Annotated in this window: 35 protein-coding genes and 2 riboswitches (1 of these 37 running past the window's edge); of the genes, 21 read left to right on the forward strand and 14 right to left on the reverse strand. The window is 31.3% G+C overall.

Annotated elements, in window-relative coordinates:
- The 3 genes from ACOMC1_RS01435 to ACOMC1_RS01445 all read left to right on the forward strand — a co-directional run.
- Window positions 1–194: hypothetical protein (locus tag ACOMC1_RS01435; protein ID WP_420330869.1), on the forward strand; the 194-nt coding region annotated here is incomplete at its 5' end.
- Window positions 195–2,591: 2,397 nt separating this feature from the next.
- Complete coding sequence (locus ACOMC1_RS01440) at window positions 2,592–5,036, forward strand: hypothetical protein (RefSeq protein WP_420330870.1); 2,445 nt, start codon at window positions 2,592–2,594, stop codon at window positions 5,034–5,036.
- An 817-nt stretch (window positions 5,037–5,853) separates the two neighbouring features.
- The gene (locus ACOMC1_RS01445; RefSeq protein WP_420330871.1) at window positions 5,854–16,278 is read left to right on the forward strand and encodes a hypothetical protein; all 10,425 of its coding nucleotides are present in this window, start codon (window positions 5,854–5,856) and stop codon (window positions 16,276–16,278) included.
- A 106-nt stretch (window positions 16,279–16,384) separates the two neighbouring features.
- Here ACOMC1_RS01445 and rpmE read toward each other — a convergent pair whose 3' ends face one another.
- The 5 genes from rpmE to ACOMC1_RS01470 form a co-directional block, all read right to left on the reverse strand.
- Entirely contained in the window at window positions 16,385–16,603 is a 219-nt protein-coding gene (gene rpmE / locus ACOMC1_RS01450; protein WP_420330872.1) for a 50S ribosomal protein L31, read from the reverse strand.
- Window positions 16,604–16,796: 193 nt separating this feature from the next.
- On the reverse strand, window positions 16,797–17,456 hold the full coding sequence (locus tag ACOMC1_RS01455; protein ID WP_420330873.1) for a chromate transporter: 660 nt from the start codon (window positions 17,454–17,456) through the stop codon (window positions 16,797–16,799).
- Window positions 17,456–18,160 carry a chromate transporter gene (locus tag ACOMC1_RS01460; RefSeq protein ID WP_420330874.1) on the reverse strand — a complete coding sequence of 235 codons (705 nt, stop codon included), beginning with the start codon at window positions 18,158–18,160 and terminating at the stop codon, window positions 17,456–17,458. Before ACOMC1_RS01460 ends, ACOMC1_RS01455 begins: the two co-directional genes overlap by 1 nt.
- Before the next feature lie 40 nt (window positions 18,161–18,200).
- Window positions 18,201–18,839 carry a thermonuclease family protein gene (locus ACOMC1_RS01465; protein WP_420330875.1) on the reverse strand — a complete coding sequence of 213 codons (639 nt, stop codon included), beginning with the start codon at window positions 18,837–18,839 and terminating at the stop codon, window positions 18,201–18,203.
- Between the two features lie 72 nt (window positions 18,840–18,911).
- Window positions 18,912–19,187 (reverse strand): hypothetical protein, encoded by a 276-nt coding sequence (locus ACOMC1_RS01470; protein ID WP_420330876.1) that lies wholly within the window; start codon window positions 19,185–19,187, stop codon window positions 18,912–18,914.
- Window positions 19,188–19,562: 375 nt separating this feature from the next.
- Between ACOMC1_RS01470 and ACOMC1_RS01475 the strand changes: the two genes are divergently transcribed.
- On the forward strand, window positions 19,563–20,897 hold the full coding sequence (locus ACOMC1_RS01475; protein WP_420330877.1) for a hypothetical protein: 1,335 nt from the start codon (window positions 19,563–19,565) through the stop codon (window positions 20,895–20,897).
- Window positions 20,898–20,961: 64 nt separating this feature from the next.
- Here the strand turns inward: ACOMC1_RS01475 and ACOMC1_RS01480 are convergent, their stop codons facing one another.
- Window positions 20,962–21,927: a GMP reductase gene (locus ACOMC1_RS01480; protein ID WP_420330878.1), complete on the reverse strand. Its 966-nt coding sequence runs from the start codon at window positions 21,925–21,927 to the stop codon at window positions 20,962–20,964.
- Window positions 21,928–22,112: 185 nt separating this feature from the next.
- On the opposite strand from ACOMC1_RS01480, the gene ACOMC1_RS01485 reads away from it, so the two are divergent.
- From ACOMC1_RS01485 to ACOMC1_RS01495, 3 genes are read left to right on the forward strand one after another with little or no spacing between them, the layout of a single operon-like run.
- On the forward strand, window positions 22,113–23,243 hold the full coding sequence (locus tag ACOMC1_RS01485) for an ABC transporter ATP-binding protein (protein ID WP_420330879.1): 1,131 nt from the start codon (window positions 22,113–22,115) through the stop codon (window positions 23,241–23,243).
- On the forward strand, window positions 23,243–24,571 hold the full coding sequence (locus ACOMC1_RS01490) for an ABC transporter permease (protein ID WP_420330880.1): 1,329 nt from the start codon (window positions 23,243–23,245) through the stop codon (window positions 24,569–24,571). The genes ACOMC1_RS01485 and ACOMC1_RS01490 overlap by 1 nt, the downstream gene beginning before the upstream one ends.
- 14 nt (window positions 24,572–24,585) lie before the next feature.
- Window positions 24,586–26,256, forward strand: a complete 1,671-nt coding sequence (locus ACOMC1_RS01495; RefSeq protein ID WP_420330881.1) for a hypothetical protein — start codon at window positions 24,586–24,588, stop codon at window positions 26,254–26,256.
- A gap of 214 nt (window positions 26,257–26,470) precedes the next feature.
- On the opposite strand, the gene fba is transcribed toward ACOMC1_RS01495, so the two are convergent.
- From fba to ACOMC1_RS01510, 3 genes are all read right to left on the reverse strand, one after another.
- Window positions 26,471–27,343 carry a class II fructose-1,6-bisphosphate aldolase gene (gene fba / locus ACOMC1_RS01500; RefSeq protein ID WP_420330882.1) on the reverse strand — a complete coding sequence of 291 codons (873 nt, stop codon included), beginning with the start codon at window positions 27,341–27,343 and terminating at the stop codon, window positions 26,471–26,473.
- Window positions 27,344–27,468: 125 nt separating this feature from the next.
- Window positions 27,469–27,762, reverse strand: a complete 294-nt coding sequence (gene rpoE / locus ACOMC1_RS01505) for a DNA-directed RNA polymerase subunit delta (RefSeq protein ID WP_420330883.1) — start codon at window positions 27,760–27,762, stop codon at window positions 27,469–27,471.
- 85 nt (window positions 27,763–27,847) lie between these two features.
- Window positions 27,848–28,651, reverse strand: a complete 804-nt coding sequence (locus tag ACOMC1_RS01510; RefSeq protein WP_420330884.1) for a MurR/RpiR family transcriptional regulator — start codon at window positions 28,649–28,651, stop codon at window positions 27,848–27,850.
- 155 nt (window positions 28,652–28,806) lie between these two features.
- Between ACOMC1_RS01510 and ACOMC1_RS01515 the strand changes: the two genes are divergently transcribed.
- From ACOMC1_RS01515 to ACOMC1_RS01535, 5 genes are all read left to right on the forward strand, one after another.
- Window positions 28,807–30,924, forward strand: coding sequence for a PTS fructose transporter subunit IIABC (locus tag ACOMC1_RS01515; protein WP_420330885.1), 2,118 nt, complete (start codon window positions 28,807–28,809; stop codon window positions 30,922–30,924).
- A gap of 39 nt (window positions 30,925–30,963) precedes the next feature.
- Window positions 30,964–33,318: a hypothetical protein gene (locus tag ACOMC1_RS01520; protein ID WP_420330886.1), complete on the forward strand. Its 2,355-nt coding sequence runs from the start codon at window positions 30,964–30,966 to the stop codon at window positions 33,316–33,318.
- The gene (locus ACOMC1_RS01525) at window positions 33,299–34,711 is read left to right on the forward strand and encodes a glycoside hydrolase family 1 protein (protein ID WP_420330887.1); all 1,413 of its coding nucleotides are present in this window, start codon (window positions 33,299–33,301) and stop codon (window positions 34,709–34,711) included. The genes ACOMC1_RS01520 and ACOMC1_RS01525 overlap by 20 nt, the downstream gene beginning before the upstream one ends.
- Window positions 34,680–35,420, forward strand: a complete 741-nt coding sequence (locus ACOMC1_RS01530; protein ID WP_420330888.1) for a class I mannose-6-phosphate isomerase — start codon at window positions 34,680–34,682, stop codon at window positions 35,418–35,420. Before ACOMC1_RS01525 ends, ACOMC1_RS01530 begins: the two co-directional genes overlap by 32 nt.
- A gap of 198 nt (window positions 35,421–35,618) precedes the next feature.
- Entirely contained in the window at window positions 35,619–36,740 is a 1,122-nt protein-coding gene (locus tag ACOMC1_RS01535) for a hypothetical protein (protein ID WP_420330889.1), read from the forward strand.
- Window positions 36,741–36,828: 88 nt separating this feature from the next.
- Here the strand turns inward: ACOMC1_RS01535 and argS are convergent, their stop codons facing one another.
- The 3 genes from argS to gltX form a co-directional block, all read right to left on the reverse strand.
- A complete protein-coding gene (argS, locus tag ACOMC1_RS01540) occupies window positions 36,829–38,418 on the reverse strand; it encodes an arginine--tRNA ligase (protein WP_420330890.1) in 1,590 nt (529 codons plus the stop codon).
- An 83-nt stretch (window positions 38,419–38,501) separates the two neighbouring features.
- Entirely contained in the window at window positions 38,502–38,882 is a 381-nt protein-coding gene (locus ACOMC1_RS01545) for a DUF1934 family protein (RefSeq protein ID WP_420330891.1), read from the reverse strand.
- Entirely contained in the window at window positions 38,875–40,269 is a 1,395-nt protein-coding gene (gene gltX, locus ACOMC1_RS01550) for a glutamate--tRNA ligase (RefSeq protein ID WP_420330892.1), read from the reverse strand. The genes ACOMC1_RS01545 and gltX overlap by 8 nt, the downstream gene beginning before the upstream one ends.
- 137 nt (window positions 40,270–40,406) lie before the next feature.
- Window positions 40,407–40,502, forward strand: a riboswitch (purine riboswitch).
- 48 nt (window positions 40,503–40,550) lie between these two features.
- Between gltX and guaA the strand changes: the two genes are divergently transcribed.
- From guaA to ACOMC1_RS01575, 5 genes are all read left to right on the forward strand, one after another.
- Window positions 40,551–42,098: a glutamine-hydrolyzing GMP synthase gene (gene guaA / locus ACOMC1_RS01555; protein ID WP_420331066.1), complete on the forward strand. Its 1,548-nt coding sequence runs from the start codon at window positions 40,551–40,553 to the stop codon at window positions 42,096–42,098.
- 11 nt (window positions 42,099–42,109) lie between these two features.
- Window positions 42,110–43,201: an IMP dehydrogenase gene (gene guaB / locus ACOMC1_RS01560; protein ID WP_420330893.1), complete on the forward strand. Its 1,092-nt coding sequence runs from the start codon at window positions 42,110–42,112 to the stop codon at window positions 43,199–43,201.
- 211 nt (window positions 43,202–43,412) lie between these two features.
- A complete protein-coding gene (locus tag ACOMC1_RS01565) occupies window positions 43,413–45,611 on the forward strand; it encodes a hypothetical protein (RefSeq protein WP_420330894.1) in 2,199 nt (732 codons plus the stop codon).
- Window positions 45,612–45,825: 214 nt separating this feature from the next.
- Window positions 45,826–47,466, forward strand: coding sequence for an ATP-binding cassette domain-containing protein (locus tag ACOMC1_RS01570; protein WP_420330895.1), 1,641 nt, complete (start codon window positions 45,826–45,828; stop codon window positions 47,464–47,466).
- Window positions 47,444–49,036 (forward strand): ATP-binding cassette domain-containing protein, encoded by a 1,593-nt coding sequence (locus ACOMC1_RS01575; protein WP_420330896.1) that lies wholly within the window; start codon window positions 47,444–47,446, stop codon window positions 49,034–49,036. The genes ACOMC1_RS01570 and ACOMC1_RS01575 overlap by 23 nt, the downstream gene beginning before the upstream one ends.
- Window positions 49,037–49,071: 35 nt before the next feature.
- Here ACOMC1_RS01575 and ACOMC1_RS01580 read toward each other — a convergent pair whose 3' ends face one another.
- On the reverse strand, window positions 49,072–49,881 hold the full coding sequence (locus ACOMC1_RS01580) for a hypothetical protein (protein ID WP_420330897.1): 810 nt from the start codon (window positions 49,879–49,881) through the stop codon (window positions 49,072–49,074).
- A 21-nt stretch (window positions 49,882–49,902) separates the two neighbouring features.
- A riboswitch (purine riboswitch) is annotated at window positions 49,903–50,000 on the reverse strand.
- Between the two features lie 276 nt (window positions 50,001–50,276).
- On the opposite strand from ACOMC1_RS01580, the gene ACOMC1_RS01585 reads away from it, so the two are divergent.
- Window positions 50,277–51,884: an NCS2 family permease gene (locus tag ACOMC1_RS01585; protein WP_420330898.1), complete on the forward strand. Its 1,608-nt coding sequence runs from the start codon at window positions 50,277–50,279 to the stop codon at window positions 51,882–51,884.
- A gap of 132 nt (window positions 51,885–52,016) precedes the next feature.
- Here ACOMC1_RS01585 and ACOMC1_RS01590 read toward each other — a convergent pair whose 3' ends face one another.
- Window positions 52,017–53,852, reverse strand: a complete 1,836-nt coding sequence (locus tag ACOMC1_RS01590; protein WP_420330899.1) for a Vmc-like lipoprotein signal peptide domain-containing protein — start codon at window positions 53,850–53,852, stop codon at window positions 52,017–52,019.
- Between the two features lie 420 nt (window positions 53,853–54,272).
- Here ACOMC1_RS01590 and pth point away from each other — a divergent pair, with 420 nt between their 5' ends.
- From pth to ftsH, 3 genes are all read left to right on the forward strand, one after another.
- Window positions 54,273–54,827 carry an aminoacyl-tRNA hydrolase gene (gene pth / locus ACOMC1_RS01595; protein WP_420330900.1) on the forward strand — a complete coding sequence of 185 codons (555 nt, stop codon included), beginning with the start codon at window positions 54,273–54,275 and terminating at the stop codon, window positions 54,825–54,827.
- A 1-nt stretch (window position 54,828) separates the two neighbouring features.
- Window positions 54,829–55,689 (forward strand): tRNA lysidine(34) synthetase TilS, encoded by an 861-nt coding sequence (gene tilS, locus ACOMC1_RS01600; protein ID WP_420330901.1) that lies wholly within the window; start codon window positions 54,829–54,831, stop codon window positions 55,687–55,689.
- Between the two features lie 173 nt (window positions 55,690–55,862).
- Window positions 55,863–57,671 carry the 5' portion of an ATP-dependent zinc metalloprotease FtsH gene (ftsH, locus tag ACOMC1_RS01605; RefSeq protein WP_420330902.1) on the forward strand. It continues 375 nt past the right edge of the window, so only the first 1,809 of its 2,184 coding nucleotides appear in the window; its start codon is at window positions 55,863–55,865; the stop codon falls past the right edge of the window.

A 57,671-nucleotide genomic window follows, 5' to 3' on the forward strand; every position in this document is an offset into this window, starting at 1 on the left:
GATTAAAAATGGACTTTTTTGTGAAAATTTGGCATTTTTTGATGTTTAAAAAATTCAAGGAAAAGCAACCCCCTGCCCTTGAAATTTTTGTTGAAAATTTTACGATTTTTTTGCAAAAATTTTGGTCGAAAAAACAGCGAAAAAAAATTAAAAAAAATTGATGAATTTTTAAGGATTTTCATTCTGGAATCTAAATCTGTGATTATATATTTAAAATTAATTAGAAAATTAGCTAAAAAATAGACTTCAAAAATAAGGAGTTAAACATAAATTAAAAATAAAGATATAACACCTGTATAAAGTGCAAATGTTTTTGTGGCTTAAAAAGACACACTTCAGTAGGAAACACTTCTTAAAACGTCCATAAATTAACTTAAGGAGCAATGGTGCATGTTCTAAAACAAAAGATATATTAAAAAGACACCACATAAGTAGGTGTCTTTTATTCATTTTGGCATTAACGAATGGAATTTTACTTCCTTTCGATTAAGAATTTGAATTAAATATTCATTTGACGTATTAAATAATAATTAATTTAAGATGTGTGCACTGTTTATTTATTAAGGATAAAATTATTGTTCTTTAATTATTAATTAGTTTGGCTATGTCGATTCTTAATCGAGAAAGATGAAAGTTGAATTTTGTCTTGGAAGGCTAATTGGCGATCAACTTTCTAAATTGAATTCGTGTTTGTTGTTTTTTTTCATGTTGATGAAATTGTATTTGGCGTAAATCTCTTAACAACATAATTTTAATTTGTCTGTCATTTCTCTCTTGGCGTTTGTTCAAGATAGCAAGCAATTTATTATTCAGAACTTTTTCCAAAACACCTTGGCGATGGTCAATTTGCCCGTTTCAAGCAAATCCTTATTTTGGTTAAAATTCTACCTTCAAAATTTGGCGTTTTTTGAAGAATTTTTTGCCCTTCAGCTACCTCAATATTATTTTAGCACAAAAATTACATATAAAAAAATAAAAAAAGTTAAAAAATGCTTTCTTTTTTGATTAAAAATGGACTTTTTTGTGAAAATTTGGCATTTTTTGATGTTTAAAAAATTCAAGGAAAAGCAACCCCCTACCCTTGAAATTTTTGTTGAAAATTTTACGATTTTTTTGCAAAAATTTTGGTCGAAAAAACAGTGAAAAAAAATTAAAAAAAATTTGCAATTTTCGAATATTTTTCATTCTTGAGTACTAAATCATATTTTCAATAATCCAATTTTATTAAAAAAAGTATTAAAAAAACAGGTGGTCATAAACACAAAGTGTAACCAGTATTCTAAAAGCTAAATTTAAGAGAAAAACATAAAAAATCTATTGGAATTATAAATAACTTCAAAACACGTCTTAAATAGCTTTTAAAACACCTCTTAAGTAACATTTGTAAGATCCAATGTGAAAGATATATTAAAAAAGACACCACATAAGTAGGTGTCTTTTATTCATTTTGGCATTAACGAATGGAATTTTACTTCCTTTCGATTAAGAATTTGAATTAAATATTCATTTGACGTATTAAATAATAATTAATTTAAGATGTGTGCACTGTTTATTTATTAAGGATAAAATTATTGTTCTTTAATTATTAATTAGTTTGGCTATGTCGATTCTTAATCGAGAAAGATGAAAGTTGAATTTTGTCTTGGAAGGCTAATTGGCGATCAACTTTCTAAATTGAATTCGTGTTTGTTGTTTTTTCTCATGTTGATGAAATTGTATTTGGCGAAAATCTCTTAACAACATAATTTTAATTTGTCTGTCATTTCTCTCTTGGCGTTTGTTCAAGATAGCAAGCAATTTATTATTCAGAACTTATTCCAAAATATCTTGGCGATGGTCAATTTGCCTGTTTCAAGCAAATCTCTATTTTGGTTAAAATTCTACCTTCAAAATTTGGCGTTTTTTGAAGAATTTTTTGCCCTTCAGCTACCTCAATATTATTTTAGCACAAAAATTACATATAAAAAAATAAAAAAAGTTAAAAAATGCTTTCTTTTTTGATTAAAAATGGACTTTTTTGTGAAAATTTGGCATTTTTTGATGTTTAAAAAATTCAAGGAAAAGCAACCCCCTGCCCTTGAAATTTTTGTTGAAAATTTTACAATTTTTTTGCAAAAATTTTGGTCGAAAAAACAGTGAAAAAAAATTAAAAAAAATTTGCAATTTTCGAATATTTTTCATTCTTGNATTAAATTTTAAGATTCTTAGGCGACATAATTCAGTGACCAATTGTAAAAATTATCGGTGCATTTTATTAATTTTTTTTCTTTTAAAAAACTGAGAAAAAATCACTTAAATTCCGAAATAATTTAATTTATTTCTTTAACTAGGATTAAGAAACTAAAAAAATCTTATACAAACTGCAAATCAGTTCTCTAGAATGATCGTTATTCACTTTCTTAAAGTCATTTTTTTACTTAATTACATTACAAATCACAAATAATTTAGGGTGTTTAACCCGCTGAAAAAGTTTATTTTTGGGTTTATATCTAATTTTAATATTCAAAATATAACCATATAAGTAAAAAAATTATGAAAAAATGTTTCATATTGATATAATTAATTGAAAAAAGTTAGGGGATGAAACTATTATGAAAAAAACAACAAAAAGAAATATTGCCACTTTAGGAATGACAACGTTAGCTGTAACAATGCCAGTTGCAGCAGTTGTTTCTTGTGGTTCAGAAGATGATTCGAAAGTTAAAGAATTAAAAAACCAAATAGACGCTCAACAAAAAGAACTTGATGCAAAAAATAAAGCTATTGCAGATAAACAAGCTGAAATTAAAAATGAAAAATCAAGAGCTGATGCTAAGCAAAAAGAAATTGATGAAATTAAAGCAAAACTTGTTTCAAAAGGAACACCAGTTTCTAATAAAGGACAACTTAATGCAGATCTTGAAGCTAAGAAGGCTGAATTAGCTAAAATCAAGGCTGAAATTAAAAATACGGCAGCTGACTTAGAAAAACTTAAGGATGAAGCTAAAGCAAAAAATAAAACTATCCAAGATAAAGATGCCGAAATAGCAACACTTAAAAACGACAAAAAAGCATTAGAAACAAAATTAAGCACAGCTGTTCAAGAAAGAGATGATCTTAAAGCTGAAGTGAAAACTAAAGATACACAACTTCAATCTAGACAAACAGAAATTGATAAATTAACAAAACAAATCACTGATAAAGATGCTGAAATAAAAACTAAACAAGGTGAAATTGATACATTAACAGCAGACGCTGCAACAAACACAACAAAAATTGCTGACTTAGAAAAATCAGTTAATAACAAAACAACAGAAATAGCTTCATTAAAAGCTACTGCCGCAACAAACACAACAAAAATTGCCGACTTAGAAAAATCAGTTAATGATAAAAAACTTGAGTTAGATAAGTTAAAAGCAGATGCTGCAACAAATGCAACAAAAATCGCTAACTTAGAAAAATCAGTTAATGATAAAAAACTTGAGTTAGATAAGTTAAAAACAGATGCCACAGGAAACGCAACAAAAATCGCAAACCTGGAAAACGATATCAAAACTAAACAAGGTGAAATTGATACATTAACAGCAGATGCTGCAACAAACGCAACAAAAATTGCCGACTTAGAAAAATCAGTTAATAACAAAACAACAGAAATAGCTTCATTAAAAGCTACTGCCGCAACAAACGCAACAAAAATCGCCGACTTAGAAAAACAAGCTAAGACAGATTCAGATGAAATCGCAAAACTTAATGCAGACATCACAGCAAAAGATACTGAAATTAAAACAAAAGAACAAGAAATTGGGACATTAACAACAGAAAAACAAGGGTTAAATGGTCAATTAACTACAGTTACAAAAGAAAGAGATACTCTTAAAGCTGATTTAAAAACAAAAACAGATGAACTTCAAACAAAAACAACTGAAGTTGCAACTCTAAATAAAACAGTTACAGATAAAGATGCTGAAATTAAAACTAAACAAGATGAAATTGATAAATTAAAAGCTGAAGTTGCAGATAAAGATAAAGACATCGCAGGTCTTGAAAAAGATATTACAAAACTTGTTCCAAAGGGTGAAGTTAAAGATAGTTCTATAAAAGAAGATTTAACAGGTGCAACTACATTTACACACTTCGGTGATGGAACAAATAATGATCCTAAATTTGAATATGTTGGTACAAAAAATGGATTATTCAAATTAGACCCAACAACACATACACTTACAAAAGTTGCTGGTTACGATTCAGTTGGAGACATGACAAATGGATTCATACATGAATTCAAAACTAAACAATATGGACGTGTTGTATTCATAGGGACAAAAAATGGTCTATGAGCAAAAACAGAAAATAAACTTTTACAACATGTTGAAAAAGGTGACTTCTCAAAAGCTAATATGACTTATGATGGATGATCAAATAACCCAGTTATATTATTAAATGGGCAAATGCTTGATGTTACTCTTATGTCAGGTTCTGGAATATGAGAAATTGGTACAACTTCAAAATTAAAAAACTTACCAAAAAACATTACACAAAGTATTTTAGTTAGAGTTGTAGGTGATGAAAAGATATTCTATATTGCTGATGACGGAATATATGAAGCATTCTATCACTATGGACAATGACACAATAATCTAATTTCAAAAGAACATGGTCAATTTATCCATGCTGTTGTTGATAAAGATGGTAAAGGGAAAGTATATGTTGGATTAGATGATGGTCTAGCAATATTAGAAAACCACGATGATGTTCTTGGTTCATCAAAACTTAAGAGAATTGGTAGAAAAACAGATCTTACAGGAGCATCGATGGCACATGATGATAATAATGTTTATGTATCTACAAAAGATGGTCTAAAAAGACTTCAATTCGATAATCTATGATTAGCATTAGTTAAAGGTAATTCAGATGACACTACAGATCATAGAAAAGATGCTTTAATTAATGGTGCTAACGGAGTACTATTAGGAGATGCAAATGGTGCTAAAGTTATTAAGCCTTCACAAGGTTTAAAACCATTCACATCAGCAGCTTCAAACATATATATTAAATAACCTTTATGGGTTATTTTTTTTAATATTTATTACGATGAAAAGTGATGAAATTAAGGGGTAAATACACCTTAAAAATATCCAAAATGGAGTAATATTTTTAAGGTTTCTCGTATCATTTTTATTCATACATCTATATAAACACCCCTTGAATCAACCCTTATTTATATAGGGGATAACAGTATTTAAGCACCAATAAAATAAGGGGTTGAATTCCTTGAAAAAGGGTTGAAAATGCAACCAATCCTTTGAATTTATAGGGGTTGAATTCAGGGTTGAATTTGAATTTTATTGTCAAAAACATAAGTTATTTTTTGTTAACATTGTATTTTTTTAATGCCCTTTTTCTCTACTTTAATAACTCACTTTTTAAAAGGTGGGCCACTAAATAATGGAGTATTATATGGGTATGCACTTTTATGCCGAAACTCGTAAAAACCTTATGTTTAAAGGGTTTTGGGGTGGTCTTAATTTCAACTGTGTTAATATGTTAATAAGAATTAAATACGAAGAAAAACGATTTTTTATACAAGGGATTTTGTTCAATTTTGTTGATTCCACAAGGTTTCACAACAATACAAAATGTAGAAATTTTAAATTGTATTATGCTAAAATATTCTTAGGACAAGATAAACACAAATATCTTTTCTATAAAAAACGTTAAAAAAACAAATCGCCAAATTTACATATCGCCTTAAACATTAAACTAATTTTCATGCCAAATTAAATTAGTTTCAGAGAAATACTGTGTATGATGCATCTACACATTATTCATGCTAAAAAAGACATATTTAAATTTCTGGTGAAACAGGAGAAAAATATGAAGAAAAACAAAAAAGTAGTTTTATCAGTTGCGGCAGTTGCAGCAGTTACAGTGCCGGTAGCAGTTACAGTAACTAACACTAGAACAGCGGGAAACCAAGATAAAGCAGTTCTTGCTTACTTAGACAAGCGTATTCAATCAAAAAAAGCAGAAGCAAAAGCAGAACACCATAAGGTTAATGGACAAAAGCTTTTACAAAAAGAAATTCAAGAAAGAAAAGCTTACGAAGCCAAACAAGAAGCCGAAAGAAACGCAGCACTTAAAAACATTTTCAAAAAAGAGCAAATTGAAAGTCCGATAGATTCTTACTATTTAAATTGACAACATACAGACTCTTTATTTAAATACGATGATAAAGAATTGGTAAAAACAACTGCGGTTTCATACCAATTGAGAATGCTTCCAATGGATATAACTAGATCAACAACACGTGGTGAAGTCTTTAAAAAACACAATACAGATGACTTTCTTATACACCTAACAAAAGAAATAATTAATAAAAGTGATCTTTGAGTAGAAATTCAACAACATTTAGTGTCTTTTGATTTTGAGTCAGAGTTCAAGACATGAAAAAAAGATCCTAAAAACCCTAATATTTTAACTCACACAGATAAAGTAGATGGTAGTTTATTTAAATTTGAAGCGTATGCTGCAATCGTAAAATTATTGGGATTTGAGTTTACAGATGAAGCAGCCTCAAAGAAAGACTGAGATAAAAATACAAGTCGAAGAGATAGAACTTTCACGATGGAGTGAAATAAGGATTCAAGTTTAAGTATTCCTGAAAAAGATCTTGAACATTCTAGAATGAAACTGAGATTTGACAAGTCCGATAAAGAAACTGGACTTAAAAACGCAATCAGTGATTCAATGGTTTGAAGTGGTTTGAAAATGGATATGTTTAAAGATGTAAAACAAGGTAAAGAGCAAATAAATCATACACACTATAATGGTGGACTTATTTATGATAGAGGTATTCGTGATGGAGACTGAAAAACTGCGAAAAACTATATTGCTGGTGGTGATTCAAAAGCAAGTAACGTATCGGTTAGTATTGATGATAAAAGAGATAGTGGTTATGTATTTACTAATGAAGGTAGGGGACCTGATTATATGGCGGGTTATTGACCAAAAGATAATAGGCCACACCTTGATTCACCTGAGGGATTTAAAAAGTCAGACAGAATGAAAGATGGTACATTATCTATCCAACACCAAGCTTTCTATGTCTTAGATACAGATAGTATAGAAGCTGTAGATCTTGCGGGTATTGAAGAAGGGATTCTTAAAGCAAAAGTTGTAAATCAAGGATTTAAAAAAGCCAAAGAAATAGCAGATGCTATAAACAATGCAAAAACAACCGCCGAAAAGAAATTCTTATTAGGGAAATACTTCGGTATGAAAGTTAATTCTGTACCTGACAAAATACTTAAGAGAATAAAAGTAACTGGTGATGCAAATGGTAATATGACACTTGAAATGGAATTTTATAAAAGTAATAAATTTAGAAGCACCATTACTAGATCAAACAATTCAATTAAAGCCTTATCAGATGATCAAATAAAAGAATTAATCGCTAATGATAATCAAAAGAAAAATCATAAATTGGTTGACGATGCCTTTAAACCTAAATTAACAATTTCAGGTGCAACACAAGGTGATAGAACAGCGGCTGAAATTGCTAAAACAATTACTAGCATTAACGATCTTGCAAAATTATTGGGTGTTGATGTATCAGCATTATCAAAATCATTAAAAGGTAAAGGTACACTGACAAAAATTCATGTAGATACTGATACAAATGGTAATATAACTATTAAAGTTACAGTTAATACACCGGACGCTACAAGACCTCCTTTAGATAATGTATTGAAAATAAAAGTTAAATCAGATGCAACTATTGCAACGCAAATCGCTGATAAACTTCAAAAGAAAAATGAAGATGCCGTTAAATCTGATATGACTGCTAAACCTTCTGTTAAAAATCAAGGTGATAGAAAAATGTCTGAAGTTGCCAAAAGTGTAACAGATTTAGGAACTCTTAAAAAAGAACTTGGTCTTGACATTAAAGTGCCAAAAGGTTCAACAATTACAGTTAAAGTTACTGTAGATCCAAAAGACTCATCAAAAGTAAAAATTGATGTTGCAGTTACTACAAAAGGTGCTTCTACTGAAACACACCATTTCACAAAAGAAGTTTCTGGTAAAGATGATTCAACAATTGATACACAAATTGCTGATAAAAAACAAACAAAAAATAATGCGGATATTGATGCTTTATTAAAGAAAGCTAAACTTAAAAACCAAGGTGATAAAAAAGGTTCAGAAATTGCTAAAGACTTCAACAAAAAATCAATTGCTGATAAACTGAAAGATCTTAAAGATAAGTTCGGTGTTGATTTAACAGGTAAATCTAACAGTAATGGAACAAAAATTACAGATGTAAAACTTACAGCCGATCCTAAAACAGGGAAAATTAAAATTGAAGTTAAAACAGAAACAAAAAACGCTACAAATGCAACTAAATCACCTTCATCACACGATGTTACTGGTAAAAATGATGTTGAAATTAATGCTAATATCAATAAACCAAAAGAAATAGCTGCAATCGTTGCCTTCTTTAAAAAAGCGAAATTAACAAAACAAGGTACAAGAACAATTGATGAAATTGTTGCTGCTTGAAATAAACTGTCATTAGATGACAAACTTAGAGCTATTAAAGATGAAACAGGTGTTGATGTTCCTAAAACACAAGGTAATACAACAATTTTAAAACTTGTTTTCTCAAAAGGAAATGGTGCAACAATTGACGTTGAGATTTCTACAACAACTGCACACGCAACAACAGCTAGTGGTTCTGCAAAAGCAACTATTGATGGTGATGACAATGCAACAGTAATGCAAAGAAGAAAAGTAGTTGCTGCTGATAAAAAGCAAAAAACATCTATCGCTTCTATTAAGAAAATTATTGACGGAATCGACATTAAAGTTCCACAAGGTAAAAACACTGTATCATCAATTCAAAAAATTATTGATGACCTTACTAAAGCTGGTAAACCAATTGATGAAATCCTTAAAGCTATTAAGAATGCTACAGGTGTAGATATTCCTACAAAAGTTGGGGATACATCAATTACAGGTGTAAAACTTACAGCTGATCCAAAAACAGGAAAAATTAAAGTTACAGTAACAACAAAAACACCAGATGCAACTAAGAATCCTTCAGTAGACGGAAGCTTAAGTGGTACAAATGATATAGATCTAACTCAAAAGAAAAATATCGAAGCTATCGAAGCCAAACTTAATGGTGTAGATATCAAAGGTAAACAAGGTTCAGATACTATTGCTGAAATCATTAAAAAAATGAAAAAAGCAGGTGCATCGGTTGCTGACATAATTAAGTCAATTAAAGCAATCACAGGTGTTGATTTATCTACTGGTCACAAAGGTACAGATATCACAGGTGTTACACTAGTTGATGATGGAAAAGGTGGAATTAAAGTTACCGTTTCTACAAATACAAAAGGTGCAACAACTCCAACAGCGGATGCAAAAGGAAGTTTTGTTGGTAATAATGATAAAACAGCAAATACAACAAAACTAAAAGATAAAAACAACGCAGATATCGCTAAGAGAATTCACGATGTTGATATCAAAACTAAACAAGGAACAAAAACAGTTAAAGAAATTGCTGATATTGTTAAAAAAGGTAAAGCTAACGGAGATTCAATAGATAAAATTCTAGACGCTATTAAAAATGCTACAGGTGTTGATTTAGCTTCTGGACATAAAGGTACAAAAATTACTGATATTGATTTAAAAGCTGATCCAAAAACAGGAGACATTGCCGTTTCTGTTAAAACAACTACAAAAGGTGCTGTGCCAGCTGATGGTACTGTAACTGGTACAATGAAAGGTCACAACGATAAAGTTGTTTCCAATTCAAAAGCTAGAGATTCTCATGCTGGAGATATTAAGAAAAAAATTGATGGTGTAGATATTAAAACTGCTCAAGGTAAGAAAACACCTAAAGAAGTTGTTGACACTATTAATAATGCTATCAAAGCTGCAACTAAACCTGATGGTACAGTTGACATTAAGGCAGTAATTGCCGCTGTTAAAAAAGCGACAGGTGTTGACTTAGGTACAGGTAACTTCGGTACAAACCCTGTTACAAAAGTTACAGGTGTTGGTGTGTCTGTTGGAAAACCAGATGGAACAATTAATATTTCTGTTAAGACACATACTAAGGGAGCTTCTCCTGAAGATAAAACAGTTACAGGTACACTTAAAGGTAACCCGACAAATGTTGTAAATGCTAATAAGGCACAACCTACAAATATCGCGGCTATTAGTTCATCATTCAAAAATGCTAAATTAATAAACCAAGGTACAAGAACAATTGCGGAAGTTATTAAAGATATCCTAAAAGGTAAAAACCCAGCTGGAATTCTTGCTAACATTAAAACTGAAACAGGTGTTGATGTTGCTGTAACTTCAAATGGAACAACTATTACAAAAGTTTCTCTTGCTGTAAATGCTGCTGGTGATGGTATCGATGTTACTATCGAAACAAATACACCAAACGCAACAACTCCAGCTCAAGCGGTTAAAGTTGTTGTTAAGGGTGAAACAGATGCTCAAATCGCAACAAAAATTGCTTCTAATTTAAGAGATGCAAACATCGCTAAGATTAAAGCTGAGATCAAAAAACACTTAGATATTAAAACTAAACAAGGAAGCAAAACAATCAAAGAAATTATTGATGAAATCAATGCTGGTAAAGGTGCTGGTGTAGATACAGTTATTGCTAACTTAAAAAGAATTCTAGGTATTGATATAACAAATGGTAAAAAAGGTATTCATGACGGTACTGACGTTACAGATGTTAAATTAACTGATGATGGTAAAGGTAACATCAAAATTGAAGTTGTTACAAAAACTCCGGGAGCAAATCCTGCTGACGCTTCAGTAAAAGATACACTAAATGGTAATAATGATGCTACAGCTGCTGCAAAGAAAAAAATTGATGCAGCAAATAAAGCAAAACCAACAAACATTACTAACCTAAAAAGACAATTCACAAATCTTGGGCTAAAACACCAAGGTGGAAGAACATTAGCAGAAGTTATTGCTGACATTATGAAAGTTGGTCCCACTGACGTAGCTGGAATTCTTGCAGGAATTAATAAAGAAACTGATTCAAAAATCAAAATTACAGATAATGGTACAACTATTACAGGGATCAGTCTTGCTGTAAATGCTGCTGGTGATGGTATCGATGTTACTATCGAAACAACAACTAGCCTAGCTACACAACCACATGAAACAGTTAAAGTTTCAATTTCAGGTAAGAATGATGCTCAAATTGCAATAATTAATGCAACAAAATTAAAAGCAACAAATATCGCTAATATTGAAAGAATGCTGAAAGATGTTGACATTAAAGCTGGACAAGGTACAGATACAATCGCAGAAGTTATTGCAAAAATGAAGAAAAAAGGTGCATCAGTTGCCGACATCATCGCTGCAATAAGAAAAATTGCTGGTGTTGATTTAACTCAAGGTCACAAAGGTACAGATATTACAGGAATCGATTTAACTAAAGATCCTAAAAATCCTAACCAAATTAAAATCGTAGTTCACACAAGAACTAAAGGAGCTGCTCCTGAAGCTGGTGATGCAAATGGTAATTTCATTGGTAATAATGATAATATAGCTAACGCTTCAAAAGCTAGAGATTCTCATGCTGGAGATATTAAGAAAAAAATTGATGGTGTAGATATTAAGATACCTCAAGGTAAAACAAAAATTTCTGATATCGTTAAAACTATTAAGGACGCTATCAAAGCTGCAACTAAACCAGATGGTACAGTTGACATTAAGAAAGTAATTGCTGCCGTTAAGAAAACAACTGGTGTTGATCTAGGTACTGGACAAATGGGTAATAAACCAAATGTTACAGATATCACAAGTATCGATGTTAAAGGTAACCCAGATGGAACAATCGATGTTACTGTTAAAACACACACTAAAGGAGCTTCTCCTGCGGATAAAACAGTTACAGGTAAACTAATTGGTAATCCTGATAAAGTTGTTGCTAAAACAATTGACAGAGATAAAAACTTAGACACTATCAAGAAAGCTATTGATGGTAAAGATATTAGAACTAAGCAAGGAACAAAAACTGGTAAAGAATTAGCAAAAGAAATTGCTGATATGAAAAAAGCTGGTAAAACAATCGATGAAATCCTTAAAGCTATTAAAGCTGCAACTGGTGTAGATATTCCTAAATCAGTAGGTGACACAAAAGTTACTGGTGTAGTTCTAACTCCTAACCCAGATGGAACAATCGACGTTAAAGTTTCAACTTCAACAAAAGGTGCTTCTCCTGAATCTAAAGATACAACAGGTAAAGTTAAAGGTAACACAGATGCTGTTGCAAAAACTTCAATTGACAGAGATAAAAACCTAGATACTATCAAGAAAGCTATTGATGGTAAAGATATTAGAACTAAGCAAGGAACAAAAACTGGTAAAGAATTAGCAAAAGAAATTGCTGATATGAAAAAAGCTGGTAAAACAATCGATGAAATCCTTAAAGCTATTAAAGCTGCAACTGGTGTAGATATTCCTAAATCAGTAGGTAAAACAAACGTTACTGGTGTAGTTCTAACTCCTAACCCAGATGGAACAATCGACGTTAAAGTTTCAACTTCAACAAAAGGGGCTTACCCAGAAGCTAAAGATACAAAAGGTACAGTTAAAGGTAACACAGATGCCACTGTAAAAAAATCAATCGACAGAGATAAAAACTTAGATACTATCAAGAAAGCTATTGATGGTAAAGATATTAAAACTAAGCAAGGAACAAAAACTGGTAAAGAATTAGCAAAAGAAATTGCTGATATGAAAAAAGCTGGTAAAACAATCGATGAAATCCTTAAAGCTATTAAAGCTGCAACTGGTGTAGATATTCCTGAATCAGTAGGTGATACAAAAGTTACTGGTGTAGTTCTAACTCCTAACCCAGATGGAACAATCGATGTTAAAGTTTCAACTTCAACAAAAGGAGCTTACCCAGAAGCAAAAGATACAACAGGTAAAGTTAAAGGTAACACAGATGCTGTTGCAAAAACTTCAATCGACAGAGATAAAAACTTAGATACTATCAAGAAAGCTATTGATGGTAAAGATATTAGAACTAAGCAAGGAACAAAAACTGGTAAAGAATTAGCAAAAGAAATTGCTGATATGAAAAAAGCTGGTAAATCAATCGATGAAATCCTTAAAGCTATCAAAGCTGCAACTGGTGTAGATATTCCTAAATCAGTAGGTAAAACAACAGTTACTGGTGTAGTTCTAACTCCTAACCCAGATGGAACAATCGACGTTAAAGTTTCAACTTCAACAAAAGGTGCTTACCCAGAAGCAAAAGATACAAAAGGTACAGTTAAAGGTAACACAGATGCTACTGTAAAAAAATCAATCGACAGAGATAAAAACTTAGATACTATCAAGAAAGCTATTGATGGTAAAGATATTACACAAAAACAAGGTGGTAAAAAAGCCTCAGAAATTGCTAAGAAAATCGCTGATATGAAAAAAGCTGGTAAATCAATCGATGAAATCCTTAAAGCTATCAAAGCTGCAACTGGTATAGATATTCCTAAATCAGTAGGTAAAACAACAGTTACTGGTGTGGTTCTAACTCCTAACAAAGATGGAACAGTTGATGTTAAAGTTTCAACTTCAACAAAAGGTGCTTACCCAGAAGCAAAAGATACAACAGGTAAAGCAAAAGGTAATACAGATGCAACAGCTGATGCTACTGCAACTAAGAATAAAAATGAAGCAGATATCAAGAAGAAAATTGATAACACTGATATCAAAAAAGCACAAGGTAAGAAAACTGCTGCTGAAATAGCTAAAGCTATTAAAGATGCTATTGCGAAAGCAACTGATCCTAAAACAGGTAAAGTTGATCCTAAAGCTATCAACAAAGCTGTTAAAGATGCAACAGGAATCGATTTAGGTGTGCATAAAGGTACAGACATCACAGGTGTTTCTGTAACTGCAAAACCAGATGGAACAATCGACATTACTGTTGATACAAACACTAAAGGTGCAAATCCTCCAAAAGGTCAAGTAAAAGGTAAATTAATTGGTAACCCTGATACAGTTGTTGCTGCTACAAAAGCAAAAGATTCACATGCTGCAGACATTAAGAAAAAAATTGATGGTGTAGACATTAAGAAACCGCAAGGTGGTAAGAAAATTTCTGATATCGTTAAAACTATTAAGGACGCTATCAAAGCTGCAACTAAACCAGATGGTACAGTTGACATTAAGAAAGTAATTGCTGCTGTTAAGAAAGCAACTGGTGTTGATCTAGGTACTGGACAAATGGGTAAAAAACCAAATGTTACAGATATCACAAGTATTGATGTTAAAGGTAACCCAGATGGAACAATCGATGTTACTGTTAAAACACATACTAAAGGAGCTTCTCCCGAAGATAAAACAGTTACAGGTAAATTAATTGGTAATAAAGATGCTACAGTTAAAGCAAATACTGCTCAACCTAAAAATACTGCAGCTATTAGTGCAGCATTCAAAAATGCTAAATTAATAAACCAAGGTACAAGAACAATTGCGGAAGTTATTAAAGATATTCTAAAAGGTAAAGATCCAAAAGGAATCCTTGCAAATATTCTTAAAGAAACAAATGTAAACGTTGCTGTAACTTCAAATGGTACAACTATTACAAAAATTGATCTTGCTGTAAATGCTGCTGGTGATGGTATTGATGTAACTATCGTAACAAATACACAAAATGCAACACAACCAAGTCAAACTAATAAAGTAGTTATTACTGGTGAAACAAATGCAGCTATCGCAACTAAAAAAGCTGATATCTTACAAAAAGCAAATAACAAGAAAATTGCTGACATAATTAACGGTACAAAAATCGATGGTAAAAAACAAGGTACAAAATCAGTTAAAGATATTGCAAAAGCAATTACTGACGCTAAGAAAAAACCTGGTTGAACACCTAAAGATCTTGTTGATGCTGTTAAGAAAGCAACAGGTATTGATTTAAGTAAGGGTCACAAAGGTACGGATATTACTGATATCGATGTAACTACAAAACCAGATGGATCAGTTGATGTTAAAGTTTCAACTTCAACAAAAGGTGCAACTAATTCAACAGGTACAACATCTGGTACAACACACGGTAAGTCTGACACAACAGTTGCTAATGAAAAAGCCGCTGAAAATAAAGCATTCTTGAAGAAAATCTTCAAATCAGCAAAACTGATTGATCAACGTAATAGAAAATCATCAGATGTTATCGCTGAAATTAAAGCTAAAAAGATTTTAGATCAATTAAAAGCTATTGAAAAAGAAACAGGAATTCATCTTGATGCTTTAAGAAACGGCTCACACATTGATTCAGTTGAGTTGGCATTAGACCCAACAACTAAAAAAGATATAACAGTAATCATTAAAACAACAACAACAGTTGGAAATGTAAAAGTTAAAACTGAAATTGAAGTTAAGATTATTGCTAAATCAAACCAAGCTATTGCTGATGAAGTTCAAAAAAGAAATATTTCTAGAATTATCAGAAACTTTAGAAGAGCTGAATTAGTTAAACAAGGTAAGAGAACAATTGATCAAGTTATTGATGATATTAGAAAAGCTGGAGGAATCCAAGATCAAATTAAGAAAATCGCTGAAGAAACAGGGATTGACATTAACAAAGATTTCGAAACTCCAACAAAAATTTCTGACTTTAAAATAACTAAAAAAGCAGATGGAACAATCGAAGTTACAATCGGTTCTGATACTCCAGATGCAACAAATGTTCACGCAATAACAACAGTTGTTATTCTTGGAGAAAAAGATGCTATTATCGCTAAAGTAATTGAAAAAGCTAAAGCTGATCTTGCTATTAAGGATAACATCAAAGATATCGAAGCTCTGCTTAAAGATATTAAAATAAGTGGTCAAGGTAAGAAAACAGTTAAAGATATTGCAAAAGAAATCAATGGTGCAAAATCAGTTAAAGATAAACTTGCAGTTATTAAAAAATGAACAAATGTGCCAGTTCCCGAATCTAAAAATGGAACAACAATAACAGATGTTATTGCAACTCCAAACCCAGATGGAACTATATCATTAAAAGTAAAAACTAACACACCACATGCTTCAGATCCAAAAACTGATGCAAAAGGTAGAATGATTGGTAATAAAGCTAAATTAGATTCTAACAAATCACTTAACCCTAACGGTAAAGGTGATGACTGAACTAAGAGAGTTGAACTACTTTCTATACTTTCAGGAGTCGGAGCATTAATGCTACTAGTATTAACACTTGGACTTGTCAAAAGAAAGAAAAGAAAAAGCCAAAAATAATTAGTTAATAAAAAGCTGAGATAACTCTCAGTTTTTTTATTACCCTTTTGACCTCAATATATAAAAGGATAAAAAAAGTAATGCCTGAGCATTACTAATCACTAAATTATTTAGATTCTTTTTTAGCGTTACCGAACATTCTGTTGAATCTTTCAACACGTCCAGTTGATTTAAGTGAAGTGTTTGTTCCTTTGTAGAATGGGTGACATTCTGAACAAGCGTCAATTGAAATTGATTTAGCAGTTGTACCGATTTGGTGTTTTGCTGAACATGTAATACATGCCACTTCAATTACTTTATATTCTGGGTGAATATCTTTTTTCATGGTGCATCTCCTTATCCATAGAATAGTGTATCTTCTTCTATAGTCTATTTAGCTTTCTATTTGAAAGTCTTAATAATAATATCATATATAGACACAAAAATCAACACTATTAAACCACAAAAATATCAATAAATTTAAAGGGGTATTATAAGGGGGAAATACCGACAATAAAAAACACCTAATACCAGTGTTTTTATACTCATGGAGCAAATATTAATATTCCTAAAATAATGTAAATTATTATAAGCATTAATAGTGGACGTTTTTTCTTTAATCAGAAAATAGCGAATGTAATGCCGATTGGAACTCATGCTATTAATACTCACATTCTTCATCCGCTGAAGAAGTTAGCACGACCACTATGAGTCATTCCTGCATAAGAATTTTTTGAGAATGAATTCAAGAATATTTGTGGGAACATTGTTCCTAATAATAATTGAATACTTAAAGCAATTAGAACACCAATAATAATTGGTCTTAAGAAGATGATTGTATTCTTAAGGTATTTGTTTGTTCTAGCTTTTCTAATCATCTTTGTAGTAATTAGAATTAATACAATTGAAGGTAGAGCAAAGATTAGATAAGTTCCAATCATTGCTAGGTAACCTCATCATTCACCATTAGAAACTAAGTAACCTGTAAATAAACCAAACTTAGTACTTACAACACCAGGTGTTGAGTTCGAAACAGCGAATACATTGTTAATAGTGTCGTCAGATATTTTTGCGTAACCTGTTTTATCCATTAATTGTCATAACGCCTTGAATAAAGGCATAAATACTTGACCACCACCAAAGACTATAAGTCCAAGAAGAAGAACCCCTAAGGTTGCTAATAATGCTAATGCTATCATTATTTACCTCCTTTAGACGATTGATCATCTGGAGTATCTTCTTTTTCTGTTGGGATTACTTCAACATCATCCTTTTCGGAAGATATTTCTGCTGTTAAAGGAACATCCTTTTTATGCCTTCTTATTCTTATGAACTCAACAACAAATACTACGAAGATTGTTGCAATCATAAGGATGGCTGGAATATTATAAGGAGCAGGTATAAACATACAGAAACCAAATGCTCCAATGATTAATGTGATCATAACTGGTAAGGCTAATTCTTTTCTTGATTGTTTTACATATCTGATTATGAATAATATTAAGATTGCAATAATGATTGGCATTATAGCAACGTTAATAATTCATAAATATCTTGGAGGTAAATACTTTGTACTTAAGACAAAAATAGCTAAGGCCATTAACATGTGAGGAAGTATTCCAATGATTGTTACAACAGTACCTCAAAGCTTACCTAGTTTTTTAATAGCAACATAAGATAGTGCTTCAACAACACTAGGACCAGGAATCATGTTTGATGCAATAACTACATCATCAAATTCTTCATCATCTAGTCAACCGTTTTCAACAACTGCGAATTTCCTAATAATAGGCATTAAGGCGTTTCCACCACCATACCCAAGAAAAGTCGCCTTTAATATGAAAACTAATACTTTGAAAAAGTCTTTTACTTTTGAATTTTGTTTCTTTTCTTTATTTTTCATAAAAAGATTATACTAAAACATCTTTTTTATTTATCTATGATTATGAATTGATATTTTGCTTAGGATATATTCTATGTTGGATAGAAACTGTTTCTCCGAAATAACCCATTTTATTACGTCTAGCTTCATCGCTTAATTTATGCATCATGTTGTAGTAGAAAAGTGGAACTCTATATTTTCTATTTCCGTGATTTGGCTTACTAATATATCCAATTCTAGCCAGACCCAATCTTACTAATTCCATAGCAAGGTTTATTACTTCACCTTTTTTATTTTTATAGAAAACAGCACCCACAACTCTTTGGTATGTGTGTTTATTTTTTGAAGCGATCATAACCTCTTTATTTAATATCTTTCCAGTAACAAAATCAGTTGCTTTATTCCCTCAAAGTAATTCAATTCCAGTTGAAGAAACTCACTTACCACCTTTGTTGTGACTTACTTCTGGAGTATCTACTGAAAAGAGTCTTCAAGATGTTCCTTTTTCATCTCTAAAAGTATCACCATCGTGAACACTTTTAATTTTATGATTCGGTTCTCATTTAACTTCAGAACCTTTTGAATACATGTATTGTGAATTAGTTGTATTCGGATATTCTTTCCCACAAGAAACAACAGTTATTAAAGGTGCTGAAATTGTTAGAAGAGCTCCAAATGTTAAGGAAAGTATTTTTTTCATAGTAATTAAATAATAACCCTTTTAAGAATAAGTTATTGATTAAGACAACAAAAATCAAGGTTATCCTTGATTTTAATTTGCTTGGCTATTGTTTTGGTTTGATTTATTTTTCTTATAACCGTATATGCCTAAATAAGAAAAAACTATACCTGATGAATAAACAGGAATCATCGAATATTGGAATAACAATTGTTTTGGTATATGTATATCTGAAAGGTATAGGGTTCCAATTGTGATTAATCCAATAAAATAACCAACTATGTATATGAAAAATAAAATTGTTCAAATCTTTTTCTTAGGAATGAAAAATTTTATTTCTTTTCTTTCGCATTTTTTCTTTTGTCTCATATATAAATTATAGAACTTTCAAGGGTATTGGAAACAGAAAAAACCTTGAACATTCAAGGAAAACATTGAATTAACAAGAGCAACAAATACCTTGAAAGCCTATTGAATAAAGGTTGAAATGCTTTTGTTAACAAAGAATATCATTGAATTCAGTAAAAACATACTCTAAAATTACAAATAATGTTAAAATAATATTGAGTTAAATAATAATATTTAATGCATATACAAGAAATAAATTACAAAAAAACGCCAAAAAACAAATGAGAAAAGTAACGCCAATTACAATTTTCAAACACAAATTTAAAAACTTTGACTTTAAAACAAGAATAGTTTTGATTTTATACTAACCTCATACGCTGGCGTAGGAGATAAGAAATGACAAAGCAAAAAAGAATTATATTATCTATGGGAGCTATTGCAGCACTTGCAGTTCCAACAGTTATAGCTGCAACAACACTTACAAATGAAGAACTTAAAAACAACAAAGTAAACAATGTTTTTGGAACTCAAACATTTACACAATATTCTTCAACATCAATTAACCTTGATAGTAAAAAAGTGTACGCAAGCCCAACAGGTAAAACAGTACATTTTCCATTAATGTTCGAAGAAGCTAAAAAAGCTCTTGATAAACTTAATGATATTAAAGAAAATATAAAAGATCTTGAAGCTGAGCAACAGAAAATTGAGAACGCTTTAAAAACTATAACAGACGCCACAAAGAAAGCAACGGCACAACAAGCTCTTGATATCACTAAAAAAGATAAACAAATAGAACTAGATAAACAAAAAACAGCGCAAGAAGAATACGATACAGCAAATGCTGATGCTTGACAAAGTGAAACAGCAGCAATATTTGAAGATTTAATGAAGAATGCAAGGATGACAAAAAAAGGTCAAAACTTTAGAAAAGCTTCAGAAATTGCAGTTGAAATAAACAGGATGCAAAAGATTAGTGAAAAACTTAAAGCCTTTAAAGAAACAACTGGTATTGATTTCCCAGAATTTAAAAATGGAGTAAGAATATGTAAGTTTGAAATATTCTCAGATCCAGATGGTACTTTAACAATAAACATGGATTTAAAAACTGAACATTCAACTACTGGAACACACGAAGTTCACGGTACAGTTTTAGGTGATGATAATGAAACAGTTGTTAACCATAATCAACCTATTAACATTAAAGCAATTTCAGATAAATTCAAAGGTGCGAAATTCAAGAAAAATATCGTAAAGAAAAACTCAGAAATTATAAAAGAAATTAACGAGATTTCAGGTGTAGAAGCTAAGTTAATTGCTATTGAAAAAATGACTGGTATTCATTTAGATCTTGAATCACATGGAACTGAAATAACAAAAATCGAGTTAACAGATAGAAAAGATGGAACTCTAGACGCATTATTCACAACTTCAACAGATTATGCAACAACATCTGAATTAATGGCTAAAGTTTCTATTAAGGGTCAAACAGATGCTGCAATAGACAAAATTAGAGAAGAAAAGCAAAAAGCAATTGAAGCACAAAGACGTGCAGCATTGCCTCCAGTGGATCACACTAAAGAAGATAGACAAAAATTTATGGCTATGATTGCATTAGCATCAGCTGGTGGACTACTATTCTTAATCTTAATGATTAAATTAATTCACGTTATGTTCAAAAAGAGAGCAGTAAAAAAAGAAATTAAAAGAGCAATAGATGAACAACAATAGTTGTTCTTTTCTTTTGCTCTTTTTGAGTAAATAAAAATACCGATAACCGGTACTTTTTTAAATATTAGAATCCTTCGTTTGATTTAACTAGAACGTATTTAACTTTCTTAATTGATTGTAATGTTTTACCACCAGCGTATGAGATTGAAGATTGTAGATCTTGTTCCATTTCTGTAAGTGTTTCTCAAATTGAACCTTTTGCAGGTACTAATTCTTTTTTACCTTCAACGTGTTTCTTTTCGCCTTTGTTAAATTCTGAAGCTGAACCAAAGTATTCTTTGTATTCTTCTCCATCAACGATAACTGTTTTACCTGGTGATTCGATGTGTCCTGAAAGGATTGAACCAGCCATTGACATTGTAGCTCCAAATCTAATTGATTTAGCTAAGTCACCATTTTGTCTAATTCCACCATCAGCGATGATTGGTTTAGTAGCAGCTTTTGAACACATGTTAACGGCAGCAAGTTGTCATCCACCTGTTCCAAATCCTGTTTTAAATCTTGTGATACATACTTTACCTGGACCTACACCAACTTTAGTTGCGTCAGCTCCTCATCTTTCAAGGTCAGTAACAGCTTCTGGAGTTGCTACATTACCTGCGATAACGAATGTTTCATCACCCATTTCTTTTCTAATGTGTTTAATCATCTCTTTAACTGAGTGTGAGTGTCCATGAGCAATATCAATAGTGATATATTCTGGAATTGTTCCATTTGCAGCTAATGTTGAGATTTCTTCAAAGTGTGCTTTTTGTACACCAACAGAAATTGATGAGATTAATTTCATCTCTTTCATCTTTTTAACAAACTTAACATTATCGAAGTTAAATCTGTGCATTACATAGAAATAACCCTTCTTAGCTAAGTCAATTGCTAGGTCCTCATTAATAATAGTAATCATGTTTGCTGGCACGATTGGTAACTTGAATTCGTGTTTTCCAAGTTTAACAGAAGTATTACATTCACTTCTCGATCTTACGATACATCTTTTTGGTAAAAGTTGTACATCTTCGTAATCAAATACTTTCATAATTTCTCCTTCACTTTTAATGTGTTTTTTTAGTGAGGGTAAAAATTAGTCCTTTCTTATTATACAAATTCGAGAAGGTTTGATTGTTAGGATTTTATAACCTTTTAAAAAGTATCAATGAAAAACCACTATTTAAACTAATTGTATAATTCACGTTTTGAATAGACATTTGGTATAATACTTTCATGTTTAATATTAATAAAAAGAGCGATAAGCAATCAAAAGTAGAAGAAAACAAAAAGAAAACTACTACTAATAAAGCGAAATCTGCCAAAGCAAACAAAACAAATAAACAAGGCGATTCTAAATCTGCCTTTAAAAGAATAAAGGGACCAATAGGGGACAATAAACCTATTTTAAAGGTTAAAAAAGTTACAAAAGAATATGGAGAGTTGAAAGCTCTTAATAATATTTCATTTGAATTAATGCCAGGAGAAAGAGTTGGTTTAATTGGAGGAAATGGTGCTGGTAAGACTACTATTTCTGAAATTATTGTAGGACTAAATAAAGGTACAAAAGGTACAATCGAATATGGTTTTGACTACAAAGAACAACCTCAAGAGAAAATTGGGATGCAATTCCAAGATTCAAATTACCCTTCAGGATTAACAATTAAAGATATTATTAAATTTGCTATTAATGTTCATAAGATTAAGATTTCTAATAAAGAACTTACTAACTTACTAAATATTTTCCAAATGACTGATTTCTACAATAGACCTTCAAGATCACTATCAGGTGGACAAAGACAAAAATTAAATATTTTACTTTCTGTTCTTCACAAACCTAAATTAGTTATTTTTGATGAATTATCAACAGGGCTTGATGTTCTTGCTAGAGATGAAATCATAAAATTCTCAGATACACTTCTAAGACAAAATGGTATTTCAGCTATTCTTATTTCTCACCACGTTGAAGAAATTGAAAGAATCTGTGACAAAGTAATCGTTTTAGATCACGGTAAAGTTATGGAACGTGCTTCAATTGCTGATATCAAAAAAGAACACGGAACATTAGAAGAATTCTTGAAAAAAACAATTCAAGCAGGTAATAAAAACCAAGATACTCTTGAATTGGCTTTAGATGCTGATGCTGCTAAAAAACTTCTAAAAAGTAAGAAGAAAGCAAAAACTGCCAAGAAGACAATTAAAAAGAAACCAACTTCTAAAAAGGCTCCAGTTAAAAAAACAACTGCAACTAAAAAACCAGTAGCTAAAAAAGTTCCAGTTAAAAAAACAACTGCAACTAAAAAACCAGCTGCTAAAAAAGCACCAGTTAAAAAGACAAGTGTCAAGAAAAAGGAAGGTGATAAATAATGAGAGCAACATTCAAATTATTAAATGCCTACTTTTGAAAGACTTACTATGGTCCAATACTAGTTTTCATTTTCCCAACATTATTATTAACAATCATGGGTAATGTTATGCGTATTGAATATGTATTCCCCGGTATTCTAGCCATGGTTACATTATTCATTGGTATTCAAGTTATGCCATTAGGTATTATGGAACTTAAGGGTTCAACATTATTTAAATATATTGGTTCGACGCCAGTTAATCCCAAGAGATTTGTAGGAGCGGTAATTCTGTATTACGTATTACTTAATATATTAGCTCTTCTAATTATCATCGTATTGGGTGGAGCGATATTCTATAAAGATGTATTTGCTGGTTCTGGAGAAAAATTTATTGCCTCTGGAATTAAACATGGTCTTTATTCAGGTATCTTTTCAGCAAAAGGTTTCTTCTCATTTATATTTGCAAACCTTTTACATATTGTTATGACACTTGCTATTGGTTTAGCAATTGCAACATTTTCAAAAACACCACAACAAGCATTAACAATAGGTTTAATTGTAGTTCTTCCATCAATGTTCTTATCAGGGATGGTTATTACAGTTGATGTTATTGCTCGTAGTACAGTTATGCAATGACTATCAAGATTAATAATCTTTAGATATACAACAGCTAATATCGTTATTTCTTCTACACCTTCATACCAATTAGGTGGAATTGTAGATCACTTAGTTCAAGGTATTGACGGAGATAAAAAAGCTTACTTAGATTTAGTCTTTAAGTCAAACTCTTACTTCATTCATGAAGGTAAGGTATATGTTGATATTAATAACGTTGGTGGAGTCAATTCAAATACATGATTACCACCCGTTAATGATGTCAATTATAAACCAGGACATCATTACGTATCTATCGATACAATTCATGATTTACTTATTAACAATAGATTGTCAGAAAAAAGTAAGAAAATGATTTTCCTTGGTGGAGATGCAACATTATTTATGCAAGTGTTTACAAATGAAACATTAAACGTAAGTTCCGATAATGGAATATTCCAATTCAACAAAAACTGAGGAGTTCGTAGAATTCCAGATGTTGAATTAATTAAACAATTTATCATGACATACTTCAAAGGTGAAAATGGTAAAGGTGGAGATACAAAGAGATTTATTGAAATTTATGATAAATATATCTCACAAGGTAAATTTACATGATTAGATATGTTTATGAATCAAAGTATTCTTCTATATACAAAAGCGGAAAGAGTTCTAAACTTAGTACTACCAACATTGGTAGCGGTGGGTTCAGCAGGATTTGCAATTAAGAGATTTAGATGATCAGCTAGATAACAGGAGGTCAAAATATGACTATAATTAAAAAGAAAATTGGATTAGGAGTTCTTGCAGCAGTTTCTGTTGCAGCCGTTCCAATAGCAACAACAATTTCTTGTGGAAAGAAAAGCAATGATGACTCAGGAACAATTTCAAGTGAATTTAGTGCAGGAATGCCTCTTACATGAAATATCATGAATGCAAATGGACAAGCTTCTATAAATTCAGTTGTAGAAAATTCTAAAAAAGCTGATGCATTAGCAGCTAAACATAATTGAAAAAAAGTTTTCGAAGGTAATGCAAAATTACTTGATCAAGATGATGCAAAATATGAAGAAAAAAGAGAAGAAGACTCAAAAAGAATAAATAAAGAAATGATGAAAGCTATCAGTGGGCTTTCTGACATAGAAAAAAGATCAATGGTTATATCTGGTACGGATATTGATGTTGATGAACTTGACGCAACCAAAGATTATAAAATAACAGTCTATACAACTATCCATTCAAAAGATGGTTCTGATATGTCACCAGAGCTTAAAGAATTCATCGGAAAATTTTTAAAACATTCAAATTCAAAAGCCAAATCATTTTCAGATGGTTCTAAACTAGATGAAGTGGATGAAGTAAAAAGAAAAGATAAAAAATTAGAAGACTATGCCATGAAAAGATATTTAAGTGCGCAAAGATCAATGCGTAACTTTGGCGACGATGGTAATAGTGTTAATAGTGGAGAAGCATTTTATGACAATGGCTTCTTCGACTTTAAACAAGAACCAGTCCCAGGTCAAAGTAAATGAAAAACTACAGTAAATAAATATAAAGATTTTACTGATGAGGTATTTGCATTTAAAAATGGCAAAAAAGGTGCTTTGGCTTCTGTATGAGAAGGTAAAGATAAGAAACACTTAGATGTTTCTTCGGTTCCTACTTATGATGTTCAACAAGGTGAATTTAGACAAAATATTACTTTCTATGAAGGTATAGATTTAATTGATGAAAAATCAAAAGATGGAAAATGAACAATGTCTGTACCAGGTTGAACAGGAAATGGTGAGGATTTAGCTGGACACACACCTGAATTCAAAGGTTATAAAATGGTATTCACTATGAATCCACTAATTCAAAAATTTGGTGATGGTTCTAAATTTAAAGCAGCAGGATTCGAAAATCTTTCAGATGATCAATTGGTTGAATACATTGGAATGATTCATAAAATTATGTATCAACTAGCTCCAGGTAAGATTACCGATGGTCTTGGGATGCTAACTGATTTACTTCCTACTGCAACTCCATTCATTTCAACAAACCTAGATTGATGTAATTCTCTCGATCAAATTAAAGTGAATTCTGGAACAGCGGATGCCGCAGTTTCTGAAATTGAAAATTTAGTTAGAAATAATATAGGTAAAGTTAGAAAAGCTATCAATGATAAAAAAACAATTTCTCAAGAAAGAATGACATTTGCTTTCTATAGAGATCATAATGCAGAAACAAAGAAAGCCTTCAGTGGTTCAAGTGAACATTGAGAAGTTCGTAAAAAAGTAGAAACAACAACAAAAGAAATCACTGATAAATTTAATTTGACAGCTTTAGATGGTGCGAATACACAAGTTATATCAATGTTATTTGATTACATCAACACATTATACTCATTAGGTAATGTGTTAACAGATCTTGCGTGAGATGCTGAATTAATAGGATAATAAACAAACATTAAAAACAGATACGAATGTACCTGTTTTTTATATCTTTTTAAGCACAAGCTATATTAATGTGATAAAAGTATTGGTTTTATAAGTAAAAACCCCTTAAACACCCTAAAAATGATTGATTTAATATAGTGAACACTTATTTAAAAGGTCAAAAGGTTATAAAAAAAGAGAGACCTTTGAAATCTCACTTTTTTATTAGATTTAATTAAGCTTTGTTAGCTGAACCAAATTCTGTAATTTTTGCTTTAGACATTTCAACCATAGCATCAAATCCTGGTTTTAGAAGTTTACGAGGGTCAAATCCTTTAACTTTCATATCTTCTGCTCCACCAGCTCTAACGTATTCAGCTGTTGCTTTAGCGTTAACTAGTTGTAGTTCTGTATTAACGTTAATTTTTGCAACACCTAATGAGATAGCTTTAGCGATTTGGTCTGCAGGAATTCCTGAACCACCGTGTAGAACGATTCCCATTCCAGCTGCTGCTGAGATTTCTGTAAGAACGTCGAAATCTAATGATTTTCAAGCTGCAGGGTAAGGACCGTGGATGTTACCAATACCAGCTGCTAGAACGTTAATTCCTAGTGCTGCCATTTTTTTAGCTTCTTCTGGATCAGCTTTATCACCGTCTCCGATAATTCCGTCTTCTTCTCCAGCTAGTGTTCCAACTTCAGCTTCCATTGACATTCCTTTAGCTTTAGCTAGTTCAACTAGTTCTTTTGTGTTTTTGTAGTTTTCTTCGAATGGTGAGTGTGAACCATCGTACATAATTGATGTATATCCAGCTTCGATAGCTTTCTTAGCACCTTCGTATGATCCGTGGTCTAGGTGTAGAACTACAGGAACTGTAATATCTAAGTCTTCCATCATACCGTTAACCATACCTACGATTGTTTTCATTCCACCCATGTATTTAACAGCACCTTCTGATGTACCTAAAATAACTGGGGCATTTAATTCTTGAGCAGCAGTAAGAACAGCTTTTGTTCATTCAAGGTTGTTGATGTTGATGTGTGCAACAGCATATTTACCTTCGTAAGCTTTTCTTGTCATTTCTGCCATATTTACTAATCTTGACATTTAATTCTCCTTATTGATAATTTTGATTGCTAATTAATTGATAATTGCAAAAAAATTATAACACCTTTTAAAACCATTAAGTTAAATAGTATTTAAGGACATAAAAAAAGTGCGATTGCACTTGATTAGTCTAATGAGTCTTTAACTTGTAGTTTTAAAGCTTTTCTTTCTTCAATTGTGTATTTTTCAACTAATGTTCATGAACCTTCTTTAGTTCTTAGGAATCTACCATCAACTGTTAGTAATTTGTAAAGTTCTCCAAGTTTGTTTGTTTCGATTTCAGGAACTGATAAATGTGATTGTTCCTCTTTTCATCTAGGTTTTAGTTCTTTTGCAACTACAGCGTAAATTTGTTTTAGTGTTTGTTTGTCTGTTTCACCTAGTATTTCATAAGCGATATCTAACATTGTTCTTGTCATAATGTACTTCCTTTCAAGATGTTTATATATTAAATGATAACTTATTTTTAGTCATCTAGGTAAATTGTTTCTTTAGAAAGAAGCATTATTTCCTTTTTTCCTTTTGTACTTCCATTATTAACGCTTTATTTTTATCTGCATTATATTGGTAAACCTCTTTAAAAATTTTATTGAGAATAAATTCTGAAACAATACTTGCTACTGAAGGTAATTCTATTGGGTGTTGTTCGTTATTTTGGAAATATTCACCACCGATATGTTCATTAACATAGTCATTAATATTTGAGTATTTTGAACTACCGATTGAGAAAATTGTTTGCCCAACAGTTTTTTGATCAAGTTTTTTAGCGGCTCTTTTTATATTTGGGTTCATACCTGACATTGAAACTAAAATGTGTGTTGAATGTTTCTTTGGTAATACCAACCCTAAATCACTGGCAACATTAAAAGAAGAAGCTTGGATATTTATCTTGTTTAACTTTCTTTTAAATTGATCTGCAAGAACCATCGTAAATGATTCGCCGTAAATATAAACATTATTAGTTTGTATTATTTTTTTAGCAATTAATTTTATAGAGTCCTTATTTATAATTTCAGAAGTTCGACTTAATGAATAAATAATGTCTTTCAAGTCATCGTCAACACCTTCGTATTTTTGAACACTATTTAGTTCATTAATACATTTCATTTGTAAAGTTGGGAAACTGGGTAATTCTATTCTTTGGCAGAACCTTGTGATTGCGGATGGAGAAACTTCGATTTTCTCTGCTAATTTAGTTATGCTCATATTGAAAGTTTTTAAATTGTAGTTTTTTAAAAGATATTGCGAAATCTTTTTATCGATTTTTGTCAGTCTCGATTCATGCATTTTTATTATATTTTTTATCATATAACCATTATACCATTTTAAAAAGATTTTTAATTTTGCTTAAAAATATAAAAAGATTAAAAAAAGGAAGGATAATTGAATTGTAATTATGAGAATGGCAAGAATATTAATATCTATGTAATTACGTATTTATATAAAAGAAAATGGAGAAAAACATGAAACAAATTATTTCTGAAGAATTAATTGTTAGTTCAAAATCCATTAATTCTAAAAAAGATTTATTTAAATTAATAGCTAACACTATGAAGAAAAATAAATTAACAACAGATGTTGAAGGGTTAACTAAAGATCTTGAAGAGAGAGAATCTTTGGGGTCTACAGCATTTGAAAATGGATTAATGATTCCGCATTGTAGAACTAAACATATTAATGAAACAAAATTAGTTATTGTTAAATTTAACGACAATAATTTTGATTCAATAGACTCAAAAGAGACAAACTTTGCAGTCGCAATACTTGTTCCTGAGATAGCTGAAAAAGAGCATTTAGTAATTCTTTCAAAATTAAGTAGAGTTTTTAGTACAAAAGAAAAACTAGAACAATTCAAAAAGAATACTAAGAAAGAAAAAGTTGCAGTTGTAACAAGTGCAATTAATGAAGAAGAAGTTCAGGATAAAAAAGTTGATAAATACGACTTTGTTGCTGTAACATCTTGTGCAGCAGGAATTGCTCACACATATATGGCTAGAGATGGACTTGTTGATGGTGCTAAAAAACTTGGATTAAATGCCAAAGTTGAAACAAGAGGTGCAACAACAGAAAACAGACTTACAGCAAAAGAAATAGAAGATGCAGAATTTGTTATTATCGCAGCAGATGTATCTATTTCTAAAAAAAGATTTGCTGGTAAAAAGATATTAGTAGTTGATACTAATGCAGCTATAAGAGATGGTGTTGATGTTATCGAGAGAGCAAAAGACGCTGAAGTATCTTATGGTAAAGCTGAAAAGGTTGGTAAATTAAGAATTGGTGGAACTGATAAAAAGAAACAAAAACTACTTGGTAAAGCAGTTATGTCAGCCCTAAGTTTCATGATACCAATCGCAATCGCTGGTGGGATTTTAATGGCAATACCAAATGCCGCTGCCGCTGGTGGTAACTCAAGTGGTGGAACATGACACTTCCCAAATAAATTCTCAAATGCTTTATGAGACTTTGGACATATTGGACTAATACTTATGGTTCCAATTTTAGCAATGTTCCTTGCATACAAAATTGGTGGTAAGGCAGCAATGCCCGCAGCATTAATTGGTGGATTCTTCATCAATGACGGACAATTAATGGGTAAATATACATTAATTTCACTTCCACAAGGAATTGGTGGATCAGCATCAGCCGGATTCCTTGGAGGACTGGTCGTCGGTATAGGTGTCGGATATTTAGTAAGAATGATGCAGTGAATTAAATGACATAGATGAATTAAACCGGTTTCTAATTTAATGATTATTCCAATTTTAACTTCATTTATTACATTCTTGATTGTTACATACGTTATTGGATCACCAATGACATGAGTAATGGCAGAATTATACATTGGACTTTCAAAAGTTAATAGTGCTGGATTGGGTGTAAGTATTCTAATTGGTATTTTATTTGCAGCTCTAATGGCAATTGACCTTGGTGGACCAATTAACAAAACAACATTAACAGTTGCTACAGTTATCTTCATGGATACACTAGCAAAAGGAGATCCGAACTTCACTCCTCAAACAGCAGTTCAAGCAGCAATCGCAGTTCCACCTTTAGGAATGTGATTATCAACAATTATTTTCAGAAGAAAATTCTCACAAACAGAAGTTGCAGCTGGACAAGCAGCACTTCCAATGGGACTAGTAGGTATTACAGAAGGTGCATTACCATTTGCATTCAAAACACCATTAAAAGCAATTTTTGCAAACGTTATGGGTTCAATGGTAGCTGGTGCATTAGTAACACTATTCCAAATTAAATTCTACGGTGGTCTAGGTTCACCATTAGGAGCATACATCGGATACTCAGAACACAGTTTCTTTGGATTAGCATGAATATTCTCAATCCTATGTGGTGTGATTGTAACAGGTGTAATTTATGGATTAATCCGTAAAAAAGTTCCTGCTTACGAAGAAGAACATAAACAAAACAAAATTGCTAAAAAAGCATTTTACGCAGAACAAGGACTAACAACTAAAAAAGCTATATTTAACTATAATGTTAAAAATATAGGTAAAAAATCAGCAGAAGGATTTAAACACTGTATAAACCCTAAAAACTGATTCGAACGTCCTGAAGATTAAAATAATTCAGACGATCCAGATTTATAGAAAAGAGAAACAATGAAAACAATACTAATAGTGCCTCATACGCATTGAGATAGAGAGTGATATTTTACAAACAATACCTCAAATATTTTATTACAACGTCTTGGTCAGGACTTGAAGAATAGACCAATATCACACTTTACATTAGATGGGCAATCATCGTTAACTGATGATTTGATAACAAACAATCCATCATTAAAGAATGATTTAGAAAAATTAATTGCCGATGGAAAATTAGTATCTGGTCCACTATATGTGCAACAAGATACTATGAACACTATGGTAGCCACAACTCAATATAATATTGAGCTTGGTAAAAGATATTCAAGATCTAAAACTATAAACAAAACAGTTTATATGCCCGATTCATTTGGGTTTAATGAACAACTACCTCAGATTTGAAAGAAAAACGGTTTCGAGAACTTTGTATTTTGAAGAGGGATTAAACCAGATGACTTTCAGAAAACTAATTTATTTAACTGAAAAGGTATTGATGGAACAACCATTAAAACTTCATGTTTAAAAAATGGTTACTATACATTGGGTCAACACTACCCTTATGTAGAAGATGAAAAAAGAAGACAAACTTTTAAAGAACAATTAATTATTCAAGCTAAAGAATTAGCTGAAAAAAGTAAACAAAACATTTATCTATTGCCTTTAGGTGGAGATCAAGCTCCTTTAGAGTATGCAATTGATGAAATTGTAAAAGAAATTAACGCAGAACAAAGTGAATGAAAATTTAAAGTAGGTACATACGAACAATACTTTGAAACATTAGATGTGGAGCCAACAGAAGAGATAAAATATCCCCTTTATTACTCTGGAACTTCTAAGATACACAGAACAATTCATTCAAACAGATACGATATTAAAAATCTATTTAGAAAATGCGAATTATCATTTAACTACATATTAAAACCACTAGAAGTTATCTATGAAAGAATGGGTGGAAAACTGCTCAGTGAAGAAATTATTGATAATGAAATACTTAAACCATTATTGAAATCTTCTGCACATGATTCTCTAGGTGGATGTAATAGTGATAAAACAAACTCAGTCGTACTTAATAGATTAATACAAGTAAAAGAATTTCAAGATTCATATATAGACCTAATGATGAGAGATATTAAAGAAAATTTTGCAAAAGAAAATCAATACATCATAGTAAACACCTCCCCATTTACAAGAAATGTAGTAATTAAAGATATCATCTCAACAAGAAACAATAAAAAACTTAATATAAAACAAACAAACACAAAAATGATTACAGAATCAATCGAAGATATTTCTTGAGAATATCATGAACCTGTATTTAAACACAACGTCATTATTAATGCATTAGAAATGAAACCATTCTCAATGAGAATTGTTGACATTCAAGAAGCTGGTGAAGAACCTGCTGAAAGGTTTGAAAAATCTATTGCAATTGATGGAGAAAAAATTAACTTAAATTTCAAAGGAAATAAAAAAGAAATCGCTTTCCACGTTGAATATGAAGATGGTGATGAGTTCGATCAATCAACTCCGATTGAATCAAAAGCAAAAACACACGCAAAACAAACTCATAATATTGTTGAAGCAAAATATTCAAATGGAATCGAAACTTATAAGATTGAAACAGAAATTGAATATGGAGATTCAAAATTCATAATCAACTCTACAATTAAGAAGATCAATGATAATTTCTACCATGATATTCAAATTGAAAACAACTTAAGAAATGTAAAAGTTTCTTTAGCACTTCCAAAAGAAAAATTAATACTTTCTAGACATCTTGCGTTTATTGAACAACAAATGGACAATATTCCAAATTGAAAAGAAAATTATAGAGACAATCCTGTTAATTCATATGCAAATGACGGGTTAGTTAAAAATGGTGAACTATCAATATTCACAAAAGGAACAAACCTTGTAACATCACTTAAAGATAGAAACGAAATAGTTCTATTCAGAAGTGTGGATATGCTAGGTAAACCAGAACTAGAAGATAGACCAGGAGTAGCAAGTGGATTACCTCAAAAAGTAAACACTCCAGATGCGTTGCTAATTAAAAAGCTAAACTTTGAATTGGCATACTCAATGGATAACTCAATCAAAGGATTGAACAATTGATACTTCGATGGATTAGGGTATTTTACTTCTCACACTGATAAAACATTGAAAAAAGTTGATAACTTTGTAATCAACACAGTTCAATTAAAAGAATTTAAAGATATTTCAATAGAAATGGATATAAATACAGAACTTGTTGGATTAGTTAGAAAAACAGAAAAACAAAACATCCAAATAATCAAATCAAATCCTACAGACAATGAAGTGGATGGATACAAAGGATACGAAATAAAATATGAAAACATTAAAATTTAATGATGGTTTTATGTGAGGGTCGGCAACTTCTGGACCTCAAACAGAATCTTCGAAAAATAGATCAGCAACTGTTTGGGATGTTTGACACAAAGAACAACCTGAGTTATTCTTCGATGGAAATAAAGCTCTTGGTAATTTAGAAGAAAGATATGTTGAATATGTTCTTCATGCTAAGAATGCTGGATTCAATTCATTACGTGTATCTATTCAATGAAGTAGATTAATGCCTAATGGAAAAGATGTTTCAGAAAGTGGTGTTGAATTCTATAAAAAGTACTTTACAGAAATTAGAAAACAAGGTATGAAAGTTATGGTTAACTTAATGCACTTTGACACTCCTGAATGACTTTATAGAAAAGGTGGTTTTGAAACTAAAGAATCTATTGAGGCATATGTTGAATATGCATCAAACGCATTTGAGATATTCGATGAATATGTTGATGTTTGATTCACTTTCAATGAACCAATCGTACCCGTTGAAATGGGTTATCTAAATAAATATCATCTTCCTGCTATTGTGGATATGAAAAAAGCATGACAAGTACAATTCAATTTATTAATCTGTCATATGAAAGCAGTTGAAATATTTAAGGAAAAAGGATATGCGCAAGAAATAGGTATTATCCTAAACATAACTCCAGTAATTCCCGCAACGGAATCGGATGCAGATAAAGAAGCATCCAAGTGAGCAGAACAATTCCAATTTAAATGCTTCCTAGATCCAATACTAAAAGGTGAAGTAAGTGATGAATTCATTCAAGATGCAAAACAAAAAGGTTATTTTTGAGAAATTACAGATGAAGAGCAAAAATTAATTGATAAGAAATTAGGGATAGATCTTTTGGGTATAAACTATTATGCTCCAAAAAGAGTTCAAACTCCTAAATCAAAAGAATTCAATAATAACTTTGCTCCTGATCAGATGTATTATGAAGATTTCATAATGCCGAATAGAAGAATTAATAAGCATAGAGGGTGAGAGATATTCCCTGAAGCTATATACATAGCACTTAAAAACATACAAGAGAATTATTCAAACCAAAAAGTATTCATTTCTGAAAACGGAATTGGAATTCAGGATGAAGCAAGATTTAAGGAAAATGGAAAAATTGATGATCAATACAGAATAGAGTTTATGAAAGAGCATTTATTCTGAATCCATAAAGCAATCCAAGAAGGTGCAAATTGTGTAGGTTACCATATGTGAACATACATTGATAACTGATCATGATTAAACGCATATAAAAATAGATATGGTCTTTACGAATTTGATTTGGAAACAAATGAAATTAAAGCCAAAACATCAGCAAAATGATTTGCTAAAACTTCAATTAATAATCTAATTGAAATAAAGGAAAACTATGAAAAAAATTCAACCCCTACACCTAAATAAAATTTGAGGGTATGAAAAATGATTGCACTCTCCAATTCCGGGAAGACAAACTCAAGTTGAAGATGGAACATTGGTAACAAACGGACCTTTAATCAAAATAATTAAAGCAGACAAACCGCTTTCAATACAAGTACATCCAGATGATTATCTAGCTAAAAAACTAGAGAATGAAGAAAATGGTAAAGCTGAGTGCTGATATGTTTTAGAAGCGACACCTAAGTCAGAATTCATTGTTGGTATTACAACACAAGATGAAAAAGAAATTAAAGCAGCACTTAAAGAAAAAAGATTTTTTAAATTATTAAAAACACATACACCATCAGTAGGGGAATTTATAAATGTTCCCGCAGGCCTAGTGCATGGTGTAGGTCAAGATTCGAAAGTATTGGAAGTGCAACAACCTTCTGATACAACATACAGATTTTATGATTATGACAGACTAGAAAATGGTCAACCAAGAGAATTGCATGTTGATAAGTCAATAATGTCAACAAAAGATTTAGAATGAAAATTAAAGTCCTCCGAAAAACTTTATGAAAAATACAATATAGATAAATACTCAATTTCCCTTTTTGAGAAAGATCATAAAAACTTCCAAATTAATACAAAATCAATATTAGTTGATTTAACAGCAGAAGAAGCTTATTATGTTGAACCAGGTGATGAAGCACAAATTACATTCGAAAAGTTCGCATTAATAGAGTTTTAAAAAGCAACCAATGGGTTGTTTTTTTATTCGTCTTTTATAACCCATCAATTATATAAAAATATTGTCCTATACCACTATATTTTTAGTATCCAAACCATACTAAATAAAATAACATTTCTTTTTGTTTTATTAGTTTTAAAAAGTAGTAGAATATCAAGTAATATGATAATAAAAAAATAAATAGTAAGAGGGGGTGTTATGAAAAAGAAAGCAAATTATAAAGGTCTTGCAATCGGGTTCCTATGTAGTGTTTTGTATGGGCTTTATCCAGCATTAATTAATATAGTTCCGCACCATGGGGATGATGGTTCTTTACTTGCTGTTATAAGTTTCATAATGGCCTGTGTTGCTATAATCTTCACATTTTCAGTTTTAATTGACTTTGTTGTTTCAGGTCCAAAGAAATTCTTTAGGACAATCAGAAAATTCATTAAAAGTAAAGATGCGTGAAAAATTACTTTAACCAATCTTTTAGGAACACCTATTGGAATGGGATTCATGGCAATCGGTATTGCGCTTGCTGGTGGTGCTTTGGGTAAAGCCTTCGTTGCACTTTGTATTCCTGCAACAGCTATACTAGAAAAATTATTCCTAAAACGTAACTTCAGAAGAATAACAATTCTCGGAGTTATTATAGTTACACTTTCGACAGTTGCAATGGGAGTTATGGCTGTTGATCCTTCTTCATTAAAAACAAAAGTATTAATTGGATTAGTATTATGTTTAATTCCAGTTCTATCATGATCAATCCAAGGAATTATCATTTATAGAATAATGGAAAAATCAGAATTAGAAATTACAGTTAGAGAAATAACAACACTTAAATATCTATGTGCGGTTATTTTCCAATTATTAGTTATCCTTCCTATCTTATCTCTATTTGATTTAAGTTTTGATCATACATATAAAGTTATGGGTCAATTAATTATTGATTGAAAGAAATCAGTAATCATCTTAGCAATCTCAGGTGCATTAATTTTATATTCATACTTATGTTATGTTTATACCGTGAAAACAATGGGGGCAACATTGGGTATTGTTTTTGAAAACATGTCAATCATATACGTTCCAGTTTTCGTAGCTATATTCTTTGCAATTACAAAAGCAATTAATCCAAATGATCCTTCATTAACAAATGAAGCAATACTACAAGATATGTCACACATTAAAACATGGTGATTCTGAACATTCTCTACTACGTTAATGATAGGAATACTATTAACAGTTATTGAGCCTAAAAAAGGTCCTAATGGTAAGAATAAGAAATTCTTTAGAAGAAGACTGAAAAGAAGTGAATACGATATGTACGAACATATTTAAAAAGAAACGAGCACTTGCTTGTTTTTTTTATTCGCAAAATATAAAAAAGGATATAAAAAAAGCAAATACAATATTTGCTTTAAGAATATTACATTCTTTCTGGTGCTGAGATTCCAAGAAGGTTAAGACCATTCTTAAGAACTTGCTTAGCAGCAACTACAATTGGTAACATTCCTGCTTCATTTTCTGAACCAACAATTTTATTTGAGTTGTAGTATGAGTGGAAAGCTCTTGCTAAATCAATTAAGTATTGAGGTAGTAAGTGAATCTTTCTTGTGTTAGCCATTGTGATAACTAAGTCTGGGAATTTAGAAAGAACATCCATTAATTTTTCTGCGCCTTCTGTATATAGATTATTAATATCCATTTCTTTATCAGTTTTACCTAAAATTTGATTTGCTCTAGCGTGAGCGTATTGAATGTAGAATACTGGGTTGTCTGATGTCTTCTTAGTTGCTAATGTAACGTCAAAATCGAATTTTGAATCACATGAACGGTTAGCCATGAAGAATCTAGTTGCATCTTTACCTGTAAGATCAATTAATTCTCTTAATGTAAATGATGTTCCCATACGTTTTGACATTTTAAGTTCTTGACCATCTTTAATAAGACGAACAAGTTGAATAACTAAAGTATCTTTTAATGCTCCATCTGGGTATCCAAGTTGTAATAAAGCAACTTCCATACGTTTGATGTAACCAATGTGGTCAGCTCCGAATACATTAATAATGTAATCGTAACCTCTTGATAATTTAACATTGTGGAAAGCAATATCAGGTGTTAAGTATGTGTATGTTCCATCTGATTTGATAAGAACACGGTCTTTATCATCTCCATACTTAGTAGTTCTTAATCATGTAGCTCCATCTTCTTCATATTTATCTTGAAGTTTGTCAAGCGCTTTAACAATTAGACCTTGGTCATACATTGATTGTTCTGATGAATACATATCCATAACAACACCAAGTTTTTTAAGATCTTTATCGATTTCATCTAGAAGCATTTTCTTAGCTTCTGATTTGAAGATTTCTTGACATTCTTCATAAGGAACGTTAAGGTATTTATCTCCTCACATTTCTTTAAGTTGTTCTGCAACTCAAACAATGTCTTGACCTCTATAAGTATTTTCTGGCATTTCGATTTCAACACCGAATGCTTGTTGGTATCTTGTTCATGATGCTTCACCAAGAATATTGATTTGTGCACCTGCATCATTGATGTAGTATTCTGCATCAACTTTGTTACCTGCAAATCTTAAAATGTTAACTAAGGCTGAACCTACAACTGCACCACGTGCATGTCCTAGGTGTAAGTAACCTGTTGGGTTGGCTGAAACATACTCGATATTTACATAGTCAGATTGATTACCTTTACCATAATCATCTCCCGCTTCTAGTATGTCTGTAATAATTGTATTTAATGCTTCTCGCTTCATGAAAAAGTTAATGAATCCTGGTCCTGCTATTTCGATATTTTCAATTGAATATTTGTCTTTATCGATTCCTTCAACAATCTTTTGTGCGATGTTTTGTGGAGCGTCCTTTAGTGCTCTTGCTAGTTTCATTGCGATATTTGTAGAGAAATCAGCATGTCCTTTAGCTGGAGTTAACTGAACTTCTTCTTCTACATTTAATTTTTTTAGTGACTCAGTCACTGCTTTTATAATTTTAGTCTTCATACTTTATAGTTTACTATAATAAGTCCATTTATGCAATAAATGTATGGAAAATATAATAAAATTTCAGCATAAAAAAAGAGGGCTTATCCCTCGATTTTTAGATTAATGTTGTATCTTCCTACAATTTGGTCTTGTTGACTTAATGTGTATTGGAATTTAACATCATTTTCATTTGTACAATCCATTTCCTCTAGGTGTGAATCTAATAATAGAATACCTTGTGGTGTTTCATATTGAATTGCGATAGTTTTGTTTAATTCTAAGTTAATTGTACTTGGACCTGCAAAGATGTTTGCATATTCAGGTGCAACTTCAATTCTGTTCATAACATTCATGTTAGGTTCTTTGAATTCGTAAACTGTAAATCCTTCGTATGAAGTGATATCTACAGCTGCTTCAAAAGAAATTTGTTGTGTATCTCCATTGTGATCAATGTTAGAGATAAAGGTAATTTTTTTAGACATTTGCTAGCCTCTTCTCAATTAGTTCTTGACCGAATAAGTAAATTGCTTTAGCTAATTCAGGACCATGTTGTTGGTAAGTTGTTTCTAAACGAATTGGCATGAATAATGATTTACCTTTTGCTCCTGTGATTTCCTTAGTTGCATTAACAGCAGCTTGGATACCTTCAACAGAGAATTCATTTTTAGCAAGTTCTGCTTTGAATGTTGAAATAACTTCTGTTACTTCAGCATCTCTAGCATCTGTATTTCTATAAATTTCTAATGCGTTAACAATATCAGAAGTTGTAACTGCATTTTGTTTATAAGTTTCTGAGAATAGTTCTAATCATTCTTGTGTAAATCCTTCAACAGATGTATGCGCTTTAAGTCTTTCAATTACTTTATCATTTGGTAATTGTTTGAAGTATTGTTTTGAGAATCATTCCATTTTTTTAGTATCGAATTTTGAAGGTGATTTTGATCATCTTTGTCAGTCGAATTTTTCAATTAGTTCTTGATGAGTATTTACTTCTGAAGCATCAGCAGCAGTTCATCCTAATAGAGCTAAGAAGTTGAAGATAGCATCCGCCATGTATCCTTCATCTTTATAATCAGCAATAAATTGTTTAGTTGATAAATCACGTTTTGAAAGTTTTTTACCTTCCATGTTAGTAATGATTGTAAGGTGAGCGAACTCTGGAGCTTCTCATCCTAGTAAATCATAAATAGCTAATTGTTTTGGAGTGTTTGTTGTGTGTTCTTCACCACGGAAAACGTGTGAGATTTCCATGTCATGGTCATCAATAACAACAGCTAAGTTATAAGTTGGGTAACCATCTTGTTTTTTAATTACGAAATCACCGATGTCAGTTGTGTTAACTGTGATGTTTCCACGAACCATATCTTTTCATGTGTAATCTTTGTTTTTTGGAAGTGCAAGTCTAACTGAGAATTCCCCAGCAGCATCTCTTCTTGCTTTTTCTTCATCAGAGATTTTTAGTCATTCTCTATCGTATCTAAATGAGAATACTCCATTTTTTTCTTGTTCATCTCTTTGCTCTGTAAGCTCTTCAGATGAGTCATAAGCTTTATAAGCGTGACCATTAGCAATTAGTTCTTCAATAACTGCATTGTATCTATCTAATTTTTCTGATTGTCTGTATTTACCGTATTTTTCAACTGGTTTTCTTGGTGATTCATCAGGAGTGATTCCTAATCATTCTAAGTTGTCAAGTTGAGAGTCTTCTCCACCTTCAACGTTTCTTTTAACATCGGTATCTTCAATCCTTACAATGAAGTCTCCGTTATTGTGTTTAGCGAATAAGTAACAGAATAATGCTGTTCTTGCTCCACCAATATGTAGGTACCCTGTTGGTGAGGGTGCGTATCTTGTTCTAATATTTTTCATAAAAACATTTTACTACAAAGTCATACCTTAAAATTGAAAAAACTACAATACATGTAACTTTAAAGTTAAATTTTATTTTGATATAGCTAGTGAAATTAAAAAATAGCAAAATTTTTGTAGTATAAAAAATAAATTTCTTTATAATTTCAATTAACATACATATAAGTTTTTAATTGGAAAAACGTCTCTACGAGAAACCGTAATTTCTCTCTATGTAAGGTAATAACATTTTTACTATCTTTTTACCTTATCTAGGAGTTTATCCATTTCAACTTTTTGTATTAGAAAAAGGAGAAAAAATGAATAAAGTTTTAGTGGTAGATTTCGGTTCACAATATTGTAAACTGATCGCAAGAAGGGTGCGTGACTTGGGTGTTTACTCAGAGATCATTTCACCATTTTCAGAAGATTTATTAGAAGAAGCAAAGAAATTTGATGCAATCATCTTATCAGGTGGACCTTCATCAGTATTTGAAGAAGATGCATTAACAATTGATAAAAGAATTTTTGAACTAGGTAAACCAGTTCTAGGAACATGTTACGGAATGCAATTAATTCACCATTTATTAGGTGGAAAAGTAGAAAAATTAGCAGATGGAGAATATGGAAAAGTTTCATTATTCAAAACTGAAGAACATGAAATGTTAGATGGTGTTCCAAAAGAGTCTAACGTTTGAATGTCACACTTTGATACAGTTGTGGAATTAGCACCAGGTTTCAAAACAATTGGTAAAACAGATTTATGTAATGCAATGACAGTTAATGATGAGAAAAACATTTATACTTATCAATTCCACGCAGAAGTAACACACTCTGAATTTGGAGAAAAAATGATTGAGAACTTCTTATTCAAGATTGCTAAATTAACACCAACTTGAAAAGTAGAAAACTTAATCGAAGATAAGATTGCAAACATTAAGAAAACAGTTGGAGATAAAAAAGTTATTCTTGGACTATCTGGTGGTGTTGATTCATCAGTATTAGCAATGCTTTTATACAAAGCTATTGGTAAACAATTAACATGTATCTTTATTGATCATGGATTACTAAGAAAAAATGAAGTTGCAAACGTTCAAAAACTATTTGCAGAATCATACGATATGAACTTAGTTACAATCGATGCAAAAGAAAGATTCTTTAGTGCACTTAAAGGTATCTCAGACCCAGAAACAAAGAGAAAAACAATTGGTAAATTATTTATTGATGAATTTACGGCAGCTAAGAAAGAACACTCAGATGCTCACTTCCTAGCACAAGGAACAATTTACCCAGATTTAATTGAATCATCAGGTAAAAATGGAACAGCTAAAGTTATCAAATCACACCACAACGTTGGTGGATTACCAGAAGAATTAGATTTTGAAATCTTAGAACCTTTAAATGACCTATTTAAAGATGAAGTTAGAAAACTTGGATTGGAATTAGGGCTACCTCAATCACTAATCATGAGACACCCATTCCCAGGACCAGGACTAGCTATTAGAATCATTGGAGATATTACTCCAGAAAAAGTAGAAATCCTACAAAACGTTGATGATATCTTCATCAAAAACTTAATTGAAGCAGGATACTACAATAAAGTATCACAAGCACTTGCAATTCTTACACCTATCAAAACAGTTGGTGTTCAAGGAGATGAAAGAACTTACGCTTATACAGCAGCAATTAGATCAGTTGATACAGTCGACTTCATGACTGCAACATTCTCAAGAATTCCATTTGAATTATTAGAGAAAATTTCTAGTGAAATTACAAACAAAGTTAAAGACGTTAACAGAGTGGTTTATGACATCACTTCAAAACCACCTTCAACAATCGAGTGAGAGTAAAAGGAGCGATTATGAATAAAGTACAAAAAATAGAAACAACATTAACATATGACGACGTTTTAGTTAAACCTGCATATTCAGAAATACTACCTTCTGAAGTAAATACATCAGTTAAATTAACTGACAAAATCACAATTGAAATACCGGTTATTTCAGCTGCGATGGATACTGTTACTGAATATGAAATGGCAAGAGCTATGATTATGAATGGTGGTATTGGAGTATTACATAAGAATGCTTCAGTTGATTCCATTGTAGAATCATTAGAAAAATTAAATAAAGAGTTTGGAGATACAAAACCAATAGCAACTTCAGTAGGTGTTTCAACAACTGATGAAGTTCTTGAAAGATTAGTTAATGCTGGGGCAAATGTTCTTGTTGTTGATTCAGCACATGGACATTCAAAAGGCATTGGTGAAATGGTTTCTAAAATCTCTAAAAGATATCCAAACATATTCTTAATTGCAGGTAACATCGTTACTGGTGCAGCTGCTAAATTCTTAATTGAACAAGGTGCAAATGCAGTTAAGGTTGGTGTGGGTCCAGGTGCTATCTGTACAACTCGTGTTGTTACAGGTGTTGGTGCTGGACAAATATCTTCAATTAATGAAGTTGCAGAAGTTGCAAAATCAATGGGTGCATTAACAATCGCTGATGGTGGAATGAAACAAACTGGAGATCTTACTAAAGCAATCGTTGCTGGTGCAGATATGGTTATGTTAGGTTCTATGTTAGCTGGTGCTGATGAAACACCTGGTGAAAAAATTGAACACAAAGGTAAATTCTATAAATCATATAGAGGTATGGGTTCATTAGGAGCTATGGAAAAAGGTTCAGCTGATAGATATAATCAATCAAACCTTTCAAAAATTAAATTAATACCTGAAGGAATTGAAGGATTCATTAAATGTAAAGGTCCTATTGATAAATTACTTATCCAAATTACTGGTGGTATTAGAAATGGTCTTGGTTACATTGGTGCTAAAAACATTTCTGAAGCATATGAAAAAGGAATATTCGTAAGAATTACTTCTGCTGGATTTAAAACATCTAATCCACATACTTTAGATAAAATTATGCCAACAACAAACTTTAAAAAATAATTAAACCCTATGGGTTTTTTATTTGCAAATTAAGAGTTCGATATCGTATTTTATCTCTTCTCTAAATTATTGTTATTTACAGGTATAACTCATTATTTTAAATAATAAAAGGGTCACACCCATACTAACGGGAGTATAATTAAGATACTTGTATATACCAGTTGTGAATTCAAAAGGTGTACAAGCAAAGATTTTAAAGGAGATGAAGCATATGACAAAAAAAGATGTTAAAAAAATAACTATTGGATCGCTTGCAGGTATAGCTGCCATTGCAACACCGATTGTAACGGTTATTTCATGTGGAAAAGATGAAGATACCAAAAAGGTGGACTCATTAGTTGAAGTGAACTTAAACGATAAAATAGAAACTCTTAATAAAGAACACTTTACTAAAATAGAAGCATATAAAACGGCTTTAATAAAATTATTCGACGGTACTTTTGCAGATGATAAAGAAACTGCATTTGCTCAAAATGCATTTGATGAAATCAAAAATGCCACAACCGGTGCTGCCGCTCTTGCTGCAGCTAAGAAAATTGTTGCATATGGTAAAACTACACCCGGAGTAAAAGAAACAATTCAAATACCAGATTTTAATGGAACAATTGAATCACTTTCGGAATACAAAACTAGATTAAAAGGATTATTTACAGGGAAATTCAAAGACAACAAAGGGACTAGTTTTGTTGATTCTGACTTTTCAAATATTACTAATGCTCAAGATGCTGCAGCTGCAAAAGCTGCTGCTGAAACACTTGCCAATAATGTATTTGGAGCTTACACAGCAGAAGCTAATACAATCGTTACTGTAGATGGTGTTCAAAAAGATTTAGGGAAATTCTCTTCAAATTTAAATGTAACAACTAAAACACCAGGTAAAGCTGCGGTAACTGAAAAATTAGCACAAGCTGTTGCTAAAAGTGTTGTAGATGGGGAACTTGATGCTGCACAAAATAAAGCTGCTATTTTGGCAATTCTTAATAAATATACTAGTGATAACAAAAACACACAAATGTTTAGTGAAACAACAATAACAGCTATTAAAGAAGCAGTGGTAAAACTAACAGTTCAAAAAGATACAGCCAAGACAATGTTTACCGATGGAAATATCTTTGATAAAACTTATGTTAAAGCTGTTCAAGAAGTAAAAACAGTGGTAACAATTGATAGTAAAGACCACACATTGAATAAATATACCGCTAACACAACGTTAAAAGTTGAAACTGCAGGTAGTGCTGCCGAAGCTGAAACTAAAGCAACACCAGAAACACAAGGGGACTTCGAAACAAAAATAGATCAAGCAACTGATGAAGCTGGTATCTTAGCGATTCTTGGAGATTATACTAGTGATGATACAAATAAAACTCCACTTGTTGAAACAACAGTAACTGGAGCGGCAGATCTTTCAGCAAAACAAATTGCTGCAAAAGCTTTATTTGGAGGCGGAATTTATAAAAAAGACTACAAAGCACCTAAAAATGAAGTTAATACAATCGTAAGTATCGATGGAGAAACAATTGATTTAGGTTCATTTGTTAATGCACCAACATCAACAGTTAAGACTCCGGGTAATGCAGAAATTACAGAAAAACTTGCTCAAGCAGTTACTAAAGCAACTGTTGATAATGAAATAGAACAAGCAACTGATGAAGCTGGTATCTTGGCAGTTCTTCAAAAATATACTAGTGATAACAAAAACACATCAGCCTTTGATGGAACAAATGTTCAAAATGTTGATGGTGCTGCAGAAACACTAATTGCTCAAATAGTAGCTGCTAAAGCATTATTTACCGATGGAAACATCTTTGACAAAACTTATGTTAAAGCTGCTCAAGAAGAAGAAACAGTATTGACTGTTGATGGAGTAGATATTAATCTTGGTAAGTTCGTTGCCTCACCAGCAACACTTGCAACAGCTACAACCCCAGGTAATGCTGAGACACTTGGTGTAAAAGAAACAATTACAGTTCCTGATTTAAATAAAACAGGTCAAACTGAACAAGATTATAAAGATGCACTAATTAAATTATTTGATAAAAAATTCAGTGATGCGAATGGAACTAAGTTTACTTCTGTGGAGTTAGATACAATTAAAAATGCTGCAAGTCACACAGAAGCTAAAACAGCCGCAGAGACATTAGCAAATAAAACTTACGGAGCACCTCAACCAGGTAAAGTACTTTCAATCAAAATTGAAATATCACTTGTAAGTTTAGATGAATATAAAGATAAACTTAAAGAATTATTTATGGGTCTTAAAGCTGATAAAGAAGGTAAAGCGGATGTAGATTTATCAACTATTGATAATGCCACTACAAAAGATGAAGCTGATAATGCAGCCAAAGCAATCAAAGCATTTGGTGAAAAAGTTACTTCTTACTCAGAACATAGTCAAGCCATTTACTTATAAAGTTAATAAGACGATGGTTATATAGTAAAAAACTCTAGCTAAGGTTGGAGTTTTTTTATTCTTTAATTCAACTGATGGATACAATCAATCAAACCTTTAAAAATAAGTTATCAAAGCCTTTTTTTAGTTAGGAATATATAACAAATAAGTCATTAGTTATATGAGATAATTTTTTTAGCGTATTGGAAATACCAATACTTTTTGAGAGGTTCGAATGAAGCAAAAAGCCAAAATAAGTCTTGAAGAGAAAGCTCAAATCAAACAAGACAAAATTAAATATAAGAAAGTTAAAGATGATTTACCTAAAATAAGCACATTCAAATCATGTGTATTGTTTATTGCATTCTTATTTGTTGCAATCACATCTGTAACTCAAACTTTCTTAACAACCATCATATTCCAATCATTAATTGATCAAGATTATAAGAAGTTCATAATGTGATTCTTAATAGAGGTGGCAATTTTACTTTCTTGAGCAATAGTTAATTATTCTTCTAGATATTTCTTGGATAAAGAGTGTGAAATTTTAAAAACTAAAATGCGTAAATTTATCTTTAGATCTTATTCATCAGAAGCGGGTCAAAAGAAAATAAGTAAAGAGCCAGGTACTTTTAAATCTATAACAATTGATAACGTTGATAAATATGTAGATGGATATATTAAATCTAAGTATAAAAACCTTATGTACTTTACTCAAGTAGCACTTGCATTAGCATTCCTGGTTTATATCTCATGAATTATTGGCCTTATTGCAATTGTATTATCTTTAATGGCAATATTCTTAGGATCAATTACTTCATCGCCAGTTTCAAAAGCACAAAATGAATATGTTGGACAATTGAATCAATTCAATAATGATGTTTCAACAAATATAGATGCTCATTCTGTGTTCTACCTAAATAATTCAACGAATAAAATCGTTTCATTCTTGAGCAAAAGATTTGGATGAATTGAAAAGAAATATATTAAATTCTATATTAAGAATATCTCATATCAAATACCTTCTTTATTTATGATGATGGTAATTCAAGTTGGTGTTCTTGGTATTGCTGCATTGCTTGTTGTTAAAGGAATGATGGCAGTTTCAGCATTGGCAGCTGTTGGTTTCTTAACTGGTATGTTTACTAATGAAATGTTTATGCTTCTAGACGGAGTTAAAGATATGGCGAGAGATGTAAAATTATTCCATTATTTTGTTCCGACTATCGAGCAAGAAAAAGAACACAAATATATCAACAACATTGAATCAATTATTGTTAAGGATTACAATATGAAATTTGAAGATAAAAAATTATTTAAGAAGAGGTTTAATCAACAATTTGAACAAGGAAAAAGATATGTAATCGTTGGGGATTCAGGTTCAGGTAAAAGTACTTTAATTAATTCAATTTTAGGTAAACAAAAGAATTACGATGGAAGTATAAAACTTAATGGAATTGATGCTAAAGAAATTTCAATAAAAAGTTTTACTGATAATATTGGTATTTTAAATTCAACTCCATATGTATTTAAAGCAACTTTATTTGAAAATATCACCGTTTTCGATAATACAATTGAACAGAAAAAAGTTGAAAAGCTTTTAAAAGCTATTAATTTTAATGAATTGGAATTAAACAAAGTTATTGATATTAATTCAATCTCTGAAGGTCAAAAGCAAAAGATTAATTTCTTGCGTGTTATGTTGAGGAATCCACAATGAGTTATTGCGGATGAAGGATTTTCAAATGTAGATAAAGAATCAAGAAAGAATATATTCAACTATATCTCTAAACAATATAAAGGTGGAGTGATAAGTATTACGCACCACTTAAATGCAAAAGAGGAGGTGATCTATGACTCAAAAATTACCTTCTAGAATTAACTTAAGAATATTGAAGAAAATGCCTTTTACAACGTTTGTCACAGCATTTACAACAATGATAGCTGCAGCCTTGCAAGGTATTCTTCCTTATGTATTTGCAAAAATTACTCATTATGCAATTGAGAAGAATGAGGAATTATTAAATAAATGATTAATTATAATTTCCGTTATTTGTGTGGCGTTAGTTATTGCAGTAGTTGTTCAAATGATTGTTGCGGAAATATTTAGAAATAAGATTATCACCTTATTAAGAATTGATTATAGTAAGAATATTTATTCGAAAAATATAACTGAATTTTCAAAAGGTGGAAAAGGTGTTCATTGAGATAATCTAACTAACACTCTAGATCAAATATCAAGAGATTACTTCGGTGGATTTAGATTAATTATTTGATCTATTTCAACTCTTGTAGCAACCTTCTTATCGATTGCATTATTAAATGTATATCTTGGTTTAAGTTTAGTGGCTGTTTGTGTAATTGCAAGAGTGTTCTTAATTATTTTTGATAAAAAATTAAAGAAAAAAACACAAGCGCAAGCTGAGATGAGAAAGAGATATAGTACTGAATTAAATGATTTAACAAATGGTGCTGAAACATTATTTTGAAATAATAAAACAGAGGCATTTGAAAAGAGAATAGATAACTCAAATTTAAATATTCAAAATGCAAATATATCATATGCAAAAACTCATAAATGATTTGAATTTATTAATGAATTTATATCCATTGTAATTTCATCTGGAATCTTATTAGTTATGGCTATATTTGTATTCAAGGTGGATTACACAATGGTTTCTATATTTATTGGTGTGTTAATTGCGGAAAGCTCACTCCAAATAGCACTAAATAAGATGATAGAACCAATCATATCAATTAGACGAACAAAGCCACTTAGAGAGAACTCAGATTACATTTGAGAAGAACAAGAAAAAACACAACAAGATGCATTTGCCTTCGCTAAAGATATTAAGGTTGAGAACATCAACTTTAATTATGGCGAAAAAGAAGTATTGAAGAATGTTGGTTTTAATATCAAAAAAGGTCAAAAGATTGCTATCGTTGGTAAGAGTGGAACTGGTAAAAGTACGTTATTAAAATTAATGTTAAAACAAATCAATGCCAAAAGCGGTTCTATAAAAATTGATGGAAAGAATATTGATTCATTAAGTGAAGAAGAATATCTAAACAATATTGCTTATGCAAATAATCACAACTTAGTGATTAGGGATACTTTCAAAAATAATATGTTACTTTTCGGTGGTAAAAAAGTTAACTTTAAAGAATTGAAAGAAATGTTTAATTTAGATTTCATTAAAAATAAAAATAGTGTGATTTCAAAAGATGAATTATCAACAGGACAACAGCAAAGAGTTAACTTAGCGAGAATTTGAGTTAATAAAAAACCAATAGTTGTATTGGATGAATGCTTTGGAAACTTAGATAAAGAGAATGCCAATTCTATTCTTCAAAAGATACTTCAAGAGGATATTACAGTTTTACTGATATCACATCACTTAACTCCAAAACAAACAAAGATGTTTAATTCGGTAATTAAGTTATAAAGCAAAATAAAAAACAAGCACTTGCTTGATTTTTTTTATTGAGCTTTTTGATCTTTAATTCATCTGATTAATATATAGAAATCAATAACTGTGAATAGACCTGAGATTGCTGCTAATGATAGTAATGGAACATCTTGAACCACTTTCATCAGGATGTAATATACTACGAATATAACATTGGCAATAGTTCAGAAAACAAATGTTCATGTTCATCTAAATAGAACCATAACAACAATAGCTGCTGATGAGAATGAGAAACCTAAAATTCCTAATCATTGAACTCAGTCAATTTGGTGTTGTCTTTGTCCATCTCCTTTGGCACTTAGCTTATCGAAGATCATGTAGTAAGGGAAGATTGTAAGTAGTGCAACTGTAATAGCTATTACTAATTCAATTGATAATACTTTCTTTTTAGCTGGAATAATATCTTCTTCGTGGTCTTTAAATTTTGATAATCCAGAAAGTGCTGACATTCCAAATACAAAGATTTGAACAACTCCTGGACCCATTGAACTTGTGAAACCTGTGTTTCATCCTGAGTAACCAATCATTAATAGACCCATACCTGTAAGTAAGGCTCCAACTAATAGGAAAGGTAACTCCTGTTTCATTCTGTGCATTCTATTCATAACTACTAGAGCAGAAGTGAATGATGCTAATAGAACAAGAATTTGTCCGATGATTGCATATGGATTTCCACTTGTTCAGTTACGTGAGGCTACAAGCCCCTTATCTATATCGAATATAGAGAAGAAAACCATCCCAAATAAGAAGGTTCCAACCATGATTCATTCTAGTATTGTTTGCTTTTTAAAAAGCTCTTTTCAATATTTCATTGTGTACATAAGGTACTTCCTTTCTACCAAAAGAAAATACATAAAAAGGAATGTGGCAAATTAATGGTTCGCCGTAGAGACTCTCTTCCATATTAAGAGATTAATTCTTTTGGTGTTAGTATTATATACTATTAGTCAAAAAATGCAAATTTGTAATTTTATGACATATTGGAGATTTTTTCTTTATAATAGTCTATGTTAACTGTGTATTTATATCCGTAATATGCTCGGATGTCTCTACAAGGCAGCGTAAATGCCACTAATACCAGATTCTCGGTAATACAAAGTTAACCACTAAAATGCGGCAGCTTTGTATTTTTCTATGCAAAAATCTATTGATTTAAGATTTATAATTTTAATGTGCGAAAATAACAAATGTTCCGCTACTTGAAAGGAAAATAAAAATGAATAAAACTTCTAAAATGAAGACTAAGAATCCAGATGGTAATTTTATCGCTAGATACTTCAAGTTTTCAGATAGACAGACAACATTCAAGAAAGAGATGCTTGGTGGATTAATCACTTTCCTTGCAATGGCTTATATTTTAGCTGTTCAGCCAGGAATGATGGATACCTTGAACTACAAATACCCAGGTTCAATGCCAATGGGTGGTGTATTCTTAGCTACAGTTATTTCTTCTTTTGTTGCTACGATGATTATGGGACTTTTAGCCAATGTTCCTTTATCACTCGCTCCAGGTATGGGGATTAATGCATTCTTTGTATTTACTGTATGTATCGTTTTAGGTATTGATCCTTATGATGCAATGGCTACAGTTCTTGTATCAGGTTGACTATATTTCATAATTGCTATTACACCAGCAAGGAAATATATTTCGAAAGCTGTTCCTAAAAACTTAAAAATAGCAATAGGTGCAGGTATAGGATTCTTCCTAGCATTCATGGGATTACAAGATGCGGGTATTATCCAATCAGACGCAAGTATGATGACTGCTAAGGATGGTAGTCACTCTGTTATCTCGGCGACTTCTGTAAAACTGGGGGACTTTGCAAATCCAGTAGTTATAGTTGCTATTGTTGTAATTTTCTTAATGTTTATCTTACACTTCATGAAAGTTAAAGCCGGAATCATTATTTCAATGATTTTAGGTATTGTTTTAATGGCCATCCTATATGGTGCAGGTGTAAAAGGATTTTCTAGTGCTTTCAAAATGAAAAGTTACTCAGAAGAATTCGGAGGATTTTCTAAGATAGCTGGTAAAGGTTGAACACATCTAGGTTCAATGTTTAAAAACCCACTTTCATATATAGCGATATTCGTATTCCTATATACTGACTTCTTTGATACAACAGGTACACTATTTGTTATTGGTGAAGCTTCAGGTATCAATGAAAGAGAAGGGGATAAATGAATGACTAAAGCTAACATAGCCGATGCTACCGGAACTGTTTTCGGTGCTTCAGTTGGTGCTTCAACAGTTACTTCATTTGTTGAATCAACAACAGGTACTGCTGCCGGTGCTAGAACAGGATTTGCATCAGTGGTTACTGCATTCTTATTCTTAGCTTCAATGGCACTTTGACCAATTATGAGTCCGTTAATGCCGGTTACAAATGAGTTTACTCATGCGGGAGCAGTTACAACGCCAACACTTAAACCAATTACTGCCCCAGTTCTTATACTTGTTGGATCGCTAATGATGATGCAACTTAAAGAGTTCAACTGAAAAGAGATGATTGACGTTCCTGCGTTATTCTTAACTATATTAATTACTATGCTTACTTATTCAATTTCTGCTGGTATGGCCGCAGGTATCATTGTATTTGTTATATTAAATTCAATTGCTGGTTTAAGACAATACATTGACATCAAAAGAGGCAAACCAATGTTCACCGTTGGAGATGAGGGAGAAATAATCACCTCGGATATTAAGGGTAAAACTGGTGTTGAAACTAAAACTAATTATTGAAAACGGTTAAACATTCCATTATTAATAATGTTTGTATTAGCAATGGTTTACTTCGGAACAACAGTTCTATATATGTACTAATCAAAAATAATATTAAATGAAGCTAAGTTTATATAGTTTTCATTATTCAAACACTGGCATTCGCTAGTGTTTTTCTTATAAAGATAATATAAAAAAAGTGCACTCCGTATTGGTGTGCGCTTTTAAAAAAGATTAAGAAAGTTTGTTTGCGATAACTGATAGTATTCTTGCGCCTAGAGGTTCTGGTTGGTATCCTCTGATTCCAAGTGTTGATGTTCTTGGACTTGTTAGTTGTACAAAGTTATTATCTAAATCGACAATTGCTTTCATTGAATATTCATGAGCTTGGAAAATAGTACCATCATGATTGTATACCCTTACTCCTGAGTCTCCAGGTATTAGTGCTACATCAAAAGCAGATGTAGAGAAACTATCATTTTCTAATTCATAAATAAATCTAATTGAACTATATGATTTAATGTCATCGATGTATCATCTTTGAGTAAATAAATCATGGTTGGCATCATTGTGAAAGTTTGTTGAGAATATGATATCACTTGAAAGATCTTCGACATCATTTCTTAAAGCTTGAACTTCTGATTCAATGTTTCAAGTTTTTGCTTGGTTATCATTAGCTAATTCTGTTAGTTGTTCAATGTAATGGAAAATGTTTGCAATTGAATCTTGAACTGTTGAAAGTAAATTTTGATTTTCAGTAGCTAAACTATGATTATCAGCAATTGCATTTTCTATAGTATTAATTGCATTTTCATGGTCAGTCATTCTATCTAAAATGATTTTAATGTTATCTTCAGTTAGACGCATGTTTGTGTCTATTTTTTGATCCAATTGGTCCGCTGATAATTTTAAGTCTGCTTCAGCATTTAGAAGTTTATCATCTAAATCTTCAATGTTTTGTTTATTCTCTTGAATTCTACTTTCTAGATTAGTTAAGTTTGTGTTGATATTTTCAATTTCAGTTTTATTATCATGGATATGTAATTGATTCATAAATATATCTGAATAGTTACTTTGAATTCCTTCTCAAGCTGCTAAATTACCTTGTGCAACTTCACTTGATAATCCATCTATTACACTTGTAATGTATGTATCGTAATCAATCAAGTAATTATTTAAATGAGAAAGTTCCAATTCCATTGAATTTGCTTTTTCCATTATGGCGTCAATTGATGCATTTGTATTTGCATTGGAAATAATTAAATCTTGGTATGTTTGATCCGCCATATTTTGAAGAGTTGTTATTAAAGCTAATTGACTTCCTAATTGTTCTTTAATAGCATCTCTTTCAGATTGAGTTAAACTTGCTATGTCATTTAATTGAGAAACAAGTTTAGTGTTAAGGTCCTCTAAATCTTTTTGGTTATCAGCCTTATGTTCTATGATGCTTGCATGTATAGATGCAATGTGTGTTTCAACATCTGTCTTAAGACCGTTTAAATCATTTGTTAAGAAGTTAGTTACTTCATCTATTTGTGTTTTGGCATCTGCAATTTTAGTATTCATCGCATCTGTGTTTGAATCAAAAACAACTTTTTCTACACGTTCATCAATTAGTGTTTTGTAATAATTGATGTCATGGTGGCCAACATACCCTGATGAGATTTGAGTTGATAATGTTTCTAGCTCATCAAAGTATGCTTGTATTTGGTTTCCTATGAATGTGTTTGTTGCAGCTTGGCCGGCTGGCACTGATTGATTCTTTATGTTATCGATAATTTGTTCGATTCTGTCATCTGTTTCAGAAATTAATGCGGAAATAACATTATTGCTGGCAGCGTTTCCGTTTTCAAATGGTGAAATTATAAGATCATAAAAATCATCATATGCAAGTTCCCCGTTAGAATCCCCTGATACATGTGCTAATTCATTTAATTCAGTATTGATGTTTTTTAGCACTTCATTAGTTGTGACTTTTTTCTCTGTTTCCTCGGTTCCACAAGCCACTACTGTAGCTAATGGTGTTGCAACTGTTGCAACCACACCTAATGTTGATAATAGTTTTTTCATATCTCTCCTTTATTAAGAATGTTTTTTCATCGATATTCAGTTTTCTTTATGCGTATATTTTATGTTCCCCTTCGATATCTTTTCCTCCTATCACTATATAAATTATACTCCTCCAACGAATTGAAAAGTAGTATTGTGATTTAACTAATTCTTAAAATAAGAGCATAAATTTAACATCATATATAAAGAATAAAGAGGAAATTTTTATTAATAAATAATTAGGTATTTTAATTGTAAAAAACATAAAAGTCTTTAATTGTGTGGTTTTTATGAAATTGATGGGTTGAATGTTGTCTCTTGAATAGTTATTTTTTTGTTTAAAAAATTATTGATTTTAACAGTCATTTTCTTTGTGAAAAAATATTTCAATTTTATTGGTTTAATGCAAAAGTTTTCATTATTTTAATCTATAATTTGATTATGAAATTAATAGTAGGACTTGGTAATCCAGGTAAACAATATGAAAATACAAGACACAACGTTGGATTTGATGCAGTTGATAAACTTGCAGATATCTTAGGTGTGGATCTTAATAAAGAAAAATTTAATGCACACTTTAATAAAGTGGGTGATGTTTTAATTGCTAAACCTCAAACATTTATGAATCTTTCAGGTGATGCTGTTCAAGCAATGATGCACTTCTACAAAATACAACCAGAAGATGTATTGATTATTTATGATGACATGGATCACGGCGTGGGAAAAGTATCAATCAAAACAACTGGTTCAGCAGGTGGACAAAATGGTGTTAAAAGTATCATAGCTAACATGGGCACTCAAAAATTTGCAAGAATTAAAATAGGTATTGGTAGAGGTCAAGATACAGTTAAACATGTTCTTGGTAATTTCTCCAAAGAAGAAAGAACTCATGTTGATAAAGTAATTGAACATGCAGCTAAAGCAGCCAAGTTCTTTATGACAAATGACATTAATAAAGTTATGAATAGATATAACGTAAAAGGTAAGCAGGTTTAATATGAAATTATTAGCAGTATCAGGTGGACCAGATTCAATGCTTATGCTTTACAAACATAGGAAGAAAAAAATAGTTGTTGCACACGTTAATTACAATGCAAGACCAGATTCAATTAATGATCAAAGTATAGTTGAGAACTTCTGCGAACAATTTAATATACCCCTAAAGATTTTGACTCTTAATGAAAAACCAGAATCAAATTTCCAATCATGAGCAAGAGATGTTAGGTATGACTTTTTTAAAGAAGTTTATGATGAATTTTCTTGTAATGAATTATTGGTGGCTCACCATAAAGATGATTTCCTTGAAACAGCATTAATGCAACAAGAATCAGGTAGAGAACCAAGATACTTTGGAATTAAAAAGAAATCATTCTTAAAAGGTATGAACATTACTAGACCATACATTGATAAATATTGAAAAGATGATATGCTATCACTTTGTGAAATTTATAATATTCCTTACGCGATTGATTCTTCAAACAGTAAACCAATTTATACAAGAAACAAGAAACGTTTAGAATTAGCTGAACTAAGTTTAAAAGCTAAAAACCAAAGACTTTCATGATTCAAGATGTCTAATAGAATCTTGGTTAAAAAACACTTGAAAGTTATGAGTTATTATAAGTTGTGAAGAAAGTCAGATTTTTCAATTGAAAGATTTGAAATACTGCATTATCCAAATGAAATATTATTTGAATTCTTACACGAATTTGGAACTAATATCAACATCACTGCAGATAAGTTAACTTCAATAATAGCCTTTATACAATCTAAGAATGGTAAGGCAGAATATAAGATTTCAGCAAATCAATATATTAAAAAAGAAAACAAACACATATCAATCATTACTAAAAAATAGCACTCATAAACCAAGAGTGCTATTTTTATTCGTTTATTTTGTTATAATTCAAATACTTGAAATATATAAAAATATTGCAATGTGACAAAGTATTCATATTGTATTTATATGTAAAAAAGGTATAATTTAATTATCTTTTATTTTAAGAGAGGTTCAAGGGAGGACATTTAAAAATGGCACAAGAAGTAAAAAACAAAAAGAAGTTTAATTGAGTCGGTTTCATAATCTTGCTATTAGTTATGGCTGGTCTAGGAGCATTAATTTGATATATATGATTCAATAAAGCTGCATCTAAGAGTTACAGTGATTTCAATCAGAGGTATAATGCTGCAAAAGCAGATACTAAAGATAATAAATACTTTAAAGAAATTAAAATCGATGAAAACTATAAAAAGATTTATGTAGTTGAACACGATGGTAATAAAGATATTTCATATTGAGTATATGCACCGTCATCAGCTCAAATATATGATTTATCAAGAACAATCATTGGAGATACTACTAATAAACTAGTAGGGAATCATGATGCATTTATGTCTGGTTCAAAAGATTATTTTGCAGATGGTGGATTTAAAGGAACACTTTACAAAGCTCCAAGTATTTGACCAAGTCTAATGCTTTCATTCCTACCAATGTTATTATTCATCGGATTCTTTATCTGAATGGCTAAAAAACAAGGCGGAGGCGGAGGTAACTCTCCATTCTCAGTTGGAAACAACAAAGCCAGAAAAATGATTTCAGATAAAAAATTCTCTGATATTGCTGGTAACGAAGAAGTTAAAGAAGAAGTTATGGAAGTCGTTGACTACCTAAAAAATCCTGCTAAATATAAATCAGCGGGTGCAAAAATTCCTAAAGGTATCCTACTAGGTGGTCCTCCAGGTACAGGTAAGACATTACTTGCTAAAGCTACAGCTGGTGAAGCGGGAGTTCCATTCTACTTCATATCAGCTTCAAACTTCGTAGAGATGTTTGTAGGGGTTGGTGCTAAGCGTGTTCGTGAAATGTTCCGTGAAGCTCGTAAGAATGCTCCATGTATTATATTTATTGATGAACTAGATGCTGTGGGTAGATCTCGTGGTGCTGGTATGGGTGGTGGAAACGATGAACGTGAACAAACACTTAACCAACTTCTAGTTGAAATGGATGGTATGGCAGATAACAATGGACTATTAGTTCTTGCTGCAACTAACCGTCCTGACGTATTAGACCCAGCTCTTCAAAGACCTGGACGTTTCGATAGAACTGTTACTGTTGGACTTCCTGATGTTAGAGAACGTGCTGCAATCCTTGAAGTACATGCTAAAGGTAAAAGAATTGATAAAGCAGTTAACTTTAAACAAGTTGCTAAACGTACACCAGGTTATTCAGGTGCGCAATTAGAATCTGTTATTAATGAAGCAGCATTATTAGCTGTTCGTGAAAACTCAGGTGTTATTACTGCAGACCAAATCGATGAAGCTATCGATAGAGTTATGGCAGGACCTGCTAAGAAATCAAGAGTTATTTCAAAAGAAGACTTAACTATGGTTGCTCACCATGAAGCTGGACATGCCGTTATTGGTATTAAAGTTCCAGGTGGACAAAAAGTTCAAAAAATTACTATTATCCCTCGTGGACAAGCTGGTGGTTATAACTTAATGACTCCAGAAAAAGAATCATACTACAACAAGAAATCAGATCTTCTTGCACAAATCGCTTCATTTATGGGTGGACGTGCTGCTGAAAAGATTATGTATGGTGAAGATGCAATTACAAATGGTGCATCTAACGATATTGAAAAAGCTACAAGAATAGCAAGAGCAATGGTCACTCAATGAGGTATGTCAGAGCTTGGACCAATTCAATATGAAGCTGATGGTGGTTCTCCATTCTTAGGTAGAGACTACATGAAAAATAAAGATTTCTCTGATGCTGTTGGACATGAAATTGACCAAGAGGTTAGAAGAATCATTGCGGAAGCACAAGCTATCGCTGAAAAA

The organism is Mycoplasma todarodis, assembly GCF_965212735.1.
Lineage (GTDB): Bacteria > Bacillota_I > Bacilli_A > Mycoplasmatales > Metamycoplasmataceae > Mycoplasma_K > Mycoplasma_K todarodis_A.